At 67.4% G+C, this 57,671-nt stretch carries 51 protein-coding genes and 2 tRNA genes (1 of these 53 running past the window's edge); 45 read left to right on the top strand and 8 right to left on the bottom strand.

All coding sequences use genetic code 11. From position 1 onward, the window contains the following. A protein-coding gene (locus tag ESP51_RS08520) for a DUF4870 domain-containing protein (RefSeq protein ID WP_129520479.1) crosses the window boundary here: on the bottom strand, positions 1-253 show its 5' portion. 182 nt of this gene lie to the left of the window's left edge; 253 of the gene's 435 nt are visible here — the first part of the coding sequence; it begins with the start codon at positions 251-253; the stop codon falls past the left edge of the window. A gap of 191 nt (positions 254-444) precedes the next feature. On the opposite strand from ESP51_RS08520, the gene hrcA reads away from it, so the two are divergent. The 13 genes from hrcA (at position 445) to leuA (ending at position 13,684) form a co-directional block, all read left to right on the top strand. Further along, the gene (gene hrcA / locus ESP51_RS08515) at positions 445-1,467 is read left to right on the top strand and encodes a heat-inducible transcriptional repressor HrcA (protein WP_129520478.1); all 1,023 of its coding nucleotides are present in this window, start codon (positions 445-447) and stop codon (positions 1,465-1,467) included. Between the two features lie 61 nt (positions 1,468-1,528). Beyond that, positions 1,529-2,626 carry a molecular chaperone DnaJ gene (gene dnaJ / locus ESP51_RS08510; RefSeq protein ID WP_129520477.1) on the top strand — a complete coding sequence of 366 codons (1,098 nt, stop codon included), beginning with the start codon at positions 1,529-1,531 and terminating at the stop codon, positions 2,624-2,626. Between the two features lie 6 nt (positions 2,627-2,632). Further along, a complete protein-coding gene (locus ESP51_RS08505; protein ID WP_129520476.1) occupies positions 2,633-3,367 on the top strand; it encodes a 16S rRNA (uracil(1498)-N(3))-methyltransferase in 735 nt (244 codons plus the stop codon). A gap of 24 nt (positions 3,368-3,391) precedes the next feature. Further along, complete coding sequence (locus ESP51_RS08500; protein ID WP_129520475.1) at positions 3,392-3,751, top strand: histidine triad nucleotide-binding protein; 360 nt, start codon at positions 3,392-3,394, stop codon at positions 3,749-3,751. A 73-nt stretch (positions 3,752-3,824) separates the two neighbouring features. Next, positions 3,825-4,838 carry a PhoH family protein gene (locus ESP51_RS08495; RefSeq protein ID WP_241843072.1) on the top strand — a complete coding sequence of 338 codons (1,014 nt, stop codon included), beginning with the start codon at positions 3,825-3,827 and terminating at the stop codon, positions 4,836-4,838. Beyond that, positions 4,835-5,296: an rRNA maturation RNase YbeY gene (ybeY, locus tag ESP51_RS08490; RefSeq protein ID WP_129520473.1), complete on the top strand. Its 462-nt coding sequence runs from the start codon at positions 4,835-4,837 to the stop codon at positions 5,294-5,296. Before ESP51_RS08495 ends, ybeY begins: the two co-directional genes overlap by 4 nt. Positions 5,297-5,298: 2 nt before the next feature. Next, positions 5,299-6,615, top strand: coding sequence for a hemolysin family protein (locus tag ESP51_RS08485; RefSeq protein ID WP_129520472.1), 1,317 nt, complete (start codon positions 5,299-5,301; stop codon positions 6,613-6,615). Then, positions 6,608-7,501 (top strand): GTPase Era, encoded by an 894-nt coding sequence (gene era, locus ESP51_RS08480; protein WP_241843070.1) that lies wholly within the window; start codon positions 6,608-6,610, stop codon positions 7,499-7,501. The genes ESP51_RS08485 and era overlap by 8 nt, the downstream gene beginning before the upstream one ends. Before the next feature lie 108 nt (positions 7,502-7,609). Beyond that, positions 7,610-8,800, top strand: coding sequence for a sensor histidine kinase (locus ESP51_RS08475; protein ID WP_129520470.1), 1,191 nt, complete (start codon positions 7,610-7,612; stop codon positions 8,798-8,800). Continuing rightward, positions 8,797-9,462: a response regulator gene (locus ESP51_RS08470; protein WP_129520469.1), complete on the top strand. Its 666-nt coding sequence runs from the start codon at positions 8,797-8,799 to the stop codon at positions 9,460-9,462. The genes ESP51_RS08475 and ESP51_RS08470 overlap by 4 nt, the downstream gene beginning before the upstream one ends. A gap of 85 nt (positions 9,463-9,547) precedes the next feature. Further along, a complete protein-coding gene (locus tag ESP51_RS08465; RefSeq protein WP_129520468.1) occupies positions 9,548-10,309 on the top strand; it encodes an ABC transporter ATP-binding protein in 762 nt (253 codons plus the stop codon). Then, entirely contained in the window at positions 10,306-11,703 is a 1,398-nt protein-coding gene (locus ESP51_RS08460; protein ID WP_129520467.1) for an ABC transporter permease, read from the top strand. The genes ESP51_RS08465 and ESP51_RS08460 overlap by 4 nt, the downstream gene beginning before the upstream one ends. 205 nt (positions 11,704-11,908) lie before the next feature. Next, positions 11,909-13,684 carry a 2-isopropylmalate synthase gene (gene leuA / locus ESP51_RS08455; RefSeq protein ID WP_129520466.1) on the top strand — a complete coding sequence of 592 codons (1,776 nt, stop codon included), beginning with the start codon at positions 11,909-11,911 and terminating at the stop codon, positions 13,682-13,684. Positions 13,685-13,747: 63 nt separating this feature from the next. Here the strand turns inward: leuA and ESP51_RS08450 are convergent, their stop codons facing one another. After that, the gene (locus tag ESP51_RS08450) at positions 13,748-14,407 is read right to left on the bottom strand and encodes a trimeric intracellular cation channel family protein (RefSeq protein WP_129520465.1); all 660 of its coding nucleotides are present in this window, start codon (positions 14,405-14,407) and stop codon (positions 13,748-13,750) included. Between the two features lie 62 nt (positions 14,408-14,469). On the opposite strand from ESP51_RS08450, the gene recO reads away from it, so the two are divergent. Together recO and ESP51_RS08440 are read left to right on the top strand one after the other, a co-directional pair. Then, positions 14,470-15,207, top strand: coding sequence for a DNA repair protein RecO (recO, locus tag ESP51_RS08445; protein ID WP_129520464.1), 738 nt, complete (start codon positions 14,470-14,472; stop codon positions 15,205-15,207). Next, positions 15,204-16,010: an isoprenyl transferase gene (locus ESP51_RS08440; protein ID WP_129520463.1), complete on the top strand. Its 807-nt coding sequence runs from the start codon at positions 15,204-15,206 to the stop codon at positions 16,008-16,010. The genes recO and ESP51_RS08440 overlap by 4 nt, the downstream gene beginning before the upstream one ends. A gap of 3 nt (positions 16,011-16,013) precedes the next feature. Here the strand turns inward: ESP51_RS08440 and ESP51_RS08435 are convergent, their stop codons facing one another. Further along, the gene (locus tag ESP51_RS08435) at positions 16,014-16,442 is read right to left on the bottom strand and encodes an AAA family ATPase (protein WP_338420340.1); all 429 of its coding nucleotides are present in this window, start codon (positions 16,440-16,442) and stop codon (positions 16,014-16,016) included. A gap of 210 nt (positions 16,443-16,652) precedes the next feature. Between ESP51_RS08435 and ESP51_RS08430 the strand changes: the two genes are divergently transcribed. Continuing rightward, positions 16,653-17,318 (top strand): DsbA family oxidoreductase, encoded by a 666-nt coding sequence (locus ESP51_RS08430; protein ID WP_129520462.1) that lies wholly within the window; start codon positions 16,653-16,655, stop codon positions 17,316-17,318. Further along, entirely contained in the window at positions 17,315-17,440 is a 126-nt protein-coding gene (locus tag ESP51_RS21180; RefSeq protein ID WP_277871073.1) for a hypothetical protein, read from the top strand. Before ESP51_RS08430 ends, ESP51_RS21180 begins: the two co-directional genes overlap by 4 nt. A gap of 28 nt (positions 17,441-17,468) precedes the next feature. Here ESP51_RS21180 and ESP51_RS08425 read toward each other — a convergent pair whose 3' ends face one another. After that, positions 17,469-17,951, bottom strand: coding sequence for an aminoacyl-tRNA deacylase (locus tag ESP51_RS08425; RefSeq protein WP_129520461.1), 483 nt, complete (start codon positions 17,949-17,951; stop codon positions 17,469-17,471). Positions 17,952-18,043: 92 nt separating this feature from the next. Here ESP51_RS08425 and dusB point away from each other — a divergent pair, with 92 nt between their 5' ends. From dusB to ESP51_RS08370, 11 genes are all read left to right on the top strand, one after another. After that, positions 18,044-19,201: a tRNA dihydrouridine synthase DusB gene (gene dusB, locus ESP51_RS08420; protein WP_129520460.1), complete on the top strand. Its 1,158-nt coding sequence runs from the start codon at positions 18,044-18,046 to the stop codon at positions 19,199-19,201. Further along, positions 19,173-20,450 (top strand): deoxyguanosinetriphosphate triphosphohydrolase, encoded by a 1,278-nt coding sequence (locus ESP51_RS08415; RefSeq protein ID WP_129520459.1) that lies wholly within the window; start codon positions 19,173-19,175, stop codon positions 20,448-20,450. Before dusB ends, ESP51_RS08415 begins: the two co-directional genes overlap by 29 nt. A gap of 42 nt (positions 20,451-20,492) precedes the next feature. Further along, positions 20,493-22,364 carry a DNA primase gene (gene dnaG, locus ESP51_RS08410; RefSeq protein ID WP_129520458.1) on the top strand — a complete coding sequence of 624 codons (1,872 nt, stop codon included), beginning with the start codon at positions 20,493-20,495 and terminating at the stop codon, positions 22,362-22,364. 189 nt (positions 22,365-22,553) lie between these two features. Beyond that, complete coding sequence (locus tag ESP51_RS08405) at positions 22,554-24,185, top strand: ABC transporter substrate-binding protein (protein WP_129520457.1); 1,632 nt, start codon at positions 22,554-22,556, stop codon at positions 24,183-24,185. Positions 24,186-24,269: 84 nt separating this feature from the next. After that, complete coding sequence (locus ESP51_RS08400; RefSeq protein ID WP_129520456.1) at positions 24,270-25,364, top strand: ABC transporter permease; 1,095 nt, start codon at positions 24,270-24,272, stop codon at positions 25,362-25,364. A 1-nt stretch (position 25,365) separates the two neighbouring features. Then, positions 25,366-26,439 (top strand): ABC transporter permease, encoded by a 1,074-nt coding sequence (locus ESP51_RS08395; protein WP_129520455.1) that lies wholly within the window; start codon positions 25,366-25,368, stop codon positions 26,437-26,439. Next, on the top strand, positions 26,436-28,124 hold the full coding sequence (locus tag ESP51_RS08390; RefSeq protein ID WP_129520454.1) for an ABC transporter ATP-binding protein: 1,689 nt from the start codon (positions 26,436-26,438) through the stop codon (positions 28,122-28,124). Before ESP51_RS08395 ends, ESP51_RS08390 begins: the two co-directional genes overlap by 4 nt. After that, positions 28,124-28,981, top strand: a complete 858-nt coding sequence (locus ESP51_RS08385; RefSeq protein ID WP_129520453.1) for an ABC transporter ATP-binding protein — start codon at positions 28,124-28,126, stop codon at positions 28,979-28,981. Before ESP51_RS08390 ends, ESP51_RS08385 begins: the two co-directional genes overlap by 1 nt. An 82-nt stretch (positions 28,982-29,063) precedes the next feature. Beyond that, positions 29,064-29,136: transfer RNA gene (locus ESP51_RS08380), tRNA-Asn, on the top strand. Between the two features lie 139 nt (positions 29,137-29,275). Further along, positions 29,276-29,623, top strand: a complete 348-nt coding sequence (locus tag ESP51_RS08375) for a PadR family transcriptional regulator (RefSeq protein WP_129520452.1) — start codon at positions 29,276-29,278, stop codon at positions 29,621-29,623. A gap of 2 nt (positions 29,624-29,625) precedes the next feature. Next, entirely contained in the window at positions 29,626-30,963 is a 1,338-nt protein-coding gene (locus ESP51_RS08370) for a permease prefix domain 1-containing protein (RefSeq protein ID WP_241843069.1), read from the top strand. Between the two features lie 42 nt (positions 30,964-31,005). Here the strand turns inward: ESP51_RS08370 and def are convergent, their stop codons facing one another. Beyond that, positions 31,006-31,572 (bottom strand): peptide deformylase, encoded by a 567-nt coding sequence (gene def / locus ESP51_RS08365; RefSeq protein WP_129520450.1) that lies wholly within the window; start codon positions 31,570-31,572, stop codon positions 31,006-31,008. Between the two features lie 52 nt (positions 31,573-31,624). Here def and ESP51_RS08360 point away from each other — a divergent pair, with 52 nt between their 5' ends. The 7 genes from ESP51_RS08360 to ESP51_RS08330 all read left to right on the top strand — a co-directional run bounded on the left by ESP51_RS08360 (position 31,625) and on the right by ESP51_RS08330 (position 38,064). Then, positions 31,625-32,530 carry a DMT family transporter gene (locus tag ESP51_RS08360; protein WP_129520449.1) on the top strand — a complete coding sequence of 302 codons (906 nt, stop codon included), beginning with the start codon at positions 31,625-31,627 and terminating at the stop codon, positions 32,528-32,530. 157 nt (positions 32,531-32,687) lie between these two features. After that, positions 32,688-33,944, top strand: coding sequence for a glycosyltransferase (locus tag ESP51_RS08355; protein ID WP_241843068.1), 1,257 nt, complete (start codon positions 32,688-32,690; stop codon positions 33,942-33,944). 9 nt (positions 33,945-33,953) lie between these two features. Continuing rightward, positions 33,954-34,027 (top strand) — tRNA-Ile (locus ESP51_RS08350). A 170-nt stretch (positions 34,028-34,197) separates the two neighbouring features. Next, complete coding sequence (locus ESP51_RS20585; RefSeq protein ID WP_164990466.1) at positions 34,198-34,431, top strand: helix-turn-helix domain-containing protein; 234 nt, start codon at positions 34,198-34,200, stop codon at positions 34,429-34,431. Then, on the top strand, positions 34,431-35,672 hold the full coding sequence (locus ESP51_RS08340; protein WP_129520447.1) for a tyrosine-type recombinase/integrase: 1,242 nt from the start codon (positions 34,431-34,433) through the stop codon (positions 35,670-35,672). The genes ESP51_RS20585 and ESP51_RS08340 overlap by 1 nt, the downstream gene beginning before the upstream one ends. A gap of 155 nt (positions 35,673-35,827) precedes the next feature. Beyond that, a complete protein-coding gene (locus ESP51_RS08335; protein ID WP_164990465.1) occupies positions 35,828-36,442 on the top strand; it encodes a TetR/AcrR family transcriptional regulator in 615 nt (204 codons plus the stop codon). Beyond that, positions 36,439-38,064, top strand: coding sequence for an MDR family MFS transporter (locus ESP51_RS08330; protein WP_129520445.1), 1,626 nt, complete (start codon positions 36,439-36,441; stop codon positions 38,062-38,064). Before ESP51_RS08335 ends, ESP51_RS08330 begins: the two co-directional genes overlap by 4 nt. A 100-nt stretch (positions 38,065-38,164) precedes the next feature. Here the strand turns inward: ESP51_RS08330 and ESP51_RS08325 are convergent, their stop codons facing one another. Then, the gene (locus tag ESP51_RS08325; protein WP_129520444.1) at positions 38,165-38,770 is read right to left on the bottom strand and encodes a TetR/AcrR family transcriptional regulator; all 606 of its coding nucleotides are present in this window, start codon (positions 38,768-38,770) and stop codon (positions 38,165-38,167) included. A 367-nt stretch (positions 38,771-39,137) separates the two neighbouring features. Here ESP51_RS08325 and ESP51_RS08320 point away from each other — a divergent pair, with 367 nt between their 5' ends. Both ESP51_RS08320 and ESP51_RS08315 read left to right on the top strand, forming a co-directional pair. Then, positions 39,138-40,649 carry a family 20 glycosylhydrolase gene (locus ESP51_RS08320; RefSeq protein WP_129520443.1) on the top strand — a complete coding sequence of 504 codons (1,512 nt, stop codon included), beginning with the start codon at positions 39,138-39,140 and terminating at the stop codon, positions 40,647-40,649. 95 nt (positions 40,650-40,744) lie between these two features. After that, positions 40,745-41,851, top strand: coding sequence for a nucleoside hydrolase (locus ESP51_RS08315; protein WP_206737252.1), 1,107 nt, complete (start codon positions 40,745-40,747; stop codon positions 41,849-41,851). 168 nt (positions 41,852-42,019) lie between these two features. Here ESP51_RS08315 and ESP51_RS08310 read toward each other — a convergent pair whose 3' ends face one another. Then, positions 42,020-42,616 (bottom strand): TetR/AcrR family transcriptional regulator, encoded by a 597-nt coding sequence (locus tag ESP51_RS08310; RefSeq protein ID WP_164990464.1) that lies wholly within the window; start codon positions 42,614-42,616, stop codon positions 42,020-42,022. 198 nt (positions 42,617-42,814) lie between these two features. Between ESP51_RS08310 and ESP51_RS08305 the strand changes: the two genes are divergently transcribed. The 8 genes from ESP51_RS08305 to ESP51_RS08270 all read left to right on the top strand — a co-directional run bounded on the left by ESP51_RS08305 (position 42,815) and on the right by ESP51_RS08270 (position 57,325). After that, positions 42,815-44,353, top strand: coding sequence for an ABC transporter substrate-binding protein (locus ESP51_RS08305; protein ID WP_206737251.1), 1,539 nt, complete (start codon positions 42,815-42,817; stop codon positions 44,351-44,353). Between the two features lie 79 nt (positions 44,354-44,432). Continuing rightward, positions 44,433-45,371 (top strand): ABC transporter permease, encoded by a 939-nt coding sequence (locus ESP51_RS08300; protein ID WP_129520439.1) that lies wholly within the window; start codon positions 44,433-44,435, stop codon positions 45,369-45,371. Then, positions 45,368-47,155: a dipeptide/oligopeptide/nickel ABC transporter permease/ATP-binding protein gene (locus ESP51_RS08295; RefSeq protein WP_129520438.1), complete on the top strand. Its 1,788-nt coding sequence runs from the start codon at positions 45,368-45,370 to the stop codon at positions 47,153-47,155. Before ESP51_RS08300 ends, ESP51_RS08295 begins: the two co-directional genes overlap by 4 nt. A 5-nt stretch (positions 47,156-47,160) precedes the next feature. Next, on the top strand, positions 47,161-48,033 hold the full coding sequence (locus ESP51_RS08290; protein ID WP_129520437.1) for an ATP-binding cassette domain-containing protein: 873 nt from the start codon (positions 47,161-47,163) through the stop codon (positions 48,031-48,033). Between the two features lie 95 nt (positions 48,034-48,128). Continuing rightward, complete coding sequence (locus tag ESP51_RS08285) at positions 48,129-50,558, top strand: glycoside hydrolase family 3 N-terminal domain-containing protein (protein ID WP_129520436.1); 2,430 nt, start codon at positions 48,129-48,131, stop codon at positions 50,556-50,558. 86 nt (positions 50,559-50,644) lie between these two features. Then, entirely contained in the window at positions 50,645-53,110 is a 2,466-nt protein-coding gene (locus tag ESP51_RS08280; RefSeq protein ID WP_129520435.1) for a glycoside hydrolase family 2 TIM barrel-domain containing protein, read from the top strand. Positions 53,111-53,160: 50 nt separating this feature from the next. After that, complete coding sequence (locus ESP51_RS08275; RefSeq protein ID WP_129520434.1) at positions 53,161-55,947, top strand: glycosyl hydrolase; 2,787 nt, start codon at positions 53,161-53,163, stop codon at positions 55,945-55,947. A gap of 247 nt (positions 55,948-56,194) precedes the next feature. After that, positions 56,195-57,325 (top strand): GDSL-type esterase/lipase family protein, encoded by a 1,131-nt coding sequence (locus tag ESP51_RS08270; RefSeq protein WP_129520433.1) that lies wholly within the window; start codon positions 56,195-56,197, stop codon positions 57,323-57,325. Between the two features lie 109 nt (positions 57,326-57,434). Here ESP51_RS08270 and ESP51_RS08265 read toward each other — a convergent pair. Then, a partial coding sequence (locus ESP51_RS08265; RefSeq protein WP_422386836.1) for a TetR family transcriptional regulator C-terminal domain-containing protein occupies positions 57,435-57,671 on the bottom strand: 237 nt, incomplete at its 5' end.

Genomic DNA, 57,671 nt, shown 5'->3' with positions numbered 1-57,671 from the left:
ACGCGAAGACCAGCGTGATCTGGAAGTTCAGCGCCTCCTTGCCCTCGGTGTTCGTGAACGTGCCACGATCCTTGAACACGAGCCAGATGATGAGCGACGGCAGGAATCCGAGGACTCCACCGAGGTGTGCGAACGAACCCCACTGGATGTCCTGCTCAGGCGACAGTGGCGCGGCAGCGACCGGCTGCGGTGCTGCAGGCTGCTGCGGCGGCGGAATGTTGGGGTCGGGGGTCTGAGCATTGGGGTCGGTCATGAGCGTGCCTTTCGAAGGTTCTCTGATGAACCGCGACTGTGAAGGAGATTCGCAGCCAGTGGTGACGCGCGGATTACCCATACGGTAGCGCCGACACCCGCGGGCTGGCAACGACTACGGCACGGCATGTCGCGATATGATTGGCACTCAGGTAGAACGAGTGCTAAGCCGGTGCAGGGAAAGCGAGGGTCATGGTCTCCGAACGGAGTCTCGCGGTGCTCCGCGCGATCGTGCAGGACTACGTGGCGTCACGCGAGCCGGTGGGCTCGAAGACGATCGTCGAGCGCCATGCGTTCGGCGTCTCCGCCGCGACGATCCGCAATGACATGGCGCTCCTCGAAGAGGAGGAGCTCATCGCGGCGCCGCACACGTCGTCGGGCCGGATCCCCACCGACAAGGGCTATCGCGTCTTCGTCGACCAGCTGACCGACGTGCGTCCGCTGACCCAGGCGCAACGGCAGGCGATCGAGACCTTCCTCGGCGAGTCGAGCGACCTCGACGAACTGCTCGCACGCACCGTGCGGCTCATCGCCCAGCTCACGAAGCAACTCGCCGTGGTGCAGTACCCGAGCTTCACGAGCGCCCGCGTGCGGCACGTCGAGCTCGTCTCGCTCGCGCCGAACCGGGTGCTCTGCATCCTCATCGCCGACTCCGGCCAGGTCGAACAGCGACTCGTCGAACTCGAGCAGCCCGTCGACGAAGACACCCTCGCCGACCTGCGTGTGCGCCTCAACGACATTGCTGCTGGCGAGACGATGGCGGATGCCGCGATCGCCCTCTCGGGCGAAGTCCGCTCCGCCGATCGCCGTCACGCCGCAGTGATGCACACGCTCGCCGCGACGCTCGCCGAGCAGGCGCGCGTCCAGCGCACCGACCGGCTCGTGGTCGCCGGTGCCGCGAACCTCGTGCGAACCGAGCAGGACTTCGCGGGATCGATCCTCGGCGTCATCGAGGCGATCGAGGAGCAGGTCGTGCTCCTGAAGCTCTTCGGCGAGATGGCCACCGACGAGCACGGTGTCGCCGTGCGGATCGGGCGTGAGAACGCCTCCTTCGGCCTCGGGGAGACCTCGGTCGTCACGAGCGCGTTCGAGATCCCCGGGCGCGACATCTCCCGGCTCGGAGTCGTGGGGCCGACCCGAATGGACTACTCCAACAGCATGGCGGCGGTTCGCGCCGTGGCACGCTACCTCTCCCGCACCCTCGGCGAGAGCTGAACCCCGTCATTCGCCGCGACACCGGCGCATTGCATCCGGCAACCGAAAGGACAAGCCCTCCGTGGCCGACCACTACGAGGTCCTCGGCGTCGCACGCGACGCCACTCCCGACGAGATCAAGAAGGCGTATCGGCGCCTCGCCCGAGAGCTCCACCCCGATGTGAATCCCGGAGCCGAGGCATCCGAGCGATTCAAATCGGTGACGCACGCCTACGACGTGCTGAGCGACCCGAAGCAGCGCCAGCAGTACGACCTCGGCGGGCAGGGCGGCTTCAGCGGGCAGGGTTTCGGCGGGTTCGGCGACATCTTCGAGACGTTCTTCGGTGCCGGCCAGGCCACTCGCGGTCCGCGGTCGCGACGCGAGCGCGGACAGGATGCGCTCATCAGGGTGGAGGTCGGGCTCGAAGAGGTCATCTTCGGCACCCACCGCGACATCGAGGTCGACACCGCGATCACGTGCGGCACGTGCCACGGCAGCTGCTGCCAACCGGGCACCTCGCCCGTCACGTGCGACATCTGCCACGGCACCGGCTCGATCCAGCGCTCGGTGCGCTCGCTGCTCGGCAACGTCATGACGTCGAGCCCCTGCGGCACCTGCCGGGGCTACGGCACCGTGATCGCCACGCCGTGCATCACATGCCAGGGCCAGGGTCGTGTGCGTGCCCGGCGCACCGTGCCCGTCGACATCCCCGCCGGCGTCGACACGGGTGTTCGCCTGCAGATGCCGGGCTCAGGGGAGGCCGGCCCTGCCGGCGGCCCCAACGGCGATCTCTACCTCGAGATCAAGGTCAAGAACCACGAGGTCTTCAGCCGCAACGGCGACGACCTCCTGTGCTTCCTCGATGTGGCGATGACCGACGCGATCCTCGGCACCAGCACCACGATCCCGGCGCTCGATGGAGACGTCGACGTCGAACTCAGGGCGGGGCTGCAGAGCGGCGAGATCCTCACCGTGAAGGACCGCGGCGTCACGAAGCTCCGCGGCACCGGACGCGGCGACCTGAAGATCGGCGTGCAGGTCGTGACCCCGACCAAGCTCTCGACGAAGGAACGCGATCTCATCCAGCAGTTCGCCGCCTCGAAGAAGTCGCACGGGCCCGAGCTCGGACATTTCCAGCAGGGGCTCTTCGCGCGCCTCCGCGACCGGTTCCTCGGCTAGGCCGGCGTGAGCAGCCTCTACCTCGACGAATCGCTCGAACTCGGCGCCGTCACGCCGGGTGCGACCGTCGAGCTCTCGGGCGACGAGGCGCGTCACGCGGTGACCGTGGCACGCGTTCGCACGGGTGAGCGCATCGCGATCGGCGACGGCCGCGGCATCCTCGTGCGCGGCGTGGTCGTCTCCACCGGGGCCCGCGAACTCGCGCTCGAGGTCGAAGAGGTGCTCGTCGAAGAACCCCCCGAGACGCGGATCACGCTCGTGCAGGCGCTGGCCAAGGGCGATCGCGACGAGCTCGCGGTGCAAGCGGCGACCGAGCTGGGCGTCGACGCGGTCGTTCCGTGGGCGGCCGCGCGATCGGTGTCGCGCTGGGAGGGCCCGAAGGCCGAGAAGGGGCGCCAACGCTGGGCGAGCATCGTTCGCGAGGCGGTGAAGCAGTCGATCAGGGCCTGGCTTCCGCCGGTTGCGCCGGTCACGACGACGGGCGACCTCGCCGGCCTGCTGCAGGGCACGCGGATGCTGCTGCTCGAGCCCACCGCGACGACACCCATCACCGACATCCGGCCCGACGGTCGTGACCTCGCGCTCGTCGTCGGACCAGAGGGCGGCATCGCGCCGCCCGAGCTCGAGCGACTCGTGGCGGCCGGCGCGGAGCCGGTGCGACTGGGGGCATCCGTCTTGCGCACATCGACGGCCGGACCGGCTGCGATCGCCGTGCTCAACGCTGCGCTCGGGCGGTGGTGAGCCATCGATCGCTACGATGGTGGCATGAGCGATTCCGGTGCACGGCCCTCCCTCTTCGAGCGGATCGCCACTCGTGAGATCCCCGCGCGCATCGTGCTCGAGACCGAGCGCGTGATCGCGTTCCACGACATCGCGCCCAAGGCGCCGGTGCACGTCGTCGTGACGCCGAAGGCCGGCGACTACCGCGACGTCGTCGAGCTCGCAGCCGGAGACCCCGGCCTCCTCGCGGAACTCGTCGCCGCAGCGCACGAGGTCGCGGATTCGCTCGCCGACGGCCAGTTCCGGCTCGTCTTCAACACCGGGCCCGATGCCGGCCAGACCGTCTTCCACGTGCACGCACATGTGCTCGGCGGAGGGCTCGAGGAGACTTCGCTTGGCGACTGATCCGATCGGCCAAGGCGCCGCGCCGCAGCCCGCGCGCGACGATGAAGAGCGCCTCACCATCGACGGCATCGCCATGGTGCGCCTCCTCGGCCCGCAGGATCGCCTGCTCTCGAGCATCGAGCGCGAGAACCCCGGCGTCGAAGTGCACGTGCGCGGCAACGAGATCGCGATCCGCGGCGACGTCGACGGTCGCACGCGAGTGCGCCGCCTCATCGAAGAACTCCTGGCGCTCGTTCGCAACGGCCAGGATCCGACACCCACCGAAGTGAGGAGTTCGGCCCGAATGCTCGAAGCCGATCCCAATGCCAAGCCGTCCGAGATGCTCGGGCAGGTCATCGTGTCGAGTCGCGGAAAGACCATCCGACCGAAGACCGAGGGCCAGCGGCAATACGTCGACGCGATCGACGAGCACACGATCGTCTTCGGCATCGGTCCGGCCGGCACAGGCAAGACGTACCTCGCCATGGCGAAGGCCGTGCAGGCGCTGCAGCGCAAAGAGGTCAGTCGGATCATCCTCACGCGCCCCGCCGTCGAGGCGGGGGAGCGCCTCGGCTTCCTGCCGGGCACGCTCACCGACAAGATCGATCCCTACCTCCGCCCGCTCTACGACGCGCTCAACGAGATGATGGATCCCGAGCTCGTGCCGAAGCTGCTCGCCGCGGGCACGGTCGAGGTCGCTCCGCTCGCCTACATGCGCGGCCGCACCCTCAACGACTCGTTCGTCGTGCTCGACGAGGCGCAGAACACCACGCCCGAGCAGATGAAGATGTTCCTCACCCGTCTCGGGTTCGGGTCGCGCATGGTGGTCACCGGCGACATCACCCAGGTCGACCTGCCGACCGGTGCGAGCGGACTGCGACTCGTCACACGCATCCTCGACAACGTCGACGACATCCAGTTCATCCGGCTGACGAGCGACGACGTCGTGCGCCACTCGCTCGTCGGCCGCATCGTCGACGCCTACACCGAGTACGACCAGCGCACGCAGGCCCAGCGGTTCGAGCGTGATCAGGCTCGCGAGTTCGCGAACCGCGCCGAACGGCGGGGTCACGCGCCACGCGATCACCAGCCGAGGAAGAACACGTGAGCATCGAGATCAACAACGAGTCGGCCATCGCGGTCGACGAGACCGCCATCCAGCGGCTCGCCGTGTACGCGCTCGACGCCATGCACGTGCACGCCGACGCCGAGCTCGCGATCGTGCTCGTCGACGAGGGCGCGATGGAGCAACTGCACGTGCAGTGGATGGATGAGCCGGGTCCCACCGACGTCCTCAGCTTCCCCATGGACGAACTGCGTCCGGGCACGGAAGACCAGCCCACCCCGCCGGGCCTGCTCGGCGACATCGTGCTCTGTCCGCAGGTCGCGCAAGCGCAGGCGCAGACGGCGGGCCACGAGCTCATCGACGAGCTCCTGCTGCTGACGACCCACGGCATCCTCCACCTGCTCGGGTTCGACCATGCCGAGCCGGCCGAGGAGAAGGAGATGTTCGGCGTGCAGCGCGACATCCTCGTCGGCTTCTCCATGCAGGAGCGGCGCCGCTGACCATGGAGCCCTGGCTCTTCCTCGGAGCGGCATTCGTGCTCGTGGCATTCGGCGGTCTCATGGCCGCCGTCGATTCGGCCATCGGTGTGAGCTCGCGCGCCGACATCACCGACATGGCCTTCAGGTCGCGGGCGCGCCGCTCGCTTCTCGCGATCGCGGAAGACACCGGCGCCCACGTGAACGCGGTGAACTTCATGCGCATCATCGCCGAAACGACCTCGGCAGTGCTCGTGACCCTCGCGTTCACCTTCTTCATCGAGAGCATCTGGCTCGTGCTGTTGTACTCGGCGCTCATCATGACCGCCGTCTCGTTCGTGCTCGTGGGGGCGAGCCCGCGCAGCGTCGGCCGTGCACACTCGTCCACGGTGCTCCGTCTCACGGCTCCGCTCGTGCACTTCCTGCGCGTGCTCCTCGGCCCGCTCGCGGGCGCGCTCGTCACGCTCGGCAACCGGGTCACGCCCGGCCGCATCCGCTTCGCCGGGGTGTCGAGCGAGGAGCAACTGCTCAGCATGGTCGACGAGGCGACCGAGCTCGACGTGCTCGAGGAGGGCGACCGCGAGCTCATCCACTCGATCTTCGCGTTCAACGACACCGTCGTTCGCGAGGTCATGGTGCCGCGCACCGACATGGTCACGATCGACGCCTCCGAGCACCTCGCGCACGCGATGTCGCTGTTCCTGAGGGCCGGCTACTCGCGCATTCCGGTCGTCGAGCGCGACGCCGACGACGTCACCGGCATCCTCTACCTGCGTGATCTCGCACGACTCGGCTTCGAACAACCGCTCGACGCCGAGGGACTCACGGTCGGCGAGCTCGTGCGCCCAGCGGTCTTCGTGCCCGAGTCCATGAAGGCCGACGCGCTGCTCCGCCAGATGCAGCTCGAATCGAACCACCTCGCGATGGTCGTCGACGAGTACGGCGGCATCGCCGGCCTGGTCACGCTCGAAGACCTCATCGAGGAGCTCGTCGGCGACATCTCCGACGAGTACGATCGCGAGGCCGCCCAGGTCGAGGAACTCGAGCCGGGGCGGTATCGCGTGAACGTGCGACTGCCGATCGGCGAGCTCGGCGACCTCTTCGGCCTCGACCTCGAGGATGAAGACGTCGACTCGGCCGGTGGGCTGCTCTCCAAGGAGCTCGGCCGCCTCGCGCAGCCCGGCGAGCGCGTGACCGTCTCGGGCCTCCTGCTCGAAGCCGAACGCACCGAGGGCCGCCGCAAGCGAATCTCCACCATCCTCGTCGAACGTGACCAGGCGCTCATCGATGCGCAGACCGCGTTCGAGTCGGGCGACCCCGAAGGAAGGAACAGCCGTGGCTGAGTACCGTGCCGGATTCGTCTCGATCGTCGGGAGGCCCAACGTCGGCAAGTCGACGCTCACCAACGCGCTCGTCGGCGAGAAGGTGGCGATCACGAGCTCGAAGCCGCAGACCACGAGGCGCGCGATCCGTGGCATCGTGCATCGCGAACGCGGACAGCTCATCCTCGTCGACACGCCGGGGCTGCACCGCCCGCGCACGCTGCTCGGCGAGCGACTGAACACGCTCGTGCAGTCGACGCTCGGCGATGTCGACGTGATCGCGTTCTGCGTTCCCGCGAATGAGGCGATCGGCCCGGGCGACCGCTACATCAACGAGCAGCTCGAGCAGTATCCGAGGGCCAAGAAGGTCGCGATCGTGACGAAGACGGATGCCGCGTCGAAGGCGCACGTCGCCGAGCAGCTCCTCGCGGTCTCGCGACTGCGCGAATGGGACTCGATCGTCCCGGTCTCCGCGCCGCGCGGCGAGCAGCTCGAGGTGCTCGTCGACGAGCTCCTCGCGCTCATGCCGACCGCGGAGCACGAGCTCTACCCGGCCGAGATCCTCACCGATGAAGACGTCAACGAGCGGATCGCCGAGTTCGTGCGCGAGGCGGCACTCGAGGGCGTCTCCGACGAGCTGCCGCACTCGATCGCCGTGACCATCGACGACGTCATCGAGCGCGACGACAAAGACCTCGTCGAGGTGTACGCCAACCTCTACGTCGAGCGCGACAGCCAGAAGGGCATCATCATCGGCAAAGGGGGCGCGCGGCTCCGCGAGGTCGGGGCGACCGCTCGCGTGCAGATCGAGGGCCTCCTCGGCCGCAAAGTCTTCCTCGCCCTGCACGTGAAGGTCGCGAAGGACTGGCAGCGCGACCCCAAGCAACTGGGGCGCCTCGGCTTCTGAGCACGGCCCTCAGTTGCTCCGGCCCTCACCTCGCCGGGGGATACATCGCAGGGATGATTCCGCTGCCGTTGCGAGGCTGCGCCGCCGCCGGGCGCGTACGGTGGATCGGTGCCCACCTCGATCAGCCGTGCCAGGTTCACGACGGATGCCGTGCTGGCCGGCGTCTTCGCGGTGCTCTGCCTGCCCTTCGCGGCACTCGGCGGCTGGCCCGACTTCGTGGTGCTCGCCGCCTTCACGGCGGCGCTCGTGGTGCGTCGCCGCGCACCTGCGTGGTCGCTCGGGATCGCCTGGGGCGCCGCGCTGCTGCAGATGACGATGCTGCGCGACCTCCAGCTCTACGACGCTGCGGTGCTCGGCGTGCTCTACTCGACTGCCGCGCACGGCGGGCGGGTGCTGAAGTGGCTCGGCCTCGCCTCGGCCGGCGTCGGGGCGCTGCTGGCGACCGGGTACCTCGCGGTCGTGAAGCCGCTCCTCGACGATGCCGGCTTCGGCTCGGGAGACCCGTTCAGCACGGTGCTCCTCGCTGCCGTGCTCTTCGTCGCATCGATCGCGGTGCTCGTGCTCGCGTGGACCACGGGCCTGCTTGTGCGTTCGGTACGCGACACCCGCGAGGTGCGGCGACGCGAGGAGACCGCGACGCGCGAGCGCGCGCTCGTCGAGTACCGCTACGCGGTGGAGCAGGAGCGCAATCGCATCGCCCGAGACATGCACGACGTCGTCGCGCACTCGCTCGCCGTCGTCATCGCGCAGGCCGACGGAGCGAGGTTCGCCGCGCCCGCCCGGCCCGAAGCGGGCATCGAAGCGCTCGGCACGATCGCGGGCGTCGCGCGTGGCGCCCTCGGCGACGTGCGGATGCTGCTCGCCGAACTGCGCCACCATGAGGCCGGCACCCCGCAGCCGGTGCTCGACGACCTCGGGGAGCTGCTCGAGCAGGTGCGCGCCGCGGGCCTCGACGTGCGCTTCACGGAGACCGGCGAGCGCCGTCAACTCGGCACCGGTCACCAGATCGCGGTGTACCGGATCGTACAGGAGGGTCTCACGAACGCCTTGCGGCACGGCGACGGCGCGGAGCCGGTCATCGTGGACTTCGCGTGGGATGCATCGGGTGTGAAGCTCGAGGTCGTGAACGCGATGCGCCCGGTTTCCGCTCCGACCGAGCCGCACACCATCCGGCACGGCATTCCCGGAATGCGCGAACGAGCCCAGCTCGCCGGCGGATCCCTGAGCGCCGAGGCCGGTGACGACGGGCGATTCAGGCTCCGCGCCCGCGTGCCCATCCAGCCGGGGAGCACCGTATGAGCGCCATCCGCGTCGCACTCGTCGACGACCAGGCCCTGTTCCGTGCGGGCGTGCGCATGCTCGTCGAGTCGCAGCCCGATCTCGACGTCGCCGGAGAGGCGGGCGACGGGGCATCCGGCGTCGCCCTCGCTGCGCGATCACAGCCCGACGTGATGCTGATGGACGTGCGGATGCCGGTGCTCGACGGCATCTCGGCGACCGAGCGCATCCTCGCCGACGCCGACCGCGAGGGGCGCACGCCGCCACGGATCCTCGTGCTCACGACCTTCGACCTCGACGAGAACGCCGCTCGCGCGATCCGGGCGGGAGCGAGCGGGTTCGTGCTGAAGGACGCCGACCCCGAGTTCCTGCTCGCCTCGATCCGCACCGTGCACCAAGGCAACCAGGTGATCGCCGCCTCCGCCACGCGCGAGCTGTTCGCCCACGTCGGCCGGGGGAGCGGGCGCCGTCCGGCTCCGGCAGCCTGGGCGGGACTCACGCCGCGCGAGCGCGAGATCTTCGCCCTCGCGGCGCGCGGGCTCTCGAACGCCGAGATCGCGGCATCCGAGTTCCTGAGCGAGGCGACAGTGAAGACGCACGTGAGCCGCATCCTCGCGAAGCTCGGCCTGCGCGATCGAGTGCAACTCGTCGTCTTCGGCTACGAGCACGACCTCGGCAGCTGACTCGACGCACGTCATCCTCGAGGATGACGGCGAACCATCCGACCGCCGGATGCCGCGCCACAGCCGCTTCCGTAGCTTCGAGATCATGCAGATCCAACCCTCAGACCTCGGCCTCATCGCTCGCGTCGCGACCCTCGGCAAGCACTACGGGGAGGGCGCGGGAGCGGTCACCGCGCTCGACGACGTCTCGCTCGGGCTCCGGCGCGGCGAGTTCACCGCCATCATGGGCCCGTCGGGATCGGGCAAGTCGACGCTCATGCACATCATGGCCGGCCTCGACACCCCGAGCTCCGGCCGGGTGTGGCTCGGCGACACCGACATCACCGAGCTCTCCGACAGCGCATTGACCGTGCTTCGCCGCCGGCGCGTCGGGTTCATCTTCCAGTCGTTCAACCTCGTGCCGACCCTCGATGTGCGCGGCAACGTGATGTTGCCGTTCGAGCTCGACGGCCGTCGCCCGAGCCGCGAGGAGCAGGCGTGGATCGACGAGTTGCTCGAGACGCTCGGTCTCGGTGCGCGGCTCGGCCACCGGCCGCACGAGCTCTCGGGCGGGCAGCAGCAGCGGGTCGCGATCGCGCGCGCCCTCGCGACCCGCCCCGACCTCGTGTTCGCCGACGAGCCCACCGGCAACCTCGACTCCCGCACCGGGCGCGAGGTGCTCGGCCTCCTCGCCGCCGCGAGTGCCCGGTACGGCCAGTCGATCGCGATGGTCACGCATGACCCGATCGCGGCGAGCCACGCCGACCGCATCCTCTTCCTCGCCGACGGGCGGATCGTGCGCGACTCGGCACGATCGACGCCCGAGGACATCTCGACCTTCATGCTCGCGATGGAGGTCGCGGCGTGAGCACTCGGCTGAAAGACCAGTGGACGACGCTCCTCGTCGCCGCGCTGGCCGGCACCTTCGGGGTCGCGCTGCTTCACATCACCGGCCTGCTCGGTGCCGCGATCGCCGCCGACGACGTCACCGGCGGGAGCGCCACCGTGGCGCTCATGCTCGGTGTCGTGGCGATGGTGTTCATCGTGATCGCGATCTACGTGAGCGCGGTCGTCACGGCGAACACGGTGTCGACCGTCGTCGCCGGTCGCACCCGGCTCATCGCGCTGCTCCGCCTCATCGGCTCGAGTGCCCGAACACAGCGTGCGCAGATCGCGAGGGAGGGGCTGCTCGTCGGCGTGGCCGGGGCGGCCATCGGCGTCGTGCTGGGCACGGGCGTCGCGTTCGCGCTCGACGAGATCGCCGTCGCGAACGAGCTCATGCCGGCGACCGACTACGGCTACCTGAACGTCTGGGTCGTGCTGCCTGCGGTCGCGGTCGTCGTCACGACCTGGCTCGCGTCGTGGGTCGGCTCCCGGCGCGTGCTCCGGGTGCGGCCGATCCAGGCGATCGGCAACTCGAACGAGCAGGACCGCGAGGAACTCGGCCGTAGCCGCGGGCGCAATGCCAGTGCGATCGTGTTGTCGGTCCTCGGCCTCGCCATGCTCGTCGCCGGCGTCGTCTGGGGGCCGACCAACCCCGTGTGGATGATCGTCGCCGTGCTCGGCGGCGTCGTCTCGTTCACCGGAATCGTGCTCGCCGCCCACGTCGTCATGCCGCCGGCCCTTCGTCTCGTCGGTCGCCTTTTCGGAGGCTCGCCCTCCGCTCGTCTCGCCGCCGAGAACGCGGTGCGCCATCCCGAGCGGAGCTCGCGCATGACCATCGGGCTCGTGATCGGCGTGACGCTCGTGACGACGTTCGCCGTCGCGATGGAGTCCTATCGCGCGATGCTCGTCGCCGCGCAGCAGGTGCGACCGGAGGTGTACGCCGGCATCGACGAGATGCTGAACGCGACCGTCGCGGTCTTCACGGTGCTGATCGGCTTCAGCGCCCTGATCGCCGCGATCGGCATGGTGAACACCCTCTCGCTCAGCGTGATGCAGCGCACCCGGGAGCTCGGCCTGTTGCGCGCGCTCGGGTTCGACCGGCGACAGCTTCGGCGCATGATCGTTGTGGAGAGCGCGGCGCTGACCCTCGCGGCGACGGCGATGGGCATCGTGCTCGGGTTCGGCTACGGGTGGGCCGGCGCGCAGGCCCTGCTCGGCGGCGCCCAGGGGCAGATTGCGTTCGTGCTCCCCGGCATTCCGTGGGCGCTGTTCGGGGGGCTCCTGGTCGCCGCAGGCGTGCTGACCCTCGTCGCGTCGATCGCGCCGGCTCGCCGTGCGATGCGGGTCTCGCCGGTCGTGGCACTCGCGGTCGAGTGAAACGACGACGCTGAACGGATGCCGCGGCGACCGCGGCATCCGTTCAGCGTCATGTTTCGCGAGCACGCATCCTCGGTGTTAGCCTTGTCGCGTGCTTCCCGGCCTGCTCCTTCTTAGCTGCCGCAGCGAGTCCTAGTTCACAGGCCTCCCTCGCTGCGGAGTTCGTCGTCGGCTGAAACCCATCCGTAAGCGAGAAGAGCACCCAATGCAGAACACCCAGAAGCCGTCGTCGATGCCGGTTCATCGGTATCGCCCGTTCCACGAGCAGATCCGCGTCGAGCTCCCCGATCGCACGTGGCCGTCCAAGCGCATCGAGCGCGCGCCCCGCTGGTGCGCCGTCGACCTGCGCGACGGCAACCAGGCCCTCATCGACCCGATGAGCCCCGAACGCAAGCGCATCATGTTCGACCAGCTCGTGCGCATGGGATACAAGGAGATCGAGGTCGGCTTCCCGAGCGCGAGCCAGACCGACTTCGACTTCGTGCGCAGCCTCGTCGACTCGGGCGCCATTCCCGACGACGTCACCATCCAGGTGCTCACCCAGGCACGCGACCACCTGATCGAGCGCACCTACGAGTCGATCGCGGGCGCCAAGCAGGCGATCGTGCACCTCTACAACTCCACGAGCATCCTGCAGCGCGATGTGGTGTTCCGCACCGACAAGCAGGGCATCATCGACATCGCACTCCACGGCGCTCGCAAGTGCCGCGAGATGGAGGCGTCCGTTCCCGGCACGACCGTGTACTACGAGTACTCGCCCGAGAGCTACACGGGCACCGAGCTCGAGTTCGCCGTCGACGTGTGCAACCAGGTGCTCGAGATCTTCGAGCCCACCCCCGAGCGCAAGGTCATCATCAACCTGCCGGCGACGGTCGAGATGGCGACGCCGAACGTCTACGCCGATTCCATCGAATGGATGTCGCGGCACCTCGCCCACCGCGAGAACGTCCTCCTCTCGCTGCACCCCCACAACGACCGCGGCACCGCGATCGCCGCGGCGGAGCTCGGCTACCTCGCCGGCGCCGACCGCATCGAGGGCTGCCTCTTCGGCAACGGCGAACGCACGGGCAACGTCGACCTCGTCGCGCTGGGCATCAACCTGTTCACGCAGGGCATCGACCCGCAGATCGATTTCTCCGACATCGACGAGATCAAGCGCACGACCGAGTACTGCAACCAGCTGCCGGTGCCCGAGCGCCACCCGTGGGCGGGCGACCTCGTCTACACGGCCTTCTCCGGGTCCCACCAAGACGCCATCAAGAAGGGCTTCGAGGCGATGGATGCCGAGGCCGCCCGTCGCGGCATTACCGTCGACGAGCTCGAATGGGCCGTGCCCTACCTGCCGGTCGACCCGAAAGACCTGGGCCGCAGCTACGAGGCCGTGATCCGCGTCAACTCGCAGTCGGGCAAGGGCGGCGTCGCCTACCTGCTGAAGACCGACCACGCTCTCGACCTGCCGCGACGCCTTCAGATCGAGTTCTCGGGCGTGGTGCAGGCCAAGACCGATGCCGAGGGCGGCGAGGTCTCGAGTGCCGACATCTGGCGCATCTTCAACGACGAGTACCTGCCCGCTCCCGCCGACCGCCCCGACGAGAAGTGGGGACGCTTCGAGCTGCTGTCGCTGCGCACCCAGAGCGCCCTCGACGGGGTCGTCAACGTGCACGTCGGGCTGCGCGACGGCGACGAGCGAGTCGAGGCCGACGCGAACGGCAACGGGCCCATCTCCGCGTTCCTCGCGGTGCTCGGCGCCGAAGGCGTCGACGTGAAGCTGCGCGACTACGTCGAGCACACGCTCGCCGCGAGCGGCAGTTCCCAAGCGGCCGCGTATGTCGAACTCGAGGTCGAGGGCCGGGTGCTGTGGGGCGTCGGCATCGACGGCGACATCTCCACCGCGTCGCTGAAGGCGGTCGTCTCCGCCGTCAACCGAGCGCTGCGCGGAGTTCGAGTCGAGGCCGACAAGCTCGAGGCCGTCACCGCGTAAGGATCGAATTCAGCGCGATCGGATGCCGCGAGCCCCAGTCGGGCTCGCGGCATCCGTGTTCCCTCAGGCGCGCCGCCAGACCTTCCAGCTGCCGAGGGCGCGCTGCTCGGGAAGGCTCCAGCCGTAGCGCACCGAGCCGAGCCTGATGAGCGTCGTGACGACGACGCACGCCGTGGCGGCCGCGATGATGGGCGTTCCCATCGCGACGAGCACGACGAGCAGCGTCGTGCCCACGGTCGCCGCGACCGCGTACAGCGACCCGACGTGCATCAGGGCGATCGGCAGGTTGAGCGCCACGTCGCGCAGGATCGAGCCGCCGACCGCCGAGAGCACGCCCACGAACACCGCGGGCACGACGGGCACGCCGTAGGCGAGGGCCTTCGAGGTGCCGATCGCGCCGAAGAGCCCGATGGTCACGGCATCGAGCGCGATGATGAGGCCGTTGAGTCGCGCGAACACGCGCAGCAGGAGCATCCCGAGCAGGGCGGCGGCGGTGCCGACAGGGAGGTACCAATTGCTCGCCATCGCCGCCGGAAGCTGGTTCAGCAACAGGTCGCGCATGAGGCCGCCGCCGAGCCCGACGATCACGCCGATGAGGGCGACGCCGAGCAGGTCGATGCGGCGCTCGGTGAGGCGGGCCGCGAACATCGCGCCCTGGATGGCGCCGACGGCGACGGCGGTGAGGTCGAGCCAGAGCGGGATGATGAACAGGGCCGAGGTCACGGCACCAGTGAATCACGCGAGCGCCTCGGCCGTGGGCGGCCGGGAACGCGAGATAATCGATTGTGCCCGTGTATCGAGATGAAGCCGTCGTGCTCCGCACCCACAAGCTGGGTGAGGCCGATCGCATCCTCACGCTGCTCACGCGCCGGCACGGCAAGGTCAGAGCGGTCGCGAAGGGAGTGCGCCGAACCGGGTCGAAGTTCGGTGCGCGGCTCGAGCCGTTCATGGTCGCCGACCTGCAGCTCTACGAGGGCCGCAGCCTCGACGTCGTGACCCAGGCGGAGTCGATCGGCTCCTACGGCGCGGAGATCACCCAGGACTACGGGTCGTACACGGCCGCGAACGCGATGGTCGAGGCGGCTGACAAGCTCACCGAAGACGAGGGATCGCTGCAGCAGTACCTCCTGCTCGTCGGCGCGCTCCGCTCGCTCTCTCGGTTGGAGCACGGTGCCAGTCTCACCCTCGACTCCTACCTGCTCCGCGCCCTCGCCCTCGCCGGGTGGGCGCCGAGCTTCGAGGATTGCGCGCGCTGTGGCAAGACCGGCGAGCACACGGCCGTCGTCGTGCAACTCGGCGGGGTCGTCTGCGATGACTGCGCCCCGCCTGGCACGCCGCGCATCGCGCGCTCGACCGTCGCTCTGCTCGGCGCCCTGCTCGCTGGCGATTGGGCCTTCGCCGAGGCGGCCGGCGAGGGCGACCGCAACCAGGCGAGCGGAATCGTCGCCGCCTACACCCAGTGGCACCTCGAGCGAGGCCTCCGCTCGCTGCCCCACGTCGACCGAGAAACGGCGGCCCCGTGAGCCCGAAGCCCTACACCCATCGTGACGCGGTGCCGTACCGGCCGATCGATTGGACGGGCCTCTATCCTCCCGAGCTCCCGAAGGGCGCCGTGCCGAACCACGTCGCGATCGTCATGGACGGCAACGGCAGGTGGGCGAACCGCCGGGGACTCACGCGCATCGAAGGACACAAGGCGGGGGAGGCGGCGCTTCTCGACGTCGTGGCGGGTGCCATCCAGGCCGGCGTGAAGCACGTCTCGGTCTACGCGTTCTCGACCGAGAACTGGAAGCGCTCACCCGAAGAGGTGCGCTTCCTCATGGGCTACAACCGCGATGTGCTCCACCGGCGGCGCGACCAGCTCAACGAGTGGGGCGTGCGAATCCGCTGGGCAGGGCGGCGCCCTCGGCTGTGGGCGTCGGTCATCAACGAGCTCCAGTACGCCGAGCAGCTCACCGCCCGAAACGACACCCTCACCCTCACGATGTGCGTGAACTACGGCGGCCGCAACGAGATCGCCGACGCCGTGCGCTCGATCGCCGACGACGTGGCATCCGGGCGCCTCCGCCCCTCCGCCGTCACCGAGAAGCTCATCGCCAAGCGGCTCTATGTGCCCGAACTGCCCGACGTCGATCTCTTCGTGCGCAGCTCGGGGGAGCAGCGCACCTCGAACTTCATGCTCTGGCAGGCGGCGTACGCCGAGATGGTCTTCCTCGACACGCTCTGGCCCGACTTCTCGCGCACCGACCTCTGGCAGGCGATCGAGGTCTACGCGGCCCGCAACCGCCGCTTCGGCGGCGCGGTCGACGCGCCGACCGCCGGCTGAGCGTCATCGCGTGGCCTCGGCGAACGCTCCCGAGAGCCATTCGTCGGCCGCGCGAGGGCTTCGGAGTCGCACGATCGTGAGCTGCGGATGCCTCGCCGCGGCGCCTTCGACGAGAGACAACCACTTCGAATGCGTGCGCCAGGCCCAGCGCACGATGTGGTCGGCGTCGGTGAACGCCGTGCGCAGGGGCGGCTCGACGTTGCCGTTCCAGAGCACCTCGCGACGCGCCCGGCGCCTGACCGTGCGCCGCAGTACGCGGAACATGACGAGCGGCCGTGGGTAGTCGAGCCATACGAGGAGTTGCGCGCGTGACGCGAGAAGGTCCCGCGCGTCGGAGTAGAGCCACTCGGTGGCCCACTCGGTTCGCGAGGTGAACTCGGCGACCTCCGCCATGAAGCTCGGCCGCGGGGTCCAGCCGGGTCCGTGTCGCAAGGCGTCGATCTCCTGGTACGGGATACCGAGGCGACGGTGAGCCGCCGCGTGAACGTCGACTTCCCCGACCCGCTCGTGCCCGCGACGATCACGCGGCGCGGTCGAAGCGGCAGTGGGTCGGAGGGGCCGAGCATCATCCGAGCGTATCCAACGGCCGAGCCATGTTCCGGTACGGGAATAGGCGGCCGGCAACATCCGTTCGCATACATCGTGAGTGAACCCATCAAGATCGACATCTGGTCCGACATCGCGTGCCCGTGGTGCTACATCGGCAAGCGCCACCTCGAGAGCGGCATCGCCGCGCTCGGCGCCGACGCCCCCGACGTCGAGATCGAGTACCACTCGTTCGAGCTCGCGCCCGACACGCCCGTGGACTTCCAGGGGTCCGAGGTCGACTTCCTCGCGAAGCACAAGGGCCTTCCGGTCGCGCAGGTGCACCAGATGCTCGAGCGCGTCACGGGCGTCGCTGCCGCCGCGGGGCTCGACTACGACTTCGACGCGCTCCAGCACACGAAGACCCTGAAGGCCCACGAGCTGCTGCACTTCGCGAAGGAGCAGGGCCTGCAGCTCGAGCTGACCGAGCGCCTCATGCGCGCGTACTTCACCGAGGGCCGCCACCTCGGCCGCGTCGACGATCTCGTGGCGCTCGCGACCGAGGTCGGGCTCGACGCCGACGCGGCCCGCGCCGCGCTCGAGTCGGGTCGATTCGCCGCCGACGTGCAGGCCGACATCGCCCAGGCCGGCGCCTATGGCATCAACGGCGTGCCGTTCTTCGTCTTCGAGGGCAAGTACGGCGTCTCGGGGGCGCAGCCCGCCGAGGTCTTCACCCAGGTGCTCACGCAGGTCGCCGGCGAGCGCGACGAGGCCGCAGCATGACCGGCGAAGCGATGACGACGGATGCCGCAGCGCCTTCGCCGTTCACGATGGTGACGGGCGACCCGTCGGCGATGGTGTGCGAGGGCGACGTCTGCTACGTGCCCGGAGCCACTGCCGAGTAACGCACCGATCGCTGCCGCGTGCGCTCGGCTACTCGGGGTCGGTGATGTCGGCCACCGTGGCGTCGAACGCGTCGACGAGCCGATCGGCATCCACGAAGAGACTGCGGCCGTGCTCGCCCGCGCCCATCGACACGCGGCGTCCGGTGATCGTGGCATCGACGACGACAGGCCACGCGGTCGTCGAGCCGAGCGGCGTGATGGTGCCGCGCTCGTAGCCGGTCGCCGCGAGGGCGAGCGAGGCATCCGGCAGCTGGAGCTTGTTCACACCGAGCAGCGCCCTGAGCTTCGGCCACGAGATCTTCCGGCCACCGGGCACGAGCGCGAAGACGTAGGTGTCGTCGCTGCGCTTGACGACGAGCGACTTCACGATGTCGGCCGGGGTGATGCCCATGAGCTCGGCGGCCTCCTCGAGGCTCCCGGCGGCCGGCCGCTCGATGATGTCGACCTCCAGGCCGCGCGCCGCGGCATCCGCTCGCACGCGGTCCGCACCGATGAGCTCACCGTCGGTCATCTCGTCCTCCACAGTCTCGTCCTCCTCGGAATCCTAGGCGCGCATGCGGCCGGTGGGCGCCGGACCCCGCAAGTCTGGGAGAATCGACGGTGATGTCATCGATCACCACGCTTCCCGCAGGCCCGCTCACGATCGGCGGGCTCCAACTCGACGTGCCCGTCGTGCTCGCGCCCATGGCGGGCATCACGAACACGGCGTTCCGTCGGCTCTGCCGCGAGTTCGGTGCCGGCCTCTACGTGAGCGAGATGATCACCTCGCGCGCGCTCGTCGAGCGCACCACCGAGTCGATGCGGCTCATCACCCACCACGAGTCAGAGGTCCCGCGTTCCATCCAGCTCTACGGCGTCGATCCGAAGACGGTCGCCGAGGCCGTCACGATGCTCGTGGCCGAAGACCGGGCCGACCACATCGACCTGAACTTCGGATGCCCCGTGCCGAAAGTCACGCGCAAGGGTGGCGGTGCCGCGCTGCCGTGGAAGACGGGGCTGTTCCGGGGCATCGTCGAGGGGGCGGTGCGCGCCGCCGGCGACGTGCCCCTCACCATCAAGATGCGCAAGGGCATCGACTCCGACCACCTCACCTACCTCGAGGCCGGCCGCATCGCCGAAGGCGCCGGCGTCGCGGCCGTTGCACTGCACGCGCGCACGGCCGCCGAGTTCTACTCGGGCGAGGCCGACTGGTCGGCGATCGCGAGACTGAAAGAGACGGTCACGAGCGTGCCGGTGCTCGGCAACGGCGACATCTGGTCGGCCGACGACGCGCTCCGCATGGTGTCCGAGACCGGCTGTGACGGCGTCGTCGTCGGGCGCGGATGCCTCGGCCGGCCGTGGCTCTTCGGTGATCTCGCTGCAGCGTTCCGCGGCGAGGCGCGAACCGCCACGCCATCGCTCGGCGAGGTCGCGCAGACCTTCCGCCGGCATGCCGAGCTGCTGACCGAGTTCTTCGACAGCGAGGAGCGAGGGTGCCGCGACATCCGCAAGCACGTCGCCTGGTACTTCAAGGGCTACCCCGTGGGCGGTGAGCTTCGCTCGCGCCTCGCGACGGTCGAGTCGCTCGAGCAGCTCGACGAGCTGCTCGGCACCCTCGACTGGTCGACGCCCTACCCGGGCGAAGGCGCCGAGGGGCCACGGGGGCGCGCAGGCACGCCGAAGAAGCCGGCGTTGCCCGAGCGCTGGCTCGACTCGCAAGAGCTCGTCGGCGACGACCGGGTCACGCTCGTCGATGCGGAATTGGACACCAGTGGCGGCTGACGCGATCGTGGGGCGCTACACCGAGTTCGATGCCGATCGCTGGCTGCCCGAGCAGCATTCCTCACCCCGAAGCGACTTCGCCCGCGACCGCGCGCGCCTGCTGCATTCGAGCGCGCTTCGGCGGCTCGCCGCGAAGACCCAGGTGCTGAGCCCCACCGCCGGCCTCGATTTCGCACGCAACCGGCTCACGCACTCGCTCGAGGTCGCCCAAGTGGGTCGCGAACTGGGGGAGAGCCTCGGCCTCGACCCCGACGTCGTCGACACCGCGTGCCTCGCGCACGACCTCGGGCACCCGCCGTTCGGCCACAACGGCGAGCGCGCCCTCAACGACTGGGCGGCCGACATCGGGGGATTCGAGGGCAACGCGCAGACCCTGCGCCTGCTCACGCGACTCGAGCCGAAGGTCTTCGGCGCCGACGGTCGCAGCTACGGGCTGAATCTCACGCGCGCGAGCCTCGACGCCAGCTGTAAGTATCCGTGGCCGGCCGAGTCGTCGGTCGCCGATCCGAGCGGCCGGGCGAAGTTCGGGTTCTTCACCGACGACCTCGAGGTGTTCACCTGGCTCCGCGAAGGAGCTCCCGAGGGCGTGCGCTGCATCGAAGCCCAGGTCATGGACCTCTCCGACGACATCGCCTACTCGGTGCACGACTTCGAAGACGCGATCGTGAACGGCTACATCGACGTTGCGGCGCTCGGCAGCCGCGTCGACCACGATGCGCTCGTCGACTCGATGCACGAGTGGATCGGCGGCGAGATCGGTCACGACGGCCTCATCGCCGCGTTCGACCGGCTCGAACGGCTCGACGGCTGGCCGGCCGCGTGGAGTGGCTCGCGTCACGACCTCGGAGCGCTCAAGAACCTCACGAGCCAGCTCATCGGCCGATTCGTGCACGGCGCCATGTCGGCGACGCTCGCCGCGCACCCCGACGCGAGCCTCGTGCGGTTCGGTGCGAACATCGTCGTGCCCCTCGACGTCCAAGCCGAGATCGCGGTGCTGAAGGGGATCGTCGCGACCTTCGTGATGTCGCGCAACACGAGGCAGCCCATCTACACGCAGCAACGTCGCATCCTCGCCGACCTGGCCGACGTGCTGCTCGCGAGCAACGGGGCCGAGCTCGACCCGGGGTTCTCGGCCGACTGGGCCGCTGCGACCGATGATGCGGCGCGCCATCGCGTCGTCGTCGACCAGGTCGCGAGCCTCACCGATCAATCGGCGCTCGCCTGGTACGAACGGCTCGTGCAACGCTGATGGCCACCCTCGCTGCCGGCCCGGCGAACTAGGATGAAGTCCATGGCGGGCCGCATTCGACAGAGCGATGTCGATGAGGTGAAGGCCCGCGTCAACATCGCCGACATCGTCGGCGAACACGTGAGCCTGAAGTCCGCGGGCGTCGGCTCGCTGAAGGGTCTCTGCCCCTTCCACGACGAGCGCAGTCCGAGCTTCCACGTGCGGCCCGGGCTCGGCTACTACCACTGCTTCGGCTGTGGTGAGTCGGGCGACGTCTACACGTTCCTCCAGCGCATGGACCACGTCTCCTTCACCGAGGCGGTCGAGCGACTGGCCGGCAGCATCGGCTTCGAGCTGCACTACGAAGACGGCGGGCAGGCATCCGATCACGGCAACCGCGCGCGACTTCTCGCCGCCAACCAGGCCGCCGCCGAGTACTTCATCGAGCAGCTCGGGTCGCCCGAGGCGGAGGTGGGTCGGCGGTTCCTCGGTGAACGCGGGTTCGACGCCGAGGCGGCGAGGCGATTCAGCGTCGGCTTCGCGCCGAAGAGCTGGGACGCGCTCACCAACCACTTGAAGAGGCGGGGCTTCACGACCGAGGAGCTCGCGGCGGCCGGTCTCGTCTCGCAGGGCGACCGCGGCGTCTACGATCGCTTTCGCGGCCGTCTCGTGTGGCCGATTCGCGATGTCACCGGGCAGACCGTCGGGTTCGGCGCGCGACGCCTGCTCGACGACGACCAGGGCCCCAAGTACCTGAACACTCCCGAGACCGCGATTTACCACAAGGCGCAAGTGCTCTACGGCCTTGACCTCGCCAAGCGCGACATCGCCAAGACCCATCGCGTCGTCGTCGTCGAGGGCTACACCGACGTGATGGCGTGCCATCTCGCCGGTGTCACGACGGCGATCGCAACGTCCGGCACCTCCTTCGGCGTCGATCACATCAAGGTGCTCCGCCGCGTTCTCGGCGACGACTCCGGACTCGGAGAGGTCGTGTTCACCTTCGACGGCGACGCGGCCGGGCAGCAGGCGGCGATGCGCGCCTTCGCCGAGGAGCAGCGCTTCGCGGCGCAGACCTTCGTCGCGGTCGCGCCCGACGGGCTCGACCCATGCGACCTCCGCCTGGCGCGAGGCGATGCCGCGGTGCGATCGCTCGTCGACTCGCGGCAGCCGATGTTCGAGTTCGTGATCCGCCACACGCTCACCCGCTACGACCTCGAGACCGTCGAGGGCCGCGTCGCGGCACTGCGGGCGGCCGCGCCGATCGTCGCCGACATCCGCGATCCGTCGCTCCGCCCCGGGTACACGCGAGAGCTCGCTCGCATGCTCGGGCTCGAACTCGCCGAAGTGACTCGTGCGGTGCGCGGTGCCACGGGGCGGCCCAAGCCGGGCAGTGAGGGCGGGTCGGCGGCATCCGGTGCCGGCTCTGGCCAGCAGGGGGCGACGGATGCCGCCGAGCGCCCGTTCTCGATCACGGAGCTGCCGAGCGACCCGTCCACGCGCCTCGAGCGCGACGCCCTCCAGGCCATGCTGCAGTTCCCCGACGCCGTTGGCCACGACCTGTTGCGGCACGCCGCCGACAGCCGATTCGGCAACGCCTCGCTCGCGGTCGTGCGCGACGGCATCGCGTCGGTGCTCGCTTCGCCCGACCCGGCCATCCGCATCGAGCGGGTCGTCGCCGAGGTGCCGGCCCCGTTCGCCGGCGTCGTGCAGCAGCTCGCGGTAGCGCCCGTTCCGCAACGCGCCGAGGCAGAGCTCGCCTCCTACGTGCGAGGCGTCGTGAGCGCGCTCGTCGATCGTGAGCTCCTGCGGCAGAAGTCCGAACTGCTCGGGCGGCTCCAGCGCACCGCCCCGAGCGACGCTGCGACGTTCGCGGCACTGCAGCGCGCGCTCGTCGAGCTCGAGACCGAGCGGCGCACGCTTCGAGCCGAATGACTTCCGTCCGTCAACGGGGCGTTCAACGCGGATCGTGTGCGTGGAAGATTGCAGATCGGTAAATATTCCTCCGTTTCGACGGCCCTCGATGCAACATCCGGGCCTCGTTGTGCTAGGTCTGGGGTATACGAGAACGCGCCGCGGTTCGCTGCTGCGCGCTTCATTCCTGACAGGAAGAGGTAGACGGATATGAGATCCGCATCCACGAACCGGCGTCGCGGCCTCATCGCGGCAGCCGGTGTCTCGGTGGCAGCGCTCGCTCTCGCGGGTTGCGCCCCCGGCGGCGACGACGGCGACACCGGCGGCGGCACGCTGACCATCGGCACCACCGAGCAGGTCACGGCGCTCGACCCGGCCGGTTCGTACGACAACGGTTCGCTCGCGGTGCACACGCAGGTCTTCCCGTACCTGTTGAACACCGACTACCAGAGCACCGAAGTGGTGCCCGACCTCGCAGAGTCGGCCGAGTTCACCTCGCCGAGCGAGTACACGGTCACCCTCCCCGAGGGCCTCAAGTGGGCGAATGGCAACGACCTCACCTCCGCCGACGTGAAGTTCACCTTCGACCGCCAGCTCGCCATCGCGGACCCGAACGGCCCGTCGTCGCTGCTCTACAACCTCGACAGCGTCGACGCCCCCGACGACACGACCGTCGTCTTCAACCTGAAGGCGGAGAACGATCAGGTCTTCCCGCAGATCCTCACGAGCTTCCCCGGCGCGATCGTCGATGACGAGGTGTTCGCGGCCGACGAGCTCACTCCCGACGACGAGATCGTCGAGGCGAACGCGTTCGCCGGGCCGTACGTCATCACGAGTTACGACTTCAACAACCTCATCTCGTACAAGGCGAACCCCGACTACAAGGGACTCCTCGCCCCGGCGAAGACCGAGACCGTGAACGTCAAGTACTACACCGACGCGTCGAACCTCAAGCTCGACGTGCAGGAGGGCAACATCGACGTCGCGAACCGCACCCTCAGTGCGACCGACATCGAAGACCTCCGCGGCAACGACAACGTCCAGGTCGTCGACGGCCCCGGTGGCGAGATCCGCTACCTGGTGTTCAACTTCAACACCATGCCGTTCGGTGCCACGACCGCTGAGGCCGACCCGGCCAAGGCGCTCGCCGTCCGCCAGGCGATCGCCGACCTCATCGACCGGAATGCCATCTCGGAAGACGTCTACAAGGGCACCTTCACGCCCCTGTACTCCTACGTACCCGAGGGACTCGCGGGCGCGAACGAGGCGCTGAAAGAGTTGTACGGCGACGGCAACGGCGCACCCGATCCCGACCGGGCAGCCGAGCGGCTCTCGACGGCCGGCGTCACGACCCCGCTCGAGCTCAACATCCAGTACGTGGCCGAGCGCTACGGACCGTCGTCGAGCGATGAGTACGCCGTCATCAAGGAGAACCTCGAGGAGAGCGGCCTGTTCACGGTGAACCTGCAGTCCACCGAGTGGGTCCAGTATTCCGAGGACCGCGTCGCCGACCTGTACTCCATCTTCCAGATGGGCTGGTTCCCCGACTACTCGGATGCCGACAACTACCTCACGCCGTTCTTCCTCAAGGAGAACTTCCTCGTGAACCACTACGACAACCCCGAGGTGAACGACCTGATCCTCGAGCAGGCGGTCACGCAGGACCCGGCCGAGCGCGAGGCGCTCATCGGCGAGATCCAGGAGAAGGTCGCGGCCGACCTCTCCACGATCCCGTACATGCAGGGCGCCCAGGTCGCCGTGGTCGGAACCGACATCGAAGGGGCCGAAGACACCCTCGACGGCTCGTTCAAGTTCCGGTACGCCGTTCTGTCGAAGGGCTAGTTCCAGCTAGAGTCGTTGAAGCTCGACGACGGGGGCGATCTGCTACCGCGGGTCGCCCCCGTTCCCCTGTACCCCGAGGATTCCATGAGCACACTTGACACCGCACCCGTCAGCGAGGGAGCACCCACCGCTGGCCGACCGAAGCCGAAGTCGCAGGGCGGTGGATTCGGACGCTATCTGCTCGTCCGATTCCTGCTGATCTTCCCGACGATCTTCATCCTCGTCACCCTCGTCTTCTTCCTGATGCGAACGACGGGCGATCCGATCACCGCCGCACAGGGCGGGCGACTCGGACCCGAGGCCCTTGCCGCGCTCCGTGAGGCTGCAGGCTACGACCGGCCGCTCTTCATCCAGTACTTCGAATACCTCGGCCAGGTGGCGACCTTCAACTTCGGTTCGACGCTCACGACGAACCGTCCGGTCATCGATGTGCTCTTCACGTACGGGCCGGCGACGTTCGAGCTCGTTGCCTACTCGCTCATCGTCGCCTTCGCGGTCGGCATCCCGCTCGGGCGCCTCGCGGCCTATCACCGCGACAAGCCGCAGGACGCGGTGTTCCGCGTGCTCGCGATCCTCTGGTACGCCGTGCCGATCTTCTTCGCCGGCCTCCTGCTGAAGCTCATCTTCGCGGTGTGGCTCAAGTGGCTTCCCGTCGCCGGGCGGGCGAGCGTGGGCGCCGAACTGCAGATGCAGGTCCTCCCGAACAAGACGAGCATTTACACGATCGACGCACTCATGACCGGCGACCCGGGCGTGCTCGGCGACGTGCTCGCGCACGCCGTGCTGCCGGCGATCGCCCTCGGCCTGCTCACGGGCGGCATCTTCCTCCGGCTCGTGCGCACGAACGTGATCGGCACGCTCTCGACCGACTACGTCGACGCCGCGCGTTCCCGCGGAGTGGCCGAGTCACGGTTGCTCCGCAAGCACGCTTATCGGCCGGCGCTGATCCCTATCGTCACCGTCATCGGCCTGCAGATAGCACTGCTCCTCTCGGGCGCAGTGCTCACCGAGACGACATTCGAGTGGAAGGGCCTCGGCTTCATCCTCGCCGAGTTCCTCGAATCGCGTGACTTCGTCGCCGTCCAGGGCATCGTGGTGCTGCTCGCCGTGATCGTCGCCCTCACGAACTTCATCGTCGACATCATCGCGGCGTTCATCGACCCGAGGGTGAGGTACTGACATGACCGCGGCATCCGCCACTCCCGTGCGTCGTCGCCCGCTGCGCGATCGGCTCCCGATCGTGCACCAGCTCCGGCAGAGCATGGGCCTGCAGCGTGGCATGCTCGTCGCCGGTCTCGTCATGGTCGCGGTGTTCATCCTCTGCTCGATCGTCGCGCCGCTCATCGCCCCATACGGCTTCGCGCAGCGCAAAGACGAGTCGGGGTCGTTCGGCACACAGCAGCCGCCTTCGCCCGAACACCTGTTCGGCACCACGGTCGGCGGCTACGACGTGTTCTCTCGCGTGATCTGGGGCACCCAGACCGCGATCCTCGTGATCGTCATCGCCGTGGTCCTCTCGATCTTCATCGGCGTCGCGCTCGGCCTCTTCTCCGGGTACTTCGGCGGCTGGCTCGATCGCGTGCTCGTCGTCGTGTGCGATGCGATCTACGCCTTCCCGTCGCTGCTGCTCGCCATCGTGCTGTCGATCGTCATCTCGCAGGGGCAATCCAACCTGTGGGGCGGCGTGCTCGCGGCGGCGGGGTCGATCACGGTCGTCTTCATCCCGCAGTACTTCCGGGTGATCCGGGCCGAGACGGTGCGGATCAAAGCCGAGGCGTTCGTCGAATCGGCGAAGGTGCTCGGCGCCTCGAACTCCCGGATCGTGTTCAAGCACGTCTTCCGCAATGCCACACGCACCCTCCCGCTCATCATCACGCTCAACTCGTCCGAGGCTATCCTGACCCTCGCTGCACTGGGCTTCCTCGGCTTCGGCATCGAGCCCACGGCGGCAGCCGAGTGGGGGTACGACCTGTTCAAGGCGCAATCGGATGTCACGAGTGGCATCTGGTGGACGGCCTTCTTCCCGGGCGCCGCCATCGTCTTCACGGTGCTCGGCATCACCCTCGTCGGTGAGAGCCTCAACGACCTGGCCGATCCGCGACTCCGCGGCCGTCGCCGCGTCGCGCAGGCATCCGGCGAGGTCGCCGCGACGTCGGTCGTGCCGGGCGGCACGCTCACGGCGGGTCCTGGAGGCCTCGCGGGCCTCGAAGACGGCCAATCGTTCGACGAGCACGGGATCGAGGTCAGACGATGAGCACGGTGGTCGACATCAGGAACCTCGGCGTCTCGTTCGCGACGGATGCCGGGGCGGTCAAGGCGGTCGACGACGTCTCGCTGTCGGTCGCCCGCGGTGAGGTGCTCGCGATCGTGGGCGAGTCCGGCAGCGGCAAGACGGTCACGGCGAAGACCATCCTCGGGCTCCTGCCCGAGACGGCGACGACCAGCGGCGCGGTGGTGCTCTCGAACCGTGAGGGCACCCGCGAGACCGACATCATCAACCTCTCGACGCACCAGCTCCGCGAAGTGCGCGGCACCGACGTCGCCATGGTGTTCCAGGAGCCGTCGACCGCGCTGAATCCGGTCTACACCGTGGGCTGGCAGATCATGGAGGGCATTCGCGCCCACGGCGACGTCTCCAAGAAGGAGGCGCGCGCGAAGGCGATCGACATCCTGCGACGCGTCGGCATTCCCGACCCCGAGGAACGTGTCGATCACTATCCGCACCAGTTCTCGGGCGGGCAGAAGCAGCGCGTGGTCATCGCCATGGCGCTCGTGCTCGACCCTGGCCTGATCGTGGCTGACGAGCCCACCACCGCGCTCGACGTGACGGTACAGGCGGAGATCCTCGATCTGCTTCGGAAATGCCGGGATGAGTTCGGCACGGCGATCGTGCTGATCACCCACAACATGGGCGTCGTCGCCGATCTCGCCGATCGCGTCGCGGTGATGTACGAGGGCAACGTCGTCGAGCAGGCCGACGTCGAGACGTTGTTCTCGGCTCCGCAAGCCGACTACACGAAGGCCTTGCTCGCCGCCGTGCCGTACGTGGGTCACGGTGCCGCGAGCGCGGTCGAACGCGTGGCCGCGCGGGCCGCGGGCTGGGCCGAGCTGACCCCCGTCGTCGAGGCGCGCGGACTCGAGATCTCGTATCCGGGCCGATTCGGCCGGCCCGGGTTCCGCGCCGTCGATGGGGTCGACTTCGTCATCCGACCGGGGGAGGTGCTCGGTCTCGTCGGCGAGTCCGGCTCGGGCAAGACGACCATCGGCCGTGCGATCGCCGGGCTCACGAAGGTCACCGGAGGATCGCTGCAGGTACTCGGCGCGGAGATGAACGGCATCCGCGAGCGGAATTTCCGTCCGCTCCGCAGTCGGCTCGGATTCGTGTTCCAAGACCCGGCGTCGAGCTTCAACCCGCTCCTGACGATCGCGGAGTGCGTCGCCGAGCCGCTCATCATCCACGGCCGGGCGAAAGACGCCAATGCAGCCCGAGCACGGGTGAACGAGCTGCTCGAGGCCGTGCAGCTCCCACGCGCGTACGGCGACCGCTACCCTCACGAGTTGAGCGGCGGCCAGCGACAGCGTGCCAGCCTCGCGCGGGCGCTCGCGCTCGAACCCGAACTGCTCATCGCCGATGAGCCGACCTCGGCGCTCGACGTCTCCGTGCAGGCGCGCGTGCTCGAGCTGTTCGCCGAACTCCAGCGCGAGTTCGGCTTCGCGTCGCTCTTCATCAGTCACGACCTCGCCGTGGTCGACCTGCTCGCCGATCGCATCGGCGTGCTCTACCGCGGGTCGCTCGTCGAGGAGGGCACCGGTGCCGAGGTGCTCGGAGCTCCGAAGCATCCGTATACCCAGCGCCTGCTCGCATCCCTCCCGGTACCCGACCCGGTCGCCCAGGCCGAGCGCCGCGCGGAACTCCGGCGCATTCGGGAGGCGGGCTGATGACCGGTGCCGCGCACCGCTATCCCATCGTGCTGAGCGATCTCTCGATCGAATACCCCGCCCATGGAGCGAGTGCCGCCCACGTCGCGCTGCACGGGATCTCGTTGAGGGTCGCGCCCGGCGAGGTGCTCGGAATGCTCGGCAGCGCCGGAAGCGGCAAGAGCACCCTCGCGAAGGTGCTCTCCGGCGTCGCCTTCGAGCCGCGCACCGGCGACGTGCGACCGGTGATCACGGGCGGCGAGGCGACGGTGCTCGGCCACCAACTGCGGGGCCTGCCCAAGCGAAAGGTTCCCGAGTACCGCTTCCACGTCGGGTATCTGCCGCAGGATGCCGCGTCGAGCCTGCCGCCCGACCGCACGGTCGCCGAGATCGTCGGCGAACCGATTCTCGAACGCGACCGTCGGTACAACCGCCACGCGCTCACGAACCGGGTGGCGACGATGATCGACAGCGTGCGGCTGCCGCTCGGCATGCTCGATCGCTTCCCCTACGAGCTGAGCGGCGGCCAGCGTCAGCGCGTCGCGCTCGCCCGTGCGCTCGTGCTCGGCCCGTCGGTGCTCATCGCCGACGAGCCGACCGCCGGCATCGATCTCACCGTGCGTGACGCGGTCGCCCAGCTCATCCGCGACCTGCGCGAGCAGCACACGTTCTCGGCGATCATCATCAGCCATGACCTGCCCGTACTGCGTCGCACCGCCGATCGCATCGCCGTGCTCGACAAAGGCGAGCTCGCCGCGATCGGCACGATCGACGAGGTCTTCGACGATCCGCGGCATCCGTATGTCATGGCACTCGCGGGTGCGCTCGACGCCGGACACGCGGTGATCGACGAGCTCGACTCAGGCCCGTTGGCATGACGGATGCCGCGGCCGCTCGGGGCCCGGCACGAATTGGGAGTCGGGCACTCCCTTTGCTAGAGTATCGATGCTGAACAAGCGATCCTCCATAGCTCAATTGGCAGAGCAATCGGCTGTTAACCGATAGGTTCTTGGTTCGAGTCCAAGTGGGGGAGCCGCAGACCCCGTCCTTCGAGAGAAGGACGGGGTCTTCTTGTGTTAACCCGGTCTTGCGGCTTGTCTGCCGCCACGACACCTAGATCAGCGATACATAGAGCCGCAAGGTATACTGGTGTTGATGGGATCGGGGGTGTCATGAACATCGACAAAGACCTGGTGGCCGCGATGGCGACACCGCTCGTGCTTGCGATCCTCGTCGAGGGCACGAGCTACGGCTACGCGATCCTCAAGCGGGTCCGTGAGCTCTCCGGCGGCGATCTCGAATGGACCGACGGCATGCTGTATCCGCTGCTCCACCGGCTCGAGCGAATGGGCTGCATCCGCGCCGAGTGGGGCGTCTCGCCCGAGGGCAGGCGCCGCCGCTACTACGAGATCACCGAGGCCGGTCGCGCCCAGCTGACAGAGCAGCGGCGGCAGTGGGACACCGCGACCCGCACTCTTGGCGGGCTGTGGGGAATGGCAGTTCCGGTGACAGGGGCATGAGCATGGATTCCGTCGAGCACCAGATCGACCGATGGCGCGCCGCGGTCCTTCGGGGTCGTGCGGTCGACGGAGGCGACGCCGACGAGCTCGAAGGCCATCTGCGGGAGCAGATCGAAGAGCTCGAGAGCGCCGGACTCTCGGGCGATGAGGCCTTCCTCATCGCGGTCAAGCGGCTCGGTGAAGTGGACCTCATCACCGCGGAGTTCGCTCGTGAGCACAGCGATCGGCTCTGGAAGCAGCTCGTGATGTCGCACCCTGACGAGAGCGGGCGCCAGTCGGTGCTGACGATGCTCGGTTTCGCCGTGCTCACCGCCGTGCTCATCCAGGTTGCTCGCCTTCTCGCGCAGGTTCCCGGCTCGAGCAGCCCGTGGTTCCTGCGCGATCTCAGCCTCTTCGTGCTGCCGGTGCTCGCCGCGTACTTCGCGGTGGTGAGACGGATGCCGCGGAGACCGGCCGTGGGCCTCGTCGGGGCGGTGGCCGTGCTCGCAGTGGCCGTCAACGTCTTCCCGTTTCCTCCGGGTTCGAGCACCGACCTGCTCGTCGCGATTCATCTCCCGTTCGCGCTCTGGTTCGTTGTGGGTGTCGCCTACGTCGGGGGAGACCTGCGTTCAGCTGCCCGGCGCATGGATTTCATCCGATTCACCGGCGAGTGGGCGATCTACTATGCGCTGATCGCCCTCGGCGGCGCGGTGCTGCTCGGCCTGACCGGCCTCGTGCTCACCCCGATCGCCCCCGGCGCGATCCAGGAGGTCATGACCTGGGTGGTTCCATCGGGAGCCGCGGGAGCCGTGGTCGTGGCAGCCTGGCTCGTCGAGGAGAAGAAGAGCGTCATCGAGAATCTGGCGCCGGTGCTCACCGCCATCTTCACGCCGTTGTTCGCCGTCATGCTGCTGGTCTCGGCGATCGGATACCTCGTGGCCGGCGTCGGGCGCGACTTCGACCGCGACCTGCTGACCGTGTTCGACGTGCTCCTGCTCGTCGTTCTCGGCCTCGTGGTCTACGGCATCTCGGCGCGTGACACGAACCGCCCGGCCGGCTTGATGGATGTGCTCCGCCTGGTGGCGGTCATCGCCGCCGTCGTGCTCGACGTTCTCGTGCTCGGCTCGATGCTCGCCCGCGTGGGCGAGTTCGGATTCACCGCCAACCGCGTGGCAGCGCTCGGGCTGAACGTCGTGCTGCTCGTGAACCTTGTGGTGACGGCATGGCTCATCGCCCGCCTGCTCGCGGGGAAGGCGCCGGCGGTGCGGCTCGAGCGGTGGCAGACCGGATATCTCCCGGTGTTCGCGGGCTGGGTGTTGGTGGTCGTGCTCGTCGTGCCGCTCCTCTTCGGCTTCGCGTGATCGCACGGTCTTCGCCGCGCAGCGCGCACTGCTGCCGCGGGCTCAGCCTTCGAGGTCGTCGACGCCCGGCATCCACTGCTGGCCCGGCTGACCCCAACCGAGCTTGCGATTGATCTTCGCGACGATGCGCTGGTCGCGCTCGCCCAAGCGGTCGGTGTAGAGGATGCCGTCGAGGTGGTCGTACTCGTGCTGGAAGATTCGCGCGAGCCAGCCCTCGGCCTCGATCTCGAACCGTACGCCCTCGAGGTCGGTCGCGCGGAGGATCGCGCGCTCGGCGCGGCGCAAGCCGAATCGCTCGCCCGGAAATGACAGGCAGCCCTCGGACTCCTCATCGGGGTCGGGCTCGCCGACGGGCGGTGGGGATATCCAGAGTTCGGGATTGATGGCGACGCCGCGCCAGCGGGTGCCCGCTTCGTCGACCCACCCGAAGGTGAAGAGCCGGAGCGCCACACCCACCTGCGGAGCGGCGAGGCCGACGCCCGGTGCTGCATCCATCGTCTCGAAGAGATCTCGCACGAGCGCACGCAGTTCATCGTCGATCGACTCGACGGGCAGGGCGGGGGAGTGGAGGACCGGGTCGCCGGTGATTCGTATGGGGAGCACGGCCATTCGGACAGGATATCGGGGGACGAGCGGGTAGGGTCGATGCGTGGATCCGGACATGAGCGAGCTCACCGAGCAGATCGCCCTCGACCCCACCTCCTTCATCGGAATTCCGCTCGCTCTCGTGGGAGCGGTCTTCCTGTCGCTGGGCGCGCAGTTCCAGCATCGCGGCGTGGTGAAGGTCGAGTCGCGCACCGTCGACACGCTCGGCAAGGGGTTGAGCTTCAACCAGCTCGCGCTCCTGCTCGCGCGCCCGTCATGGGTGCTCGGCTCGGTGATGCTCGGGCTCGCCATCGTCTTCCAGTTGTCGAGTCTCTACTTCGCGCCGATCATCGTCGTGCAGCCGCTCGGCGCGATCGCGCTCGTGATCACCTCCATCCTGAACTCGCGCATCAACCACGTCAGGCTCAAGCACAAATCCATCATCGCGATCGTGATGTGCGTCGGCGGTGTCCTGCTCTTCGTCGGCGTCGCGGCCTTCACCGCGGTCGACAAGCCGGTGACCGATCAGCATCTCATCACGATCCTGATCATCCTCGCGGTCGTGCTGGCGGCAGCAGGAGTGGCCTTCGGATGGATGCGCCGGCACATCCGCGCGATCTTCTACGTGATCATGGCCGGGGTGCTCTACGGGTTCGTGGCGACGCTCGCGAAGGTGGTGCTCGGCCGACTTCAGCAGGGGGAGTTCGAATGGCTCACCTGGCTGTGCGTCGTCGGCCTGCTCGCCGCGACCGGCCTCGGTGCGTACTTCGTACAGAATGCCTACGCATCGGGCCCGCCCGACCTCGTCATCGCAGGGCTTACGGTGGTCGACCCGATGGTCGCGGTCGCGATCGGCATCATCGTGCTGGGCGAGGCGTCGCAGGCGCCGCTGTGGGCGAATGGAGTCTTCGTCCTCGCCGGCGTGATCGCCGTGTGGGGCGTTTTCCGGCTCGCGAGGAACCACCCGCAAACACGAATCTGAGCGAATTCGTGCTCCCCATGCACGAAATGCCACAACGACACCGCGCGGCGCGCACTGCGTAGACTATGTTCGGATTCAGTCTGCGCGCCGACCCTGCGCCGCGACGCCCACCGGGGCCGACCGTCCCGAACCGACGAACTGTGAGGAACAACGCCACGTGTCTGACAATCCCGGTGCTACACCTTCCGCCGGCACCGACGGCGCAGAGACGGAACGGCCGCTCAGGATCTTGATCGGCGCCGACACCTTCACTCCCGACGTCAATGGGGCAGCCAAGTTCGCGGAGCGTTTGGCCGCCGGCCTGGTCGAGCGCGGTCACGACGTGCACGTCATGGCCCCCGCTGCCAGCCGCAAGCACGGCACCTGGAAAGAGGTGCACGAGGGCAAGGAGATCACGGCCCATCGCCTGAACAGCTGGCGCTGGTATCCGCACGACTGGCTCCGATTCGCGCTGCCGTGGCGCATCCGCCAGAACAGCGCCCGCGTGATCGACGCCGTGAAACCCGACGTGGTGCACTTCCAGTCGCACATCATCGTTGGGCGTGGCCTTTCGCTCGAAGCCGAGAAGCGCGGCATCCGGATCGTCGGCACCAATCACTTCATGCCCGAGAACATGCTCGAGTTCACGCTGTTGCCGGCGGGCTGGCAGGAATGGGCGGTCGGCCTCGCCTGGAAGGCCGCTCGCCGCACCTTCGGGCGCGCCGAGGCGGTCACCACGCCGACGCGCAAGGCGGCCCAGTTCCTCGAGAAGCACACCGGTCTGTCGGGCGTTCACGCGATCTCGTGCGGAATCGACGCACACAAGTACGAGCCGAGCTGGCAGCCGCGCAGCGAGAATCGCATCCTCTTCGTCGGACGCGTCACCGGCGAGAAGCAGATCGACGTGTTGCTGCGTGCCTTCGCGCTGCTCCCTGCCGAACTCGACGCGAAGCTCGAGATCGTCGGCGGCGGCGACCAGAAGCGCAACCTCGAACACATGGCCGTTGAGCTCGGGGTCGCCGATCAGGTGACGTTCACCGGCTACGTCGCCGACGACGCTTTGCGAGGCGCCTACCACCGGGCATCCGTGCTCGCCATGCCCTCGATCGCCGAACTGCAGAGCATCGTGACGATGGAGGCCATGGCCTCGGCCCTGCCGATCGTCGCGGCGAACGCGATGGCCCTCCCGCACCTCGTGCACGACGGCGAGAACGGATACCTCTTCGAGCCCGGCAGCCCTGAAGACCTCGCGGCGAAACTCCGGGTCGTGCTCGAGGCGCCGCCGGCAGAGTATCGCGCACTCAAGGAGGGCTCGCTCCGCCTCATCGCCGCCCACGACATCCAGCGCACGATCTCGACGTTCGAGAGCCTGTATCGTGGAAAGCCGGTGACCGACCCGGTCACCGATGTCGCACCGGTGGCGCTCCCCGAGTGACCCGGGCGCGGGGCGGTAGCTCAGCCGGTTAGAGCAGTGGACTCATAATCCATCGGTCACGGGTTCAAGTCCCGTCCGCCCTACCGTAATTCGATTTGATCAGGGTTTCTTGCCTCTAGTAGAGGGCAAGGACTTGATGTCGTCAACGTTTATCCAACGTTTATTCGTTCGCGCGCGCCGAAATGGGCGTGCTCCGGTCAGGGTGGTCGACCGTACTCGACCGAGTTGGGTTCGCCTCGAACACCTTCGTGTCATGAACAGCGAACGCCTTTCTGGGCTCGGCCTCGAGCCCGTGTTGACCACGAGCGAGCTTGCCGAGTACCTCGGCGTGCACGTGCAGGCCATCTACGACCTGCGCACCGACGGACGCGGACCTGCCGGCATGCGAGTCGGCCGGGAGATCCGCTATCGCGTCTCCGACGTCATCCACTGGCTGGACGGGATTCACGAACCGGAGGCCGTGCCCACTGTCGAAGGTGAGGGTTGATGGCAGGCCGTCCCCGGCTGGCGATCGGCACTTACGGCAGCATCCAGACGACGGAGCTCGCGCGTGGAAGGTTCCGGGCGCTGACCCGGTTCCGCGACTGGGATGGGCAGACGCGCCAAGTCGGCGCGACAGGGGAGAGTCGCAACGCGGCGATCACCGCGCTGAAGCTCGATCTGCAGGAGCGCATGCGGCACGCCGGCACGCAAGGCTCGCTCACCCCTGACTCGAAGTTCACGGACCTCGCTGACGCATGGCTGGACGATCTGCGCTTGGACGTCGATCGCGCTGAGAGCACGAAGGAGACCTACGAGCGCCAGCTTCGGGGCAGCGTACTGCCGTTCTTCGCCGACTTCGCGGTGCGCGAGATCACCGTTGGCCGGATCGAGCGGTATTTGAAGCAGCAGCGACTGCGGTCGTTCTCGATGGCCAAACATTCGAAGACGACCCTGAGCATGGTCTTGGCCTTCGGCGTGCGGCAGGGGCTCCTCGAGCGGAATCCAGTGAAGGAGACCTCGCAGCTGAAAAAGCCCAAACGGGTGCCGAAGGCGCTGACTTCTGAGGAGTTGGCGGCGATCCGGACCGCGGCGCGGGAGTTCGGCACCGATCCGCATTGGCTCGGGCCCCGACCGGATGGGCAGGTGCGCGACCTCATCGAGGTCATGCTCGGTACGGCGACTCGTATCGGCGAGGCGCTCGCGCTGCGGAAATGCGATGTCGACGTGACGGCGGAGCCGCCGCGGGTCGAGATCTGCGGCACGATCATCCAGCGCAGCGGGGTGCCGGTCTACCGGCAGGAGCATCCGAAGACGAAAGAATCGAATCGGCTCGTGCCGGTCCCGGCGTTCGCAGCCGAGGTGCTTCGTCGGCGGCTCGCCCTCCTTCCGGCCGATGCTGAGCCCGAGCATCTGCTGTTCTTCTCGAAGAACGACACGCCGCTCATCCCCGCGAATGTACGGCGGCAGTTCCGGAAGATCCTTGGGCTGGCCGGCCTCGCTGATGCGGGGATCTCGCCGCATGCGTTCCGTCGGACGGGCGCGACCGCGATCGCCCACGAGCTCGGATTGCAAGCAGCAGCGGACATGCTCGGGCACACATCGACGGCCGTTACGAAGGAGCACTACGCGGAGCCGGATCGAACGGTGACGTCCAAACCTGCCGAGGTGCTCCAGCGACTGGCGCCGGAGCCGCCTGCTCCGCATGACGGCGTTGACTCAATCTCGTGGGACGACTGGGAGGAGTAGTCGGGAGTGTCGGGGCAGGGGTCGAATGGCCCGGCCGCGCAGCTGCGTCAGGTGACGCACGCGCGTGCGATCGGTCCATGTGGATCATTGGCCACTTCCATTTGCATTTTCGCGAGAATAGTGCAAACTTGCACTCGATGACTTCAAGTGCACCTTTGGGCCGCCGGGAACGCAGCAAGCGTGCGACGGCTGACCACCTCACAGCTGTGACCCGTCGGTTGACCGCCGAGCGGGGGCTCAGCGGCTTCACGATCGACGAGGTGTGCGACGCGGTCGGCGTCTCGCGCCGGACCTTCTTCAACTACTTTCCGTCGAAAGAGGCCGCCGCCCTCGGCGTCGACCCCGAAGAGGAAACCCAGCGGTTCGCCGACGAGTTTCTGGCGAGAGAGTCCGACGGCTGGGCGAAGGTGATCGACGACTTCGTCGCGCTCATAATCGAGCACTTCGAGACGGCAGGGATCGATGCGTCCGGCCACGCGTCGCTCGTAGCAGCCATCGAACGGGAACCCCGGCTCCTCCTCCGATTCATCGGGATGACCCGAGAACGCGATCGCCAATCGGTTTCGCTCATCGCGTCGCGAGAAGGCGTCGCTCCCAACGATCTGCGAGCGGAGGCAGCCGTGGCCGTGATCTCGACACTCACCAGATCAGCCGCTGAACGATACCTCGACCCCGCGAATGCTCGGGAGTTCGCGCCAATTCTCCGCGAGCAACTCAGTGCACTCCGTGCCGTACTCGGCGCGTCTTCACCCCGAAAGGCCAACCAATGACCCATCCCGCCGACGCGCCACTTCTGCTGACGCAGCGACGCATCTGGATCATCTTCGGCGCGCTCATCGCGGGCATGCTGTTATCCAGCCTCGATCAGACGATCGTCTCGACGGCGATGCCGACGATCGTCGGCCAGCTGGGCGGTGTCGAGCACCAGGTGTGGCTGACCACTGCCTACATGCTCGCGACCACGATCGTTATGCCCGTGTACGGCAAGTTCGGTGACGTTCTTGGTCGGCGGAGGCTCTTCCTCGTCGCGATCGCGCTCTTCACTATCGCATCCGTCGGGTGCGCCATCGCCGGCGACTTCTCGCAGCTGGTGCTGTGGCGAGCGGTGCAGGGCCTCGGTGGTGGCGGGCTCATGATCCTTTCGCAGGCGATCATCGCCGATATCGTGCCCGCCTCGGAGCGCGGCAAGTACCTCGGACCGATCGGCGCGGTCTTCGGACTCTCCGCGATCGGTGGCCCGCTCCTGGGCGGGTTCTTCGTCGACCACCTGACCTGGCAGTGGGCGTTCTACATCAACATCCCGGTCGGCATCGCAGCATTCGCGATCGCGTGGTTCACGCTCAAGCTCCCCAACAAGAAGGCCGCAGCGCCGATCGATGTCATGGGCGTCATCCTCTTGTCGGCGTTCACCACCTGCCTGATCTTCTTCACGGACTTCGGTGGCGATTCCGACCACGGGTGGGGCGCCGTGGAAACGTGGCTGCTCGGCATCGGCATGATCGCGTCGGCACTGCTGTTCGTGCTCGTCGAGACGCGGGCGAAAGACCCGATCATCCCCCTGTCGCTGTTCCGGAACCCGATCTTCGTGAACGCGACCGCGATCGGCCTCACGCTCGGTCTCGGCATGTTCGCTGCGATCGGCTTCGTGCCTACCTTCCTGCAGATGTCGTCGGGCACGTCTGCCGCGGCATCCGGTCTTCTCATGCTCCCCATGATGGTCGGCCTCATGGGGACCTCGATCGGATCCGGAATCGCGATCACCCGCACGGGGAAGTACCGGTTGTTCCCGATTCTCGGGACCCTAGTCACGGGTGCGGCCATGGTCGCGATGACCACGCTGACGGTGGAGACACCGATCTGGTTGATCTGCGTCTACCTCTTCGTCTTCGGTGCCGGACTCGGACTCATCATGCAGGTCGTAGTGCTGGTGACACAGAACTCGGTCGACGCGGCGATGGTCGGCACCGCAACAAGCACGAACAACTACTTCCGAGAGATGGGCGCCTCACTCGGCGTCGCCGTGTTCGGCACGATATTCACCACGCGACTCACCGAGAACCTCACGGATGTCTTCACGGGTGCAGGGGCGAGCGCTTCGGACGCCGCGGCGGCGACCTCGACCCTCGACCCGCAGACGCTCAGCTCGTTGCCTGACGCCACCCGCGACGGCGTCGTGGCAGCATACGCCGATGCACTCGCCCCGGTCTTCTGGTACCTGCTGCCGTTCATCGCGATCGCGTTCATCCTCTCGCTCTTCCTCAAGCAGATCCCACTGTCGGATGTCGCTGGGCTCGTCGCGCGAGGCGAGGCCATCGGCGGCAAAGAGGCTGAGGAACTCGAGGCGGCTCAGCGATCAGTCCCGGCCTATGCAGTTCTCGACCCGGGCAAGTGAACCGCGTCACACCAGACCAGACTCCTTGGTCGCGACGATTTCGCAGCCGCACGAAGCTGATGTGGTTGATGCAGCCGCAGTTCACGGAGAGGAACGACGATCACGCTCCCTGCTCAGCCTCAGGTGCATCACGTGGCTCAAGGAGCGCACTCATGAGCGCAGAAATACTGCGTCGCATGTCGAAGCTCTTGTCGTAGAGCCACTGCAGCTGAAGCCCGTCCATCGCCGCGAGCAGAAGGGCGCCAAGAGCGTCCGCATCCGCCGCGGGAGTAACGTGCCCCTCTTCCTGCAGCGCGCGCACCATTGTGGCGAGATCGACGCGGTTACGCTCGTACCTTTCGGCGAAGTACTCGTGCGCCCTGTGGTCCGGGTCGCTCGCCTCGGCGGAGAACCGGCTATATAGCTGCACCAAGCCGGGCACGTCGGCGTTGTGTGCCAAAATCTGAGAGAGCAGCTCGCGGGCGTCGCCGACTGATTGCACCGACTCAATGTCACGCTGGTCGCGGCGGCGCAGAATCTCGGCGAACAGCTCTTCCTTGGTCCCGAAGTGGTGCAGCAGGCCCGTCTTACTCAGCGACACGGCCTCAGCGAGCTCGCGAATCGTCGCGGCGTTGTACCCACGCTCTGCGACGATCCTCAATGCAACCTCCAGGATCTCCTCGCGCCTCGCGAGTCCCTTGGGGTAGTTGCGGCCCGTTCGTGCCATGCCACTGACGCTACCGGGAAACCGTTAGCGGTCGCTTGCGCCGGGGAACGGGTTGTTCTCGAGGGCGCCTGGCCCCGCAGCTGTTCGGGGGTTAAGTACGGAGCGCAGGCTGCTCGATCGCATACGCCGTTCATCATTTCTGCTTGTGTCAAAGAAACCTACCGCTGTACTGTTTGTAAGTCTCCAGGGCCTAGTCGCTGGCCGACTTCCGCCGCAACCAACTGAACCCGTCCCCACACCAACGGAAAGCATCCATGATCTGCACCCATGCCCAGTCGCTTGCCGGCAAGGTCGTCATCCTCAGCGGCAGCGGCCGGAGAATCGGGCGCGGGCTCGTCCGAACTCTCACCACCAATGGAGCAGCTTCGTGATCAACGAGGGTCGCGCCGAGGTCGCGGTATGGCGGATTGCCGATGCTTCCGAAGGTGCGCTGCTCGCGGAGGCGCTTCCCGGTGCTGCCGCGCTGATGAGCCGCGCGTTCGGGCAGATGCTCGAGCAGGTGACCGAGGCATCCGTCGCCGACATCGTCATTCGCACCGGCCCCGCGAGCGACCCCGCTGAGGGTGTCGATCCCCGCCCGGCTGGCCGTCGGTCCGCGGACGAGAGCTACCGCATCGAGGCGGAAGGCCAGCGCTTCGTGATCCGCGCCCGAGCATCGGAGGGCGTCTTCCGTGCGCTGTTGACGATTGCGTCGCGCTCACACGATGGCCACCCAATCGCCATGGATGTCGAAGATGCACCCAAGTGGGCCTGGCGTGGGCTCTCCCTAGACGTGGTGCGCCGTTGGTTTCCGTGCGACGAGGTGGAAAGAGTCATCGACCTCCTCGCCATCTTGAGGATGAACGTCCTGCATCTTCATCTGAGCGACCGGGAGGCGTGGCGGCTCGAGCTCGACGGCTACCCCGCTCTGACTAGGGAGGCATCGCACTACTCGACCGCGGATGTCGAACGGCTCGTCTCGTACGCTCGCCAGCGGTTCATCACGATCGTTCCTGAGATCGACATGCCGGGTCACGTCGCCGCGGCGGTGAGCGCCGTGCCCGCCCTGGCTGCAAGACCGTTCCCCGCCCCCGAGCTGGCCTACCTCACCTGGTCCTCACCGGAGGTGCCACGATTCGTCGGGGCGGTCCTTGACCAGGTCGTCGCCCTGTTCGATTCGCCGTACATCCACATCGGCGGCGACGAGGCGTTCGGGATGCCGGAGGACGAGTACGCCGACTTTGTCCGCCACGCCGCCGCCGCGGTTCGCGCGAGGGGACGTCTTCCTCTCGGATGGCAGGAAACGTCGCGGGCGGGATGCTGGACACCATCCGACGTCGTGCAACTTTGGGTGGGAGAACGGGACAGATTCGATTCCGCGAACGCATACCGGAATTGGCCGGAGGAGTGGCACCCAGCCATCCCCGCGCTAGCGGCCGTCGCAGACCAAGCCGTCGGCGACCCGGCACGCATCGCCGCACAGGGCGCTGCGGTACTCGTCTCGACGAGTGACCCGCTCTATCTCGACAGACGCCCGGCCGAACCGAGCCTCCATCCCGAACAGAACGAACGGCTGCGCACCGTGGGAAACGCGGACTACGAGCCGACGGTATCGACCTCCATCCGCCGCTGGGACCCGGCTCGTCAACCAGACATCGTGGAGCACGGTCTGCGTGTTGCCGGGATCGAAGCCGCCATTTGGTGCGAATCGATCGCGACCTTCGATGATCTCGCGCTGCTGATGCTTCCACGACTGGCCATGGTCGCCGAGCACGGCTGGTCGCGGGACGGCCGCGATCCGACGGATTCCGGGTCGGCTTGGACCGACGCCTGGAGCCGTCTCGGCTTCCACGGGTTCCACAGGTCGAGCCTCGTATTCGGGGAGCCTAGCGGGCACTAATTGTGCTTCGCAGGACGTGGGTGGGATGAGTGTGATGACTCACTATGACACTCGACGCTCAATGGCATGGCCGTCCGTACTGAGGCGGCGTCCAGTTGTCCCTCGCTCCGTCCCTGGCAACTTACCGATCGTGGCTCGCGAGTCGAGCCGACAAGCAGAAGGCACAGCACATGACAGACAACCTTCCCCATCCCGACCTCCCCGAAGCCCCTATTTTCCCGACTTCCGCCGACCCGCTGCGTGGGGGAGAGGCGCGCCCGGAAGGGGGTATGCGACCGCGATATCGGGTCATCATCGACAACGACTTTTCAGGGGATCCGGACGACCTGTTCCAGCTCGCCCACCATGTCCTGAGCCCGTCGGTGGAAATCCCCTTCGTCATCGGCTCCCATCTCTCACCCGGCGACTACTCCGACCCTTCGGATCGCCAGGCGGACAACGCCGCCGAGATCGCGCGAAGCCTCTTGGAGCTGCTGAACAGCACGATCCCTGTCTTCGCGGGAAGCAATATAGGTCTGCGTGGCCCTGCCGAGCCGATCGCGTCAGCTGCGGCCGAGGCGATCGTCAGGGAAGCCCTCCGCGACGACACCGAGCTCCCATTGTTCGTCGCCCTCGGGGCAGGCATGACCGACCTCGCCAGCGCCGTTCTGATGGAGCCGCGCATCGCCGAGCGCATCAAAGCGGCAGTTTGGATCGGCGGACCGGAGCATGAGGGGCTCGGGCTCGAATTCCCGATCGAGGGCAGCGTCGAGTACAACCTCAACATCGACATCCCAGCCGCGCAGGCTGTGTTCAACGACTCGGCGATCCCGATCTGGCAGGTGCCCCGCAACACCTATCGGCAGGCAATCGTGTCGTTCGCGGAGCTCGACGCCCGGGTCCGGCCGCACGGCCCGCTGGGATGGCGCCTCGCCGACAGCATCGCCACACTGCATGCCTTCACACAGTCCCACGGGCTCCTCCTCGGCGAGACATACGGACTCGGCGACCAGCCGCTCGTCCTACTCACGGCGCTGCACACCGCCCACCAGCCCGACACGGCGTCGAGCCCCTTCGTTGTGCGCCCAACTCCGCGCCTAACAGCGCAGGGCTGGTACGAGGAGCGCCCAGACGGTCGCCCGATGCGCGTCTACACAGGGATCGACACGCGGCTGATGTTCGAGGACATGTTCCTCAAGATCGCGGCCTTCGCGAATCGATAGAGACTGAGCTGGCATTCGCAATGGCCGCAGGATCGGGCGTGGTTAACGCCTCGCCTCGGCGAGGTGGAGCACTCGGCGAGACAACCGTCCAGCTCGCCGTCGCGGAGGACCGCGGCGGGTGCCCGGGGAGTCGTCGATCCGTCGGGAGTGAGCTTCCGCCTGCCTCGCTCAGGTTTGCTCGGGAGACAGGATGAGTTCGTTCCAAAGGCAACTCAGTCGCTCTGCCATGTCGATGCTGGGGTCATGCAGCCATTGGAGCTGCAGGCCGTCGATGGCGGCCATGAAGATGGATGCCAGCATTTCTGGTTGAACTTGGAGCTTGATACGCCCGTCGGACTGGAGCTCCCGTATCTCGCCCTCGATCCAGTCACTCAGCGAGGCGAAGTGCTCTTGGAAATAGTCCTGCGCCGGGTGTCCTTCCACCGCCCCCTCTACCGCAAGCGCCATGTACAGGTGGACGAGGCCCGGAACCGTCGCATTGTGCCGCACCACCCTGATCAGGGTCTCGGCCGCGTCACGTGGACTCGGCCCAGTGATCTCGACGGCAGCTGCGTCACGGAGCCGGAGCACTTCAGTGAAGAGCTCCTCTTTGGAGTCGAAGTAGTGCAAGACGCCGGCGACGGTGAGTCCGGCTTCGTCCGCGATCTCTCGCAGAGTCGCCCCACGATAACCCCTTCGTGCGAAGGTCTCGAGGGCGATCTGCCGGACCTCCTCCCGCTTGGCCACACCTTTGGCGTATGGCCCTCGGGTCTTCACTTCCTGCATCTGCATCCCCCTACGAAGATTGCGCCTCCCACGGCGCTTCGAGCGGCATCAGTCTATGGTCACCGGATCCGTTCGACGGCGAAAAGTAACAATTTGTAGGTTTTCGACGAAAACCTCTTGACAGTAAGTTTTGATGGTCGCATGCTTCTACCAGCCCGCCCCTCAGCGTGGCAATCAACGACGATCCCGGGAGCAGCAATGCCCATGACGAACAAAAGAAGGCTTTCCGTGTTGGCGGCGGCGGCGGTCGCAGTTCTCGCCCTCAGCGCTTGCACGGGTCAGGACGGGTCATCCGGAGGCGGTGACGATCAGGGGCCGCGCACGCTTAAGCTCGGCGTCTCGAGTGAGCTGCTCTCCTACGACCCCGTCGACCTGAACGGCGGCGGCGAGGGCAACCTCCTTTGGATGCCGGTGTACGACCGGCTCCTCACCATCACGCCCGACAACGGGCTCGAGCCCGGCCTGGCGACCGAGTGGGCCTTCGACGACTCGTTCAGTGTCCTGACCCTAGAACTTCGTGACGGAGTCACCTTCAGCGACGGGGCGCCCTTCACCGCCGAGACGGTCAAGGCGAACATCGAAAACCTCAAGGCGTCCTCCAGTACCGAAGCAGGGATCGTCGCTCCCATCGAGGAAGTCGTCCCCGTCGACGAGAACACCGTCGAATTCCATTTGGCGTCCTACGACCCGACGCTTCTCTACCAGCTCGGCCTCGCAGCAGGCGTCATGGCAAGCCCCGAGGCACTGGGCACCGAGGAAATCAAGCTGAACCCAGTGGGAAGCGGGCCCTACACGCTCGACGACCAGGGGAGCGTCCGCGGATCCGAGTTGATCTACGTCAAGAACGATGAGCACTGGAACAGCGATGCGTACCCGTACGAGACGCTGGTGTTCAAGACCTACCAGGACATCACCGCCCGCCTCAATGCCGCGAAGTCCGGCGAGGTCGACGGTGCTCCGATCACCTCTGCAGCGGCCGCGGAAGCGGAGGCCGCCGGGTTGACGATCACCAACACCCCCGCTGGGTGGTTGGGACTTGGGCTGTTCGACCGCGCGGGACAGATCGCTCCCGAGCTCGCAGACGTTCGAGTCCGTCAGGCGATCAACTACGCCTTCGATAAGCAGGCCATCCTCGAGAACGTTGAGCAGGGCTACGGCTACGCCACAAGCCAGACGTTCGCCGAAGGCCAGCCCGGTTACGATCCCGAGCTCGACAACCGCTACGAGTACGACCCCGAGAAGGCGCGCGAGCTTCTTGCCGAAGCGGGGTACCCCGACGGGTTCGACCTGACGATCCCGGACCTGCCCCACATGGCCGCCTACACCCCGATCATTGCCGACCAGCTGAAGGACGTCGGGATCAACGTCACTATCAAGCCGGTTGCGCCCACCGATACCCTCGCGGAAATGTTCGGAGGCCAGAACGCGGCGTTCGCGATGGAGTTCGGTGGCACATCCATCGGTCAGATCACCGCGTTGAGCACCCAGAGCGTGTGGAACATCTTCAAGTCCACCGACGAGGAGCTCTCGCAGCTGGTCAGCGTGGCCTACAAGGCCACTGAGGAAGACGAGCAGGATAAGACCTACCGGGAGGTCAACCGGTGGGTGGTGGACAACGCCTGGTTCGCGCCGTGGTACATGAAGGACTCGATCTTCGTGACCTCTTCCGAGGTGACCGTTGAGCCGTGGGTGACGAACGTCACCCCCCTGATCTCGAGCTTCGCGCCCGCGAAGTGATCGAGGGCGGCTGGAACCGGACCTCCGGTGCTGTTCCAGCCGCCCCTTCCCGCCTTGTGACTCTTACCTAGGAGGACGTGTGGTCGCATTTATCTGCCGCCGCCTGCTTTCCGGCGTGGCACTCGTCTTCGTCGTTTCCGCCCTCACGGCATTCCTCATCTTTGCCGGTGGAATGGACATCGCCCGCAACATTCTCGGCACTAATGCCACCGAGGAACAGGTGGCCCAGCGTGCAGCGGAGCTCGGCCTTGACCGCCCCGCCTGGCAGCAGTACGCCGACTGGCTCGGCGCAGCCCTCACTGGTGACCTTGGGCGCTCGTACTTCAGTAGCGAACCCGTCCTGCAAGCGCTCTCGACTCGGTTGCCGGTGACTCTCTCGGTGGTCCTCACGGCAGTGCTGGTCACCGCCGTTCTCAGCGCAGCGCTCGGAGTGCTCGCCGCGGTCCGGCGAGGGTGGGTGGACCGCTTCGTTCAGCTGGCGAATGTCGTCGTAGGGGCAATCCCGAACTTCTGGCTCGCTCTCGTGCTGGTCTCCGTGTTCGCGTTGAACCTTCGGCTCTTCCCTGCCACCGGTTATGTACCATTCCTCGAAAGTCCGGCAGGTTGGCTGCTGAGTATCACGCTCCCCGTCGCCTCCCTGGTCATCGGCGGTTTGGGTGCCGCCATGATCGTCCGCTCGAGCGTGATCGACGTCCTTCGTCTGGACTTCGTTCGCACCCTCCGTTCAAGGGGACTCTCCCAGCGGGAGGTGCTCACCAAACACGTCATGCGCAACGCGGCTCCGCCATTCCTAACCGTAATGTCGCTCGCATTCATCGGCATGTTCGGCGGCGCCGTCGTAATCGAGAAGGTGTTCGCCATCCCAGGAGTGGGAACGCTCGCCAACAATGCGGCGCAGCGCGGCGATGTCCCGCTCGTGCTCGGCGTCGTGAGCGTCACAGTGGCAGTCGTCGTCGTCGTCAACCTTGTCATCGACATACTCAATGGCTGGCTCAACCCGAAGGTGCGTGTGCAGTGACCATCTCAACTCCAGAGCAGGTCGATGCGGCCGTCGCCGAGGCCCCGCGCAGTGGCCTCGCACGCCGGTTCTTCAGCAATCCGCTCGGGCTCGTCCCCTCGATTGTGCTCGCAGCCATCGCGGTACTCAGCGTCGCATCACCCTGGATCGCCCCTCATGACCCGTCCGACACCATTCTCGATCAGGTCAACTCCGCTCCGAACGAAGTCTTCCTGCTGGGCGGGGACGGCAGCGGACGAGACGTGCTCAGTCGCTTGCTTCTTGCGAGCAGGCTCACCCTCATCGGCGCGATCACCGTTGCCATAGTGTCGGTCGTCGTCGGATTGGTATCCGGATTGCTCGCCGGCTACCTCGGGAAGTGGATCGACTCCAGCCTCAGTTGGGTGAACAACGTCCTCATGACGGTCCCGAGCGTCATCATCCTCGTCGCACTCTTCTCGGTCATCGGACCCAACACCGTCGTCACCATGGCGATCTTCGGAGTGCTGATCTCGCCCTTCCTCTTCAGGCTCGTGCGAACTCTTGTGATCGCTGTGAAAAACGAACTGTACGTCGACGCGGCTCGTGTGTCCGGCTTGAGCGGTTCGCGGATCCTGGGCCGTCACGTCCTCTACGCGGTGCGTGCGCCCATCATCATCATCGCAACGGGCATGGTCGGTGCGGGGATCCTGATCCAGGCCGGACTCGAATTCCTCGGGCTCGGCAGCCCGTCCGAGCCCACGTGGGGCGGAATGCTCGAAGACGCATTCCTGAACATCTTTCGCTCTCCACTCGGGATTCTCTGGCCAGGCATCGCCATTGGGCTCACGGCCGGATGTCTCTCCCTCATCGCCAACGCACTGCGAGACGCTCTTGAGGAGCCCGCTCCCAAGGCTCGGACCAAGTCGGTGCGGCTGAAGGACGAGGCTCTCCGGCGGGCCAGCGCACCCGCGGGCACCGCCGAAGCTCCCCCGGAAGACGCCCTGCTCGTCGTGTCGAATCTCCGCGTCGGCTATCCGCAGGCAGACGGATCCGCACGCGTCGTCGTCGACGGCGTGAACCTGCACGTGAACAAGGGTGAGATCCTCGGTCTCGTCGGCGAATCGGGGTCAGGCAAGACACAGACCGCCTTCTCGATACTTCGACTGCTGCCGGAGGAGGCAGAATTTGCCGGAGACGTCACGTTTGAGGGGGTCCCTCTACTCGCCCTGAGCGAGTCCGAGATGCAGAAGATTCGCGGCAAGAGAATCGCCTACATCCCGCAAGAGCCCATGTCGAATCTCGACCCCACGTTCACCATCGGCCACCAGCTCACGGTGCCGATGATGCGGACCCTTGGATTGACGAAGAAGGAGGCCACAGCCCGCGCGAAGCAGCTGCTCGAACGCGTAGGCATCGCCGACCCGGAGCGCACCTTCCGTGCCTACCCGCATGAGATCTCGGGCGGGATGGCGCAACGCGTGCTCATCGCGGGCGCGGTCTCCTGCGAGCCGGAGCTGATCGTCGCCGACGAGCCGACCACCGCGCTCGACGTCACGGTACAGGCCGAGATCCTCGACCTCCTTCGTGAGCTCCAGAAGGAGCGAGGCATGGCCATCATCCTTGTCACACACAACTTCGGGGTCGTCGCCGACCTTTGCGACCGGGTCGCCGTCATGCAAGCCGGACACATCGTGGAGACGAACACCGCGAGCGAACTGTTCGATAGGCCACAGCATCCGTACACCCGAATGCTGTTGTCGTCGACGCTCGAGGATACCGAACCGCGGAAGCAGCGGGTCGCGGCACTAACGGAAGGACGTTGACGGGCATGACTCAACCACTACTCGGGGTCGAGCGACTCGGCGTCACCTATCCGGGACGCGGCTTTCGCCGCCCGGCTTCGGCGGTACTGAAAGAAGTCTCCATCGAGATCGCCCATGGCGAGACGCTCGGACTCGTCGGAGAGAGCGGGTCGGGCAAGACGACACTCGGGAGGGCGATCCTCGGCCTTGCCCCAGTGACGTCGGGACGAATCATCTTCGACGGCGAGGACATCTCGCACGCGGGAAGGTCAGAGCGGCGGCGCCTCGCGAAGGACCTGCAGGTGGTGTTCCAGGATCCGTACACATCCCTGAATCCCGCCATGACCATCGAGTCAATCCTGGCTGAGCCGCTGCAGGCTGCGGGCGCGCCGACGCAGGAAGCGCGTGCCCGTATCAGGGAACTCCTCGACCAGGTCGGACTGCCGGCAGACGCCGCGCGTAGGCTCCCACGCGAGTTCAGCGGCGGCCAGCGCCAGCGCGTCGCAATCGCCCGGGCGCTGGCCCTCAGTCCAAGGCTGATCGTGTGCGATGAGCCCGTTAGCGCCCTGGATCTGTCTACACAGGCGCGCGTGCTCGACCTGTTCATCGAGATTCAGGAGCGCACCGGGGTTGCCTATCTCTTCGTCTCCCATGACCTCGCGGTGATCCGCCACATCTCACATCGCGTCGCGGTGATGTACAGAGGCGAGATCGTCGAGCAAGGCGACGCAGAGCTGGTCACTTCAGAGCCCGAGCACCCGTACACGCAGCGGCTGCTGCTTGCCGCGCCGGTCGCGCATCCTGTCCGCCAGGAGAAGCGGCGCGCGGAACGGTTCCGCCTCCGAGAGCTGCATCGAGAACAGAACCTGCAGTCCGGCGCCCTTCCGGCTCGCGTGTAAACGGCGCTGCGGATCCACCGCAGAACGATAACTGAGTTCTGCGGCTGATCAACGAGCGATCAGCCGCTGGCAGCAACCAATAAGAAGGAGAACAGATGTTAAAGTCGGCCACGGAGCGCGCGGACGAACTGCTTGCACAGATGACGCTCACAGAGAAGGCGCGACAGGTCGCGTCGGTCTTCCCCGGCACGTTGATGGGGGTCAACGGCTTGGATCCGGCCGCTCTTCGGCGACACCTGGGCGACGGGATCGGCCACATCGCCAGCGCCGCGACTGCAGTGTCTGATGCCCACGGGGTCGCGACCACCGTCAATGCAATCCAGCGCTATCTCGTGGAGCAGACTCGGCTCGGCATTCCTGCCATCCTGCACGCGGAAGCGCTGAACGGTTTCGTCGCGCCTGGCTACACGTCGTTTCCCACCGCGATCGGTCTGGCTGCGACCTGGGACCCGGAACGGGTCGAGTTGATGGCCGAGGTCATCCGCAGGCAGATGCGATCGGTCGGGGTGCTGCAGGCGTTGTCGCCGGTGCTTGACGTCGCCCGTGACAGCCGGTGGGGGCGGGTGCATGAGACCTATGGCGAGGACGTGTACCTCGTCAGCGCGTTCGGGGTGGCGTTCGTGCGTGGCCTTCAGGGCGAAGATCTCACCAGCGGGATCCTCGCCACTGGGAAGCACTTCCTCGGGTACGCGCTCACCGAGGCGGGGCAGAACATGGCTGCTACGCATCTCGGCCCCCGCGAACTGTACGACGTGTACGCGACTCCGTTCGAGGCGGCGATCAAGATCGCCGGTCTCGGCAGCGTGATGAACTCATATTCGGAGATCGACGGCGTCCCCGTGGGGGCGAGCAGCGCGATCCTCACGGATCTGCTTCGTGGCCGGATGGGCTTCACCGGCAGCGTAGTGTCCGACTACAGCACGGTGGAGTGGCTGCACACCCGACAGGGCGTCGCATCCTCCGTCGCTGAGGCCGGCGAGCTCGCCCTTGCCGCCGGCCTCGACGTCGAGCTGCCCATCGCATCCGGCTACAAAACGCTCGAGCAGTCAGTTCGCGAAGGACGCCTCGAGGAGGCCGTCCTCGACGATGCGGTGCGGCGGGTGCTCGTCGACAAGTTCAAGCTGGGACTGTTCGAGAACCCCTACGCCAGTACCGATCCCATCGAGTTGAGCGCCGTCCAGGCTGAGGGGGCCGCCCTGTCCCGGGAGCTGGCCGACGAGTCGGTGACGCTGTTGAAGAATCACGGCCAACTGCCGCTGCCGAAGTCGGGCCGGATCGCGGTGGTCGGCCCGCACGCCGACTCGGCCATGGTCAACTTCGCGGCGTACACCTACCCCGCGATGCTCGACATGATCAAGGGTGTCGCCACCGGTGAGTCCCGGATGGCCGGTACCGAGAGCATGATGGAGCCCTCGTCGCCGGAGGCCGTTGAGGCGGGCGCGGCGCAACTGGCGCAGCTCATGGAAATCGACAGCGAGGACGTCGCCCGGCAGGTGTACGGCACGCAGACGCTCGTCGAAGCCATTCAGGCCGCAGCGCCGGGCGCGATCGTCGAGTGGGTCGAGGGAGCCGGCATCCACCCGGACGACCCGCAGGACCTCGATGCGGCCGCCGCGCTGGCACGGAGCGCGGACGTCGTCATCCTCGCCATCGGCGGAAAGGCCGGATGGTTCGGAACGCGCATCACCGAAGGCGAGGGAACCGACGCCGCACGGGTCGAGCTGCCGGATCACCAGGTCGCGTTAGTCGACGCGGTCAGCGCCACCGGGACACCGCTGGTTGGGGTTCTCTACCAGGGACGACCGCTTGCCATCACCGAGGTCGAGCCGAAGCTCGACGCTATCGTGACGGGCTACTACCCGGGGCCAAACGGCAGCGGCGCCCTCGCCGCGGTGCTGTTCGGCGACACGAACCCGTCCGGCAAGCTGCCCTACAGCATGCCCAGGGCCACCGGACAGTTGCCGCTGTACGCCTCCCAGAAGCGCGGAAGCGGATACCGACGCAGCGCAGGCGACATGTTCCGCAACTACATCGACCTCGACATCACGCCCCTGTTCCCGTTCGGTCACGGCCTCTCCTATACGACCTTCGAATACGGCGAGCTGCAGCTCGCGGCCGACGTGGTGCCCGCCGAGGGCGGCTCCATCGTGGCGTCCGTCGAGCTCCGCAACAGCGGAGACCGCGACGGAACCGAGATCGTCCAGCTCTACGCCGCCCAGAACGCCACCGGTGTCACCCGGCCCGCTCAGCAGCTGATCGGATTCACTCGAGTCGCACTTGCTGCGGGTGAGCACGCGACCGTTCGGTTCACCGTCCCGACCAGCCAGCTCGGGTACAGCGGAATCGATGGACGCTTCATCCTCGAGCCCGGCGCCGTGGCACTCGAGGCTGGAGGCAGCTCCGAGGAGACACCCGCCCGAGGCACCGTCAAGCTCACCGGCAACGTCGTCGACCTCGAAGGCCGCCGCACCTACCTCAGTACCGCAGACGTACTCCTGCCACAGCCGACAGCGGCGGGGCGCTAGCACTCGTCGGTCGTCCCTCCCAGATCCGATCCTCGTGGACGGCATGTTGCGTGCCGCGCGAGCACTTCACAGCAAGGAGCAGCAGAGTGACCAGGTCCTCGTTCAACACCGGATGGCGGGTGCGACCCAAGATGAGCCCGTTCGCCGCACTCCAAGGCGGTGGTGACGAGGGCACCTCGGTCACCTTGCCTCACGATGCGCTGGTCACCCTGCCGCGCAGTGCCGAGGCGGCGGGTACCGGGCACACGGGATTCTTCCCTGATGGTGCCTTTGAGTACGTGAAGACGTTGGACGTGCCCGAGGCGTGGCGCGGCAAGCGGGTGTCGGTCGAGTTCCAGGGCGTGTACCGGGACGCGATGGTCTATGTGAACGGGACCTTCGCCGGGCAGCGGCCGAATGGCTACACCCCGTTCCGGGTCGCACTCGACCCGTTCCTACGCTACGGGGAGCCGAACACCATTCGTGTCGACGCGCGAGCCCACGAGGACTCGCGCTGGTACTCCGGGGCCGGGATCTACCGGGATGTGGTGCTCGAAGTCACCGATTTCGTGCACATCGAATATCCCGGCGTGCGCATCGCAACGCCCGACATCGACGAGGAGCGTGCCGTCGTCGTAGTGGTCACGCCCGTGACGAACGAGAGCACCGCCACGACCACGGTCCGGGTCCGCACCGAACTGCGCGGCCCGGGCGGCACGGTTGTCGCCACCGATGCCGCGCCGGTGACACTCCGAGCGGGCGGTTCCGCGGTGGTTCGCCAGCGCCTCTATCTGCCGGCACCGACACTGTGGAGCGTCGACACACCGCACCTGTACACTGCCGGCAGCGTTCTGGATGCCGCCGACCGTGTCCTGGACGGGGCAACGACCACTTTCGGCATCCGCTCCCTCCGAGTCGACCCGACCCACGGTCTGCGGATCAATGGAGAGACGGTCAAGCTGCGCGGTGCCTGCATCCACCACGACAACGGACCGCTGGGCGCTGCCGCGATCGGCCGTGCCGAGGAACGGCGCGTCGAGCTCCTCAAAAAGGCCGGGTTCAACGCGATCCGCAGCGCCCACAACCCGATCAGCCCGGCGATGCTCGACGCATGCGACCGGCTCGGCATGCTCGTCATGGACGAAACCGCGGATGTCTGGACCGAGGCAAAGACCCCGTTCGACTACTCCCTGGCTTTCCCGGAGTGGTGGGAACGCGACATCGAGGCGCTCGTCGCGAAGGACTTCAACCACCCGAGCGTGATCTTCTACTCGATCGGCAACGAGATCTTCGAAACCGGCGACGCCCTCGGCTCAGAGTGGGGACGCACCTTGGCTGAGAAGGTCCGGTCCCTCGACGACACCCGGCTCGTCACCAACGGCATCAACCCGTTCGTCTCTCTCCTCAGCGACGTCGCCAACATGGCGCGTGAGCACGCCACAAGCGCTGACGCCGGCGCGGACGGGGGAGTGAACGCGATGATGAACCTGGCCGGGTTCATGGACCAGCTCACCGCGAGCGCGATGGCGACCGAGCGAACTGAAGCGTCCTTCTCAATGCTCGACGTGGCGGGCCTCAACTACGGTGACGCCCGCTATGAACTCGACCGCGAGCAGTTCCCGAATCGAGTCATCGTCGGATCCGAGACGTTCCCGCCGCGGATAGCGAACAACTGGCGACTCGTCCTCGACAATCCCCACGTGCTCGGAGACTTCACGTGGACCGGCTGGGACTACCTCGGCGAGGTCGGCATCGGCCGGACCCAGTACGCCAATGCCGCACCGGAGTTCCAAGCGCCCTATCCGTGGATCTCCGCCCGCGTCGGCGACCTCGACATCACCGGCCAACGGCGTCCCATCTCTTACTACCGCGAGATCGTCTTCGGCCTCCGAACGGAGCCCTACGTCGCCGTGCTGCGGCCCGAGAACTACGGGAGGCCCGTCCTGCCCGGCCAATGGGCATGGAGCGACGCCATCGCGAGCTGGAGTTGGGACGTCGAGACCGGCACTCCGATCACAGTCGAGGTGTACAGCGACGGCGACGAGGTCGAACTGCTACTGAACGGACGGACGGTCAGACGCGCAACGCCAGGGGTCTCCAGGCCGTTCGTCACCGAGTTCGACATCCCCTACGAGGTCGGAGAGCTTGAGGCCATCGCTTACCGCGACGGGGCTGAGCTGGGACGGGTCTCGCTGCAGTCGGCGCACGGACCGGTCCAGCTCTCCGTCGTTGCCGACCGGACCGAGATCAGGGCCGACGACAGCGACCTCAGCTTCATCGCCATCGAACTGCGCGACGCGAACGGCAACCTGGCAAGCGACCGCGACGTGCTCGTCCGCGTCGCCATCGACGGGGTCGCCGTCCTCCAGGCTCTCGGCAGCGCCCGTCCCGACACCGAGGAGTCGTTCCACACTGGGGAGCACACGACCTATGACGGGAGGGCTCTGGCCGTCGTCCGGCCCACCGGCATTGGGCCAATCACTATCTCGGTTTCAGCAGACGGCTTCGAGTCAGTGACGACAGTCCTGGAGGCTGCCCCAGCGGCGGACGCGGTAGTTTCCGCTATTGCGTAAAGAGCTTGAAACTGGAGCCCCCGAGCAACCCGATCGACGAAAGAAGACACATGCCCCCAGACGACGTTCATCTTCACCTTCCCGCCCGTCGCGATGCCCTCAGCGCCGATCGGTTCAACACGCCAGAGCTGTCGGACCGTCCGGGCATGCGCTGGTGGTGGCAGTCGCCCCTGCCGCCCGCGGAGCTCGTCCGCGAGCTCCACGCGATCGCGGATGCGGGGTTCGGCGAGGTCGAGATCGCATTCTCCCCAGGCTTCTGGGCAGATGATGCGCAGCGGGCCGCGCTCGGCGCCGTGTTGGCGGAGGCGGAGCTGCTCGGAGTCGGGGTGGCCATGACGCTCGGGTCGGAGTGGCCGGTACGCACACCGAACACGACGAAGGGGACGAAGCACGCGGCGCAGGAGTTGCAGTACGGGGTGACTCGGATCGCCGGCGGCGAGGCGCAGACCGTGCCCCTGCCGCCGGCGTTCGACGACACCGAGCGAGGGCGTCCGTCCCGGCTGCTCGCGGTGACGGCCGCGCGGGTCCTGACGTGGGGCGCTGCTCCCACCATCGTCCCGTCCGAGCAGCCGTTCGGGCCGAGGACCGTGATCGTTCCGCCGGAGGCGTCCACAGTTTTGGACTCCGGATCGCTGGTCGACCTCACTGCTCAAGTCGAGGACGGGTCGGTCGCCTGGTCGCCGCGCGAGGGGGAGTGGGCGCTCTTCGCGTTCTGGAGCCGGGACAGCGAGCAGGGCGCGACGAGCTTCCTTGATCGGGCCGCCGCTGCCGCGGCGATGGAGTACCTGGATGAGCATCAGATCGGCCCTGAGAACCTCGACCTCCTTCGCCGTGCCGGCACCGAGCTGTTCGAGGACTCGCTCGAGCTCAACGCCGACTCTCTGTTCTGGAGCCCTGGGCTCCTCGATCGCTTCCGGGAGCGGCACGGCTATGACCCGACGCCGTACTTGCCCGTCCTGTTCGCGCAGGGTATGTGCCGGTACTGGGTGCCGAACGAGGAGCCGACCCCGGACTTCGATCTGGACAACGGGATCGGCGCTCGGATCCGCCGGGACTACTACCGGCTGGTCACCGACCTGTACATCAGCGACCACCTACTGCTGGTCCAGGAGTGGTCCGTAGGTCACGGTCTTCGCCACAAGGCGCAGGTGGCGTACGGGCAGAACTTGGAACCGGTGCGTAGCAACCGCGAGTTCGTGCGCGCCGGCGGCCGCGCCGAGGCGGAGTCGCTGAACTCCGGCGACCGCGCCCCAGTGCGGCGGGACCACCCCAACTGGCGCTTCGCCCTCGACTGGCAGCGATCCATCGTGGGCGGAGCCCACCAGGGGGGCGCCACACGGATCAGCACTGAGCTCGGGGCGCAGTTCGGCGCCGCCTTCGCTCTCACTCTCGGCGACCTGAGGCAGATGCTCGACAAAGAGTGGGCAGCCGGAATCACCAAGCCGTTCGTGCACGGCTTCGGCACCCAGGGACCGGATGCCCCGTGGCCGACCCAGTCGCGCTTCGCAGACTTCGTTGCCGACACATGGAACGACACGCACTATCCTGAATGGCAGAACTGGCGGCCCCTCACCGACTATTGGGCTCGCGGCACCCTCGTTCTGGAGACGGGAACGCCCAGGACCGACGTCGCGATCTACCGTGACGCGTTTCTCACCACGGCCGCTCGCGGCTTTGGGGAGGAGGATTTCACCGCGCCTGCGGGACTGGCCGACACCGAGGCGCTCGAGCGTTCTGGTTACTCGGTGCAGTACCTCGACCCGATTGGGCTTGCGGACGCGGACGCGATCGGCGCGGACGGAACGCTCTTTCCGGACGGGCCGTCATACCGCGCGCTGCTCGTCGACGAACGGGCGATCGCCCCGGCAGCGGCGGAGGCGCTGGCTGACGCGGCGGAACGGGGCCTCCGGGTGGTGTTCGTCGGAGAGCCGCCATCCGGTGACTCGGGCTTCGGCGGGGGCGACGAGGGCCGGTCGGACCTCGTGCGCGAGGCGGTCGGCCGTGCCCTTTTCCTGCCAGGGGTGGCTCGGGTGGAGGAAATGTCACAAGCGGCAGCAGCGCTCCGCGACCTCGGCGTCGTACCGCGGGCGAGCTGGCAGGGACCACCGCTTCTCACTCAGTGGCGCGAGGCGGGGAACCGACGCTACGTGTTGGTCTACAACCCGGAGGGGCAGGCGCGATCGGTCGAGCTTTCCCTCGAAGGGCAGGGGGCCGTCCAGGAGCTCGACCTCGTGAGCGGGGTTTCCTCGGCGTTTCGGTTCACTTCGGTATGGGGACGGACCTTACTGACGCTGGATCTTCCCGCGCTTGGTCTCCGGGTCCTCGAGCTCGACCTGACCGCGGGTGAGATCGAAAACCTGCTCGCTGATAGCGTGCAGGGCGCGGAGCTTCCGCTCGCCGCTTGGCAGCTACGTGTGGAGACCGAGGAGCCGGAGGCGTCCCGGACGATCGAGCTCGAGGGACAGGGGCCCGCCGACTGGCGATCCGTCGAGGCGCTATCCGGACTGTCCGGCATCGGAACGTACAGCGCTCTCGTGGCCCGCGCGGGGAAGGGCGCCACAGGATCCGTTCTGGAACTCGGCGATCTGGCAGGCTCCGCCGTCGTCCGGATCGGGAGTCGGCAATTCGGTCCCGCCTACGTATCCGGCAGCGTCGTGGACCTGGGCGATGCCCTCGCAGGCGAGGGGGAGTCAGAGATCGAGATCGAGGTCTGCACATCTCTCCGTAACGCCGTCGTGGCCTCGGGGCGGATACAGGGGCCGCACGGTGTCGCGGTACCACAGGGACTGATCGGACCTGTCCGGGTTCGCACCTACTCGACAAGGGGAATCGAATGATCCCGGCGAAGCCGAGTATCCTCGCGCGCAACTCGATCAGGGCGGTGCGATTGATCGGGACACGTGCGCGCCGACGACGACGCCCAGCCCGGGTCCGGCCGGGCTGGGGCCTCAGCGGCAACGAGCGGCCTGAGCACGCGGTCTGAAACCGTCGGCGCCTTCCGACGTACTCTCCAGGCGCCATGCCCGCTGACATCTCCTCCATGAACCGAAACCCCCTCACCACACGAAAAGTAGGTCGGACACGATGAATCCCAACGCCCCAGACTGGAAGGCGAGCTGGACGCAAGCCGTCACCGATATCCGAGGTGCGGCACCCGCATTGCGTGACGTCACTGTACGGCTGCATGTCCAGCTCGCCTTCGACGGCACCCGACTCCGCTTCGTACTGTCCAATCACTTCGGCACCGAACCGGTGCTCATCGGTCAAGCCGCCGTCGTGACGGAGGGCGCGAGTACGCAGGCAACGTTCGGTGGACGACCGACGGTCGAGATTTCGCCAGGCGCAGACCTAACGAGCGATCCGGTCGAGCTCCCGGCGATTGCGGGGCGTGATCTCTTCATCGACCTCTTCCTGCCCATGGAAACTTCGCTCTCGACTGGGAACATTGCAGGGTCAACATGGAGCATCTCTGAAGTGGGCAATCATGCCGGGCGCCGTGACCTCGCGGCGTTGCCCACGCCGTCAGGGGCTGGCCCTGATGGAGTGGAATACGCGGCACCGATGCCTCTGCTCCGAAGCGTTGAAGTCGCGGGCGCCGATGTGCGCGCCGTGGTGGCATGTCTGGGCGACTCGATCACCGCGGCAGGCTGGCCGAACCGGGCCTCCGTACTCCTCGCAGCCCAGGGTGTCGCGCTGGTGAACCGGGGTATTCCCGGGAATCGTCTCCATCGGGATGGTGCCGGTTGGGCAGGTGCGTTCTTCGGGCGTTCCGGACTGGCGCGCTTCGATGACGATGTAGTCGGCACGTCAGGGGTCACCCACGCGCTCATCGCACTCGGCACCAACGACCTCGGGCACCCTGGTACGCCGGCGGCTCCGTCTGAACCTGTTCCCTCGGCGAGCGACCTGATCGGCGCCTTCGACGCGCTCGTGCAGCGGTGCCGACAAGCCCGCATCTCCCCGGTTCTCGCCACGATCACACCCTTCCTGCCCGCGGCAGGCTATGACACCCAACGAGACGCGATCCGCCAAGAGGTGAACGAGTGGATCCGTTCCAGCGCGCGGGCCGAAATCGTCGTCGATTTCGATCGCGCACTTCGTTCCTCGGTCGATCGCACAGCACTCGCCCCTGAATACGACAGCGGGGATCACCTTCACCCCAGCGACGCGGGTCAGGACCGTCTTGCCAGGGAAGCCGCAAGCGCTTTCAGCTGAACCAACCCAGAAGCCGTCAGAGCAAGGATCGCCGGTCGAGTCCTCTGGCGGCCTGAGCGCGGCAACTACCACCCGCCCTGCACGTATGAGGATCATCGACGATCCTCGCCTAGCCCGGATGGCTCAGCTGGGCGGGGTTGATGGAGGCGAGGAATTCGTCGATGATGTCTTCCATCTTGAATTCGCTTTGCTCGTAGAGCCATTGGACTTCGAGGCCGTCGAGGAGCGCGACGAAGGTGAACGCGAGCGCTCGGGGGGTCATTGTCGTGACCAGTTCGCCGCTGGCGGCCATCTCTTCGAACCGTTCTTCAAAGTACCCGCGGAAAACCTGGTACCGGTTCCGGAA

Source organism: Agromyces albus (genome assembly GCF_004134825.1).
GTDB classification, from domain to species: domain Bacteria; phylum Actinomycetota; class Actinomycetes; order Actinomycetales; family Microbacteriaceae; genus Agromyces; species Agromyces albus.
The sequence above is the reverse complement of the archived record's forward strand: the minus strand, read 5'-3'. Positions and strand labels throughout refer to the sequence as shown.

Coding starts and splice junctions, on each gene's coding strand:
- hrcA (WP_129520478.1), top strand. CDS start 445: ATGGTCTCCGAACGGAGTCTCGCGGTGCTCCGCGCGATCGTGCAGGAC.
- ESP51_RS08500 (WP_129520475.1), top strand. CDS start 3,392: ATGAGCGATTCCGGTGCACGGCCCTCCCTCTTCGAGCGGATCGCCACT.
- ESP51_RS08495 (WP_241843072.1), top strand. CDS start 3,825: ATGGTGCGCCTCCTCGGCCCGCAGGATCGCCTGCTCTCGAGCATCGAG.
- ESP51_RS08485 (WP_129520472.1), top strand. CDS start 5,299: ATGGAGCCCTGGCTCTTCCTCGGAGCGGCATTCGTGCTCGTGGCATTC.
- ESP51_RS08470 (WP_129520469.1), top strand. CDS start 8,797: ATGAGCGCCATCCGCGTCGCACTCGTCGACGACCAGGCCCTGTTCCGT.
- ESP51_RS08465 (WP_129520468.1), top strand. CDS start 9,548: ATGCAGATCCAACCCTCAGACCTCGGCCTCATCGCTCGCGTCGCGACC.
- leuA (WP_129520466.1), top strand. CDS start 11,909: ATGCAGAACACCCAGAAGCCGTCGTCGATGCCGGTTCATCGGTATCGC.
- ESP51_RS21180 (WP_277871073.1), top strand. CDS start 17,315: ATGACCGGCGAAGCGATGACGACGGATGCCGCAGCGCCTTCGCCGTTC.
- ESP51_RS08425 (WP_129520461.1), bottom strand. CDS start 17,951: ATGACCGACGGTGAGCTCATCGGTGCGGACCGCGTGCGAGCGGATGCC.
- dusB (WP_129520460.1), top strand. CDS start 18,044: ATGTCATCGATCACCACGCTTCCCGCAGGCCCGCTCACGATCGGCGGG.
- ESP51_RS08415 (WP_129520459.1), top strand. CDS start 19,173: ATGCGGAATTGGACACCAGTGGCGGCTGACGCGATCGTGGGGCGCTAC.
- dnaG (WP_129520458.1), top strand. CDS start 20,493: ATGGCGGGCCGCATTCGACAGAGCGATGTCGATGAGGTGAAGGCCCGC.
- ESP51_RS08405 (WP_129520457.1), top strand. CDS start 22,554: ATGAGATCCGCATCCACGAACCGGCGTCGCGGCCTCATCGCGGCAGCC.
- ESP51_RS08400 (WP_129520456.1), top strand. CDS start 24,270: ATGAGCACACTTGACACCGCACCCGTCAGCGAGGGAGCACCCACCGCT.
- ESP51_RS08395 (WP_129520455.1), top strand. CDS start 25,366: ATGACCGCGGCATCCGCCACTCCCGTGCGTCGTCGCCCGCTGCGCGAT.
- ESP51_RS08390 (WP_129520454.1), top strand. CDS start 26,436: ATGAGCACGGTGGTCGACATCAGGAACCTCGGCGTCTCGTTCGCGACG.
- ESP51_RS08385 (WP_129520453.1), top strand. CDS start 28,124: ATGACCGGTGCCGCGCACCGCTATCCCATCGTGCTGAGCGATCTCTCG.
- ESP51_RS08375 (WP_129520452.1), top strand. CDS start 29,276: ATGAACATCGACAAAGACCTGGTGGCCGCGATGGCGACACCGCTCGTG.
- ESP51_RS08370 (WP_241843069.1), top strand. CDS start 29,626: ATGGATTCCGTCGAGCACCAGATCGACCGATGGCGCGCCGCGGTCCTT.
- def (WP_129520450.1), bottom strand. CDS start 31,572: ATGGCCGTGCTCCCCATACGAATCACCGGCGACCCGGTCCTCCACTCC.
- ESP51_RS08360 (WP_129520449.1), top strand. CDS start 31,625: ATGAGCGAGCTCACCGAGCAGATCGCCCTCGACCCCACCTCCTTCATC.
- ESP51_RS20585 (WP_164990466.1), top strand. CDS start 34,198: ATGAACAGCGAACGCCTTTCTGGGCTCGGCCTCGAGCCCGTGTTGACC.
- ESP51_RS08340 (WP_129520447.1), top strand. CDS start 34,431: ATGGCAGGCCGTCCCCGGCTGGCGATCGGCACTTACGGCAGCATCCAG.
- ESP51_RS08330 (WP_129520445.1), top strand. CDS start 36,439: ATGACCCATCCCGCCGACGCGCCACTTCTGCTGACGCAGCGACGCATC.
- ESP51_RS08325 (WP_129520444.1), bottom strand. CDS start 38,770: ATGGCACGAACGGGCCGCAACTACCCCAAGGGACTCGCGAGGCGCGAG.
- ESP51_RS08310 (WP_164990464.1), bottom strand. CDS start 42,616: ATGCAGGAAGTGAAGACCCGAGGGCCATACGCCAAAGGTGTGGCCAAG.
- ESP51_RS08305 (WP_206737251.1), top strand. CDS start 42,815: ATGCCCATGACGAACAAAAGAAGGCTTTCCGTGTTGGCGGCGGCGGCG.
- ESP51_RS08290 (WP_129520437.1), top strand. CDS start 47,161: ATGACTCAACCACTACTCGGGGTCGAGCGACTCGGCGTCACCTATCCG.
- ESP51_RS08285 (WP_129520436.1), top strand. CDS start 48,129: ATGTTAAAGTCGGCCACGGAGCGCGCGGACGAACTGCTTGCACAGATG.
- ESP51_RS08275 (WP_129520434.1), top strand. CDS start 53,161: ATGCCCCCAGACGACGTTCATCTTCACCTTCCCGCCCGTCGCGATGCC.
- ESP51_RS08270 (WP_129520433.1), top strand. CDS start 56,195: ATGAATCCCAACGCCCCAGACTGGAAGGCGAGCTGGACGCAAGCCGTC.